Below are 57,671 nucleotides of genomic sequence, written 5' to 3' on the forward strand. Positions count from 1 at the left end.
TCAACGGCACGCGAGTGGTCGTCCTCGACCCGCCCTCGTACGCGCGCCACTTCCCCGCCGGACGGCGCTTCCCGATGATGGACGCGACGCTGGCCATCGAGGGCGTCCACCATGCCGAGGACCTCGCCGCCTGGTGGCCGCACATCGCCCCGGACCGAGGCCAGTAGAGGCCACTACGGAGCACCCGCTGGCTCACTACGGGCGGTGCCTCGTCGCTGCAGGCGGGACCTTGTAGCTATAGGCGGAACAAGGCGGCGGTGGCGTCGTCGTAGCGCTTCCCCCTGCGCGCGCCGTCCGGCTCCGCGGACTCGGCGGCGCGCGTCCGCTCGATGACGGCGAGCGGGCCTTCCCGATCGGTGAGGTCGAGAAGGCCCGTCCAGTCGAGCGTTTCGAAACGTTCCACGAGCCTGGACGCGCCGTCGCTGAACATCGCCGCCCGCCGGACCGAGGAAGCCTCGATCCGGCCGCTGAGCGCCTCGTAGGCGGCCGCCGGCCGGGTGCTCGCGACCCAGAATCCGTCCGGCGCGTTGCGGGCGGTACGGACCGCCTCAAGCGTGTATCCGGGCAGGTGGTCAACCCGGTCATCTCGGATGACCCTCACCTCGCCGTCCACATCCAGCAGGACGGGCGAATCAGCGAGAACCAGCCATTCCAGGACGTCCTCCCTCAGACGCAGCATCGCCACCGTCGCGGACGGACTGTCGGGGTTGCTCAGATCGCACCGGTCGGCGTGCATCTCGCACACCGTCTTGATGGATTCGGCGAGCAGGTCGTCCAGCGGACGCTCGTCCTCAGCCGAGAGCCTCGTCGCGAGGGCTCCGCCAAGGCGATGCGCAAGCCACGCGGGGTTGTGCACGCATCCGCTGTCCACGCCCGGGGGTGCTGTGGCCCCGTCCAGGACGACGGCCCAATCGGGGCCTGCGACCACAAAATCCTCATTCGGCCGTCCGGGCGCGGGTTCGCTCGCGAAGCACACATGCACGAGCCTGGTCTACACGTCCACTCGCCTGGGGAACAACATCCATCACGGAGTGGGAACAACAAACGCCTATGGCGCGTCCTCGACTTGGGGCCGATCCACAGGCGCGCTGCGGCATCGGACACCATAAGCTGGCAAGCCTGTCCCCGGGGAGGTTCTCGAACGTGCGACCTGACGCTGAAGACCAGCACACAGAACCCTCTCCAGAGGAGCCCGAGCAAGGGAAGCAGAAGGACAAGGCCAAGAAGAAGGGCTCGTTCTGGAAGGAACTGCCCATCCTCATCGCCGTCGCCGTGATCCTCGCCCTCACCATCAAGGCGTTCGCGGTCCAGGCCTTCTACATCCCGTCCGGCTCCATGGAGAACACGCTGCTGGTCGGCGACCGCGTCCTGGTGAACAAGATCGTGTTCCACACCAGGGACGTCACCAGGGGCGATGTCATCGTCTTCAAGGGCCCGCCCTCGTGGCAGCCCGAGGTGCAGGTGTCCAAGCCCGGCAACATCTTCTCCAAGGCGGTGCGCTGGGTGGGGACGGCCTTCGGCGTCGCGCCCACGGAGAAGGACTACATCAAGCGCGTCATCGGCGTCCCCGGCGACCACGTGAAGTGCTGCGACGCGCAGGGGCGCATCACCGTGAACGGTGTCGCGCTCGACGAGCAGGCGTACATCTACACCGACCCGAACGACCACGAGCAGGACAAGCCGTCCGAGAGCCCGTTCGACGTCACGCTGCAGAACGGCCAGCTCTGGGTCATGGGCGACCACCGCTCCAACTCGCTCGACTCGCGCGCGCACCAGGACGGCCCGGACAACGGCTCGATCCCCACGAAGAACGTCATCGGCCGAGCCTTCGTGAAGGTCTGGCCGCTCAACCGGATGGGGACGATCCCGATCCCGAGCACCTTCAAGCAGCCCGCCCTCAAGCACAGCAAGGCGCTCGCCCCCCTGCCCGCCCCGGAACCCGGCCCCGTCCCGGCGTTCGCCGCCGTGATGCTCCCCCTCGCCATCGGGGTTCGCTTCCGCCGCTGACGAATCCCCCGGGACGGCCGCTCACCCCTGCGCGGCCGTCCCGACCGCCTTCTCCGGCGAGATCCGCATGACCACGCGCACGACCTCCGGCGGCAGTTTCACGTACTCCTCCCCCGCGCCCGCGCCCTCGTACTTCTCCGCCAGCGCCACCGCGAGCGCACGCCCCTCGTCCTCGACGACGGCGCACTTCCCGCGCACCTCGAGATACCAGAGCGGGTCACTCTGGTCGTAAACGCTCAACGACACCCGCGGATCCCCCAGGACGTTCAGCACCTTGCGCCGTCCCTCTTGGCTGGAAACGAGCAGGTCGTCCCCATCCCGCCCCACCCACACGACGGACGTCTGAGGGCTCCCGTCGGGATTCACCGTCGCGAGCACCGCCGGGTGCGCCCCGTCCACCAACCGCCGCGCCGCATCACTCAACACCTTCGCCACCCGGCGAACCTACTGCCCCGCCGCACGTCCCGAACAGCGCAAACCGCGTGGAACTCCGGCAGCCGTTCGCCCCCACGCCCCGGAATGAGTTCGGCGGAGCGCCCGGCGTCGCCTTTCCGGGACACCCGATCATAAGCATCGCGGGAAGGCCCGGTATATGACCGGCACTTCACGCCGCCCACGACCGCAACTAACGGATTCAGGCGCCCAGAATTCAGCCACCGTGGCGAACCTCCCGTGGCCACAGCAGGCGCGAATATCTTCAAAATTTGCGGGGGAAGCGTTTGAGCAAGCGGCAAGGCGCGATCGCCCGCCGCGGTGAGAGGCGCGGTCGCCACGATCTCCGCGGCAGTGATACCGATCACCCTGCATGACGACCACCAGCCTGACGGCTCACCTGGCCCGTCCTCGATCCGAGCGCCAGGCAGGCCCCGGCGCAGCGTCCATCCCGGAATGCTCCAACTGAATGCAGCACCCTAGAAAGCACACCGAACCCGTCTCGATCTCGGAGCTTTTCAGCGGGGTTATGCGCCGAGGGTCGTGTCCTTGGTGATCTCGCCGACGTGGACGGGGCGCTCGTTTACGAAAGCGCCTGCTGGCTCGGACGAGAAGGTCATGCCCGTTGCTTGTACGGCTACGGCGCGTTGGAGGGCGATGCGGCGGCCGGCTGCGCTGAGTTGTCGTGCGCCGTTCGTGCGGTGGATTTGGTCGGGGTGGTGACGGTAGAGCCAGGTGATCGCTTCGTCGTAGTAGCCCTCGCAGATCTGCGAGAGGGCGGCGAAGGTGGCCAGCTCGTCGTCGTAGGGGATGCCGGTCCAGCCGCCCAGGGCGCGGAAGGTGGCGGTGCGGAGCATGAGGGCCGCGCCGTGGATCGGCCAGTTGCCGCCGTCCGCCTCGGCGAACTCATTCACCTCGCCCGGACGCTTGAGGCCGAACGGGATGGGCGAGGGGTACGGCTTGCGGGTGCCGTCGGGAAGGAGGTCGTCCGCCTGGCCGATGGCCCAGTGGATCCCGCGCTCGGTGAAGTGCGGGATCAGGGTCGTGAAGATTTCGGGTAGAAGTATGTCGTCCTGGTCGAGGGCTTGGAGCAGGACACCGGAAGCCCGGGTCAGCGCCAGGTTCCGCGTGAGCGCGATGCCGAGCTGGCGTCCGGCCGCGTCGTATTCGGCGTACGGAATGGACGCGAAGAAGCCGCGGAGCTTCGGGTCCGCGCCGTCCTCCTGGACGACCCATTCAAGGTCCCAGCCCTCGGGGAGCTTTACGGCCTCGATGGCCTTCGCGGTCTCGGGAAGGTACGTCGCGGACCGGGCGTGGGCTGCGGTGATGATCGAGATCAGCGGCATCGGTCTTCCTCTCGGCCAGGGGCCGGGTATGCGAACGGTCCCTACCGTTGAAGCCGGTCAGGGACCGTTCCACTGAGTGTGGCGGGTGGGCGGCTGTTTCAGACCGAGCGGGGCGGCATCGTCGGCTCGAGGGCCTACGGCGATGTGTGGGCGAAGACTCGCAAACTGGCGCTCCCTCCAGAACAGGTCGCCTCTCCCCTGGCCCGTCGGCCGTATGACCTGCGGCATGCCGAGGTCTCGCTGTGGCTCAACTCGGGCGTACCGGCAAGCGAGCTCGCCGAACGGGCAGGGCACTCGGCGAAAATGCCTCTTCAAATTTACGCCAAGTGCATCATTGGCCAGCAGGACAGGGCGAACCGGCGGATCGATGACGCTCTGGGCGCCTGAAGTGCGCCGCTCGCCCCTGAGTCGATGCGCCGGTCCCTAGAGCCAATTTCGCCCTTCTTTGCGCCCTCAATGGTTCTTAATCGCCCTCCACATAACCACCAAGGGTAGTCATATGGTGGCGCACCGCTCAGTGCGCCCAGAACAGGAGGACGTCACAACATGCGCATCATCACCGGCGCTCTGCTCGGGGCAGCCGCCATCCTCGCCCTGGCCGCCCTGCCGGCCCAAGCGGCCACCACAGCGCAAGCACCAGCCATCTCACCCGCCACACCCTGCATGGTGGCCCCGGACCACGTCTTTCCCGCCGGCTACCCTGAGGGCTGCAATCCCTGGGAGAAGTAGGCCAGCCAATACGTGGGCGCATCGGCCCGGTGATGACCGGACCACGCCGTCCACTTCGTTCACACTGGGCCTCCGGCTCACGCCGGGGGCCTCCGGGCTTCTACGACCCCCGCACCGACCAGGCGCCCAAGATCTTCAGCTCCACAGAGCCCCGGTTCGCGCCGGGGCTCTCCCAACTCCCTGAGCCGACCTGCGGAAACGAGCCGGGCCGGATTCCGCGTATATTCCGCGACCAGTGACGCCAGGCTGCATCCGGCGGCGTTCCGCTGCCCGGGCCGGGCTCTGAACATGCGAACGGCCCCTGACCGTTGTGCCTGGTCAGGGGCCGTTCCACTGGGTGTGGCGGGTGCAGGGTTCGAACCTGCGTAGGCTAAGCCGACGGATTTACAGTCCGCTCCCATTGGCCACTCGGGCAACCCGCCTGGGTCGTCGCTGTCGCGGCGGCACTGGAAAGAATAGCGGACCTTGGGAGTGGGTGTGACATCCGCTCGGGTCGCTACGCTGGCGGGGCGCGCCGGGGTGGGTCCAGGGTCGCGCGCCTGGTGCTCGGGGCGGACGTAATCGCAGCCTGGAAGGGGTGAGGTGTCCGGTGGCGGACTCTTCCTTTGACATCGTGAGCAAGCTCGACCGGCAGGAGGTCGACAACGCGCTGAACCAGGCGGCCAAGGAGGTCGCCAACCGGTTCGACTTCCGGAACGTGGACGCCGGGATCAAGTGGGCCGGGGAGGCGATCGAGATCCAGGCCAACACCGAGGAGCGCGCGAACGCGGTGCTGGACGTCCTGAAGGACAAGCTGGTCAAGCGCGGGATCTCGCTGAAGTCGATCGACCCGTCGGAGCCGAAGGCGTCCGGGAAGGTCTACAAGCTGACCGTGGCGCTCAAGGAGGGCATCTCGCAGGAGAACGCCAAGAAGATCGGCAAGATCATCCGGGATGAGGGGCCGAAGGGCGTGAAGGCCCAGATCCAGGGTGAGGAGCTGCGCGTCAGCTCGAAGAAGAAGGACGATCTGCAGGCCGTGATCAACCTGCTCAAGGCGCAGGACCTGGACGTCGCGCTGCAGTTCGTGAACTACCGCTAGGTCGGTCACGCGGCCGGGGCGCCGGGGGGATGGCGTCCCGGCCGCGTGAGCCGAGGGTGAGCGCGCCCCGCGACCCTTCCCCCGCTGAAGGGCGCGGTGGGCGCGCTCTGTGTTCTATGACGGGCCGGACGGCCCGCAGGTTCGGTCTTTCTTCCGCGACTTCTCAGACGCCGGCCATGCGCTCCAGGCGGGCGATGCGGTCGGCGGTCGGCGGGTGGGTGGAGAACAGCTTGCCGACGCCGGCGCCGCGGAACGGGTTGGCGATCATGAGGGAGCTGGTGGACGCCAGTTCCGGGTCCTGCGGGAGCGGGAGGGCCTGGGTGCCGGCCTCGATCTTGCGCAGCGCGGAGGCGAGCGCGAGCGGGTCGCCGGTGAGCTGGGCGCCCGAGGCGTCCGCCTGGTACTCGCGGGTGCGGCTGATCGCCATCTGGACGACCGCGGCGGCGATCGGGCCGAGGATCACCATGAGGAGCGCGCCGACGATGCCGGGGCCCTCGTCGTCGTCCGTCCGCCCGATGGGCAGGAAGATCGCCAGGTGGGACAGGTAGGTGATGACCGTCGCGATCGCGGCGGCCACCGAGGAGATCAGGATGTCCCGGTTGTAGACGTGGGAGAGTTCGTGTCCGAGGACGGCCCGCAGCTCCCGCTCGTCCAGGATGCGCAGGATGCCGCGCGTGACGCAGACCGCCGCGTTGCGCGGGTTGCGCCCGGTCGCGAACGCGTTGGGCTGCATGGTCTCCGAGACGTAGAGGCGGGGCATCGGCTGGCGCGCTGAGGTCGCCAGTTCCCGGACGGCCCGGTACAGCACCGGCGCCTCGACCTCGCCGACCGGGTGGGCGCGCATCGAGCGCAGCGCGATCCGGTCGCTGAAGAAGAACGCGATCCCGTTGGTGCCGAGCGCGATCAGCAGGGCGATGGTCAGGCCGGCCGTGCCCCCGAGGGCCCAGCCCGCCGCCAGCATCAACGCCGACAGCGCAGCGATGAGGGCCGCCGTCTTGATGCCGTTGAACTGCACGTGTGTCCTGCCTCCCGTTGACGGTTCGTACATTAACGACAACGGCATGACCAGGAAGAACGTTCCCTTCGTCCCGGTCTGCGGCGGAAGCTCAGGTGGCGGCGGCGACGGCCGAGAGGACCAGTTGCGGCGCGACCGACAGCACCACCGCGCCCGCCGCGGTCGCCGCGATCGCGGCCCGGACGGCGAGCCCCGGACGCGCGGCCGCCCCCTCGCCGGACGGCCCGAACACCCGGACGGCCCAGGCGAGGTAGTAGTACAGCCCGATGACGGTGTTCACGGCCATCACGACCGCCAGCCAGGTGACGTCCCCTGCGACCGCCGCGCGGAAGACGACGACCTTCGCGAACAGTCCCATCACGCCCGGCGGCAGGCCGGCGAGGCAGATGAGGAAGAACGCCAGCGCCGTCCCGGAGAGGGGGTCGCGGCGCGCGAGTCCGCGGAACCCGTCCAGTTCGATCTGCGGCGATCCGGGCTTCTGGGCGCCGGCGACGACCGCGAACGCGCCGAGGTTCATCACGGCGTACAGCGCGACGTAGGCGGCGGTCGCGGCGACGGCCTCCGGGAGCCGCCGCTCCCCGACCGCGAGCGGCGCAAGCATGTAGCCGGACTGCGCGACCGACGACCAGGCCAGCAGCCGGATCGCGGTCCGCTGCCGCAGTGCCATCAGGTTGCCGAGGGTCATCGTCACGGCGGCCAGGGCACCGACGACCGGCCCCCACACGTGCCCGAAGGACGGCATCCCGAGCCCGACGACGATCGCGAGCCCGGCGAATCCGGCGGCCTTGGACACGACAGACAGGAACGCCGCGACGGGAAGCGGGGCGCCCTGGTAGACGTCCGGGGCCCAGAAGTGGAACGGGACGGCCGCGACCTTGAAGGCGAATCCGGCGAGGACCAGGACGGCGCCGACCGCCGCGACCGGCTTCAGGTCGGACGGCACCGCGCGCAGCCCGGCCGACAGCCGGTCCAGGTGCATCGCACCGGTCACGCCGTAGAGCAGCGAGATGCCGAACAGCATGATGGCCGTCGAGACGACCGAGACGAGGAACAGCTTGAGCGCGGCCTCGGCGGCCACGCCGTCCCGGCGCCGCAGCCCGACCAGCGCGAACACCGGCAGCGACAGGGTCTCCAACGAGACGACCAGCGTCACCAGGTCACGCGCGGCGACCAGCGCGAGCGCCCCGACGATCGCCGACAGCAGCAGGAAGTGGTACTCGCCCGCGGGCAGGTCGTCCACTTCGATCGTGCGCAGGGACAGCAGGACGACGACGATGGCCGCGGCGAGCACGAGCCCTTGGAAGAGCAGCGTGAAGTCGTCGGTGACGTAGGAGCACGATCGTGGTCCGCCGCTCCGAAGGCCGGACGGCACGCAGAACGTCGCCCGCCGGTCCCCCGCCGTCAGCGCGACGACGGCGACGAGCGCGGCGGCGAGGAACAGGGACGTGACCGCGCCGAGCCACCGCCGCGGGACGTCGAAGGCGTCCGCGAGCAGCACCGCGACGGCCGCGACCGCGCACAGCAGCGGCGGCGCGACGGCCGCGTAGTCGATCCCCTGGATCATCCGAGACCTCCGAACAGGGCGCGGACGGGGCCGGACGTCACGGCCAGCAGCGTCTTCGGCCAGAGGCCGACCAGCAGGGTCAGCGCGACGAGCGGGACCCAGGCGGCGTACTCGTACGCGGTCGGCGCGGCGATCGACGCGGTCTCGGCGACCTCCACGGCGTCCGCGCGCGGCCGGCCGTGGGTGATCTTCGCGAGCAGGCGCAGGAAGTAGGCGGCGGTGAGCACCGCGCCGAGGCCGCCGAGGGCCATGAACGTCACGAAGGCCGGCCGGGACAGGCCCGCGTCCGGCCGGTAGGCGCCGAGCAGCGCGAGCATCTCGCCCCAGAACCCGGCGAGGCCGGGGAGGCCGAGCGAGGCGACGGCGGCGAAGGTGAGGAACGAGGCGAGCCGGGGCGCGGTGCCGAGCATCCCGCCGCCGATGCGGGCGAGGTCGCCGGTGCCGTACCGGTCCTTGACCGATCCGGCCAGGAAGAACAGCAGGCCGGTGATCAGGCCGTGCGCGATGTTGCCGAACAGCGCCGCGTTCATCCCGACCGGGGTGAGCGTCGCGATGCCGAGCAGGACGAAGCCCATGTGCCCGACGGACGAGTAGGCGATCATCCGTTTCAGGTCGGTCTGCGCGAGGCAGGCGAGCGCGCCGTAGACGATCCCGACGACCGCGAGCAGGCCGAGGGCGGTCGCGCACGACCGCGCGCCGTCGGGCGCGGACGGCACGGCGATCCGGACGAGCCCGTAGGTGCCCATCTTCAGCAGCACCCCGGCGAGCAGGACGGATCCGACCGTCGGGGCCTCGGTGTGCGCGTCCGGGAGCCAGGTGTGCAGCGGCCACATCGGGGCCTTCACCCCGAAACCGAGCATCATCAGCAGGAACCCGGCGACCTGGACGCCGTGCGAGACGCCCGCGCCGTGCCGCCGGGCCAGCTCGGTCATGTCGAGCGTCCCGGCGTTCACCGCGACCAGCAGCATGCCCGCGAGCAGCAGCCCGGACCCGAGCAGCGTGTAGAGGATGAACTTGGTCGCCGCGGCCCGCCGGTCCGGCCCGCCCCAGAGCAGGATGACCGCGAACATCGGGATCAGCACGACCTCGAAGAACACGAAGAACAGGATCAGGTCGAGCGCGACGAACGTGCCGAGCATCCCGATCTCCAGGACGAGCAGCAGCGCGGCCAGCAGCCGCAGCCGTCCGCCCGCCGGCGGATGCCGGTAGGTGTAGAGGAAGCAGAGGAACGTCAGCAGCGCGGTCAGCACGACCAGCGGCAGCGAGATCCCGTCCACGCCGAGGTGGAACCGCAGCCCGATGGACGACGCCCAGGGACGGTTCACGCCGAGCTGCGTCCGGGACGCGGCGGAGAAGTCGAACGCCGTCATCGCCGACAGCCCGACCAGCAGCGTCGCGCCGGAGACGAGGATCGCGAACCGGCCGAGGGACGCGTCGTCCGGCAGGAAGCGCGCCCTCGGGACGAGCAGCGCGAGCGCCGCGCACGCCGGGATCGCCATCATCAGCAGGAAGATCACTGGAAGATCACCACCAGGGCCGTGATGACGACCACGCCGCCGAGCAGCGCGGTCAGGTAGGACTGGGCGTTGCCGTTCTGCGGTATCCGCAGCGCGCTCCCGAGCCTGCGCGCGCCGCGCGCCGTCCCGACGACGGCCGCGTCGATGCCGATCCGGTCGAAGACGGCCACGCCGCGCGCCAGCGTCCGGACGGGCCGGACGATGACGAACGCGTACAGCTCGTCCAGGTAGAAGGCCTTTGCGAACACCGGACGCACCGGACCGAGCGCGCGCACCGGATCCGCCGCCGGATCGCGGTTCCAGGCCAGCCACACCAGCCCGAATCCGGCCGCCACGAGAACGATCCCGAGCAGCGACGGCTCCAGTTCGGGCCGCAGTTCGTGCGCGCCGAGCCCGAAGAAGCCGAGGATCACGGCGGGCACCGTCAGCGCCATCACCGGCCAGGTCATCAGCTTGGGGGCCTCGTGCGCGGGCGCGTCGGCGCGCGGCTCACCGAAGAACGTCATCAGCCACGCGCGCGTCGAGTAGGCCGCCGTGAGCCCGATGGTCAGCAGCAGCGCGAGGTAGATCGTCCAGGCGACGCCGCTGGGCAGATGCAGTCCGGGATCGGCGCGGAAGTACCAGACGGCGCCTCCAGGGGGCCTGACCGGCGATGGCGGCGTCTGAACGGGCGCGTACGCGAACCACCCGCCCTGGACGTGCCCGGCGTAGTCGCCGTTGTGGAGAGCGCCGTGCTGGGCCGCGCCGATGACGGCGTCCTTGCTGAACCAGCCGCTGAACCCCGGGACGCCGACGAGGGCGGCGAAACCGGCGGTCATCGTCCAGAACGTGATCGGCATCGTGCGGCGCAGGCCGCCGTAGCGGGCGAGCATGTTCGTGGTCGTCGCGTGGATGACGCAACCCGCCGCCAGGAACAGCAGCGCCTTGAACGCCGCGTGCGTGACCAGGTGGAAGACCGCCGCCGAGCGCGCCCCGACCGCGAGCCCCGCCGCCATGACGGCGAGCTGGCTGATCGTCGAGTAGGCGAGGACGCGCTTCAGGTCGTCCTGCGCCAGCGCCGCCAGCGCCGAGCCGACCATCGACACGACCGCGACCAGGCCCAGCACGGTCAGCGCCGCCGGGACGAGCCAGAAGACCGCGTAAACGCGCGCGACGAAGTAGATCCCGGCCGCGACCATCGTCGCCGCGTGGATCAGGGCGCTGATCGGGGTCGGGCCCGCCATCGCGTCCGGGAGCCACGTGTGCAGCGGGAACTGCGCCGACTTGCCGACGACGCCGCACAGCAGCAGGAACGCGGCGACGGTCAGCGTCGTGTGGGACATGCCGCCGACGTGCAGGAGCACGACCGAAATAGTGAACGACTTGGCGGCGACGCCGAGGACGAAGATCCCGAACAGGAAGCCGACGTCGCCGAGCCGCGTCACCAGGAACGCCTTGACGGCCGCGCGCGAGTTCGCGCGGTCCTCCCAGTGGTGGCCGATGAGGAAGTACGAGCAGACGCCCATGACCTCCCAGCCGACGTACAGCAGCAGGAGGTCGCCCGCGAAGACGACCAGGAGCATCGCGGCGGTGAACAGCGACACGAACGCGGCATAGGACGTGTACCGCCGGTCGTCCGACATGTACGCCACCGAGTACACCTGGACGGCCAGCGCGACGCAGCACACCATGATCCCGACGAGCCCGGACAGGCCGTCCACCTGGAGCCCGACGCGGATCGGCAGCGTGCCGGTGCGGATCAGCGTGAGCGTGCCGACGCGCTCGCCCGGCGACCGCCACACGGTGAAGGCGACGACGGCCGCCAGGACGGTCGAGACCGCGACCGGGACGCAGGCCACCCACGGCTGCGGCAGCCGCCGTCCGCCGAGCATCCCGGCGAACGCGCCGGCGAACGGGAGCAGGATGACCAGCGCGGCGAGGACGATCACTTGACCGCCTCCCGCGAAGCGGCCGACCCGGCGCCCGGTTCCGGCCCCGCGCCCGAGCCCGGTTCCGGTCCCGTGCCCGAGCCCGGTCCCCTGCCCGAGCCCGGTTCCGAGCCCGAGCCCGGTTCCGAGCCCGGCTCAGCGGGCTCGGCGAGCTCGCGCAGCCGGTCCACGTCGATCATCTGCCGGTTCCGGAACACCAGCAGCACGATCGCGAGGCCGAGCCCGACCTCCGCGGCGGCGATGACGATCGTGAACAGCGTCAGCACCTGCCCGCCGTGCAGCCGGTCGCGCAGGTGCACGTCGAACGCGACGAGGTTCAGGTTCACCGCGTTCAGCATCAGCTCGACCGACATCAGCACGAGGATCGCGTTCCGCCGCGCGAGCACGCCGTACACGCCGGCGGAGAACAGCAGCGCGGCGGTGACGAGCGGGAAGGCGAGATGCATCAGCGTCCCCTCCGGGTCGGCAGGTCCGTCCTGGACAGCACGATCGCGCCGACGAGCGCGGCGAGGAGCAGCACCGACAGGACCTCGAACGGCAGCACCCAGGTACGGAAGACGGCCTCGCCGAGATGCTCGGCGCTGCCGTTGGCCTTCGCCGGGCAGGACGCCGCGTCCGGCGCGCACCTCGGCGCGTCGTTCAGCGCCGTCCAGCGGAAGCCCATGACCAGGACCGTGACGAGCAGGACGGCGGTGCCGAGCGCGACGGCGAGCGCGGCCCAGCGGTTGCCCGAGTCCAGCCCCTCGGACGGCCCGACCGGCGCGCGCGTCAGCATGATCCCGAACAGCAGCAGCACGACGACCGCGCCGACGTAGATCAGCACCTGGACCCAGGCGACGAACTCGGCGGTCAGCACCAGGTAGCACCCCGCCAGCGCGCCGAACGACACGACCAGCCAGAGCGCCGCGTGCACGAGCTGCCGCGTCGTCACGACCAGCGCGCCCGCGCCGACGGCGACCACGCCGAGCAGCGCGAACACCAGGTCCCGGCCGGTCATCGGCGGTCCCCGCGGGCGGCGGCCTTCTCGGCGGCCTGGACTTCCTTGGGCGGTTCGGCGCGCTCGTCGGGGGCCTGCGGCGGCGGGACCGTCCACATCCACTCGCGCAGGCGTTCCTTCTCGTGCGTCAGCTCGGCGATGTCGTACTCGGCGTACTCGAACTCGGGCGACCAGAACAGCGCGTCGAACGGGCACGCCTCGATGCAGATGCCGCAGTACATGCACAGGGCGAAATCGATGGCGAACCGGTCGAGGACGTTGCGCGTGCGCGCGCGTCCGCCGCCCTCGGCGGGCAGCGTCTCCTTGTGGGAGTCGATGTAGATGCACCAGTCCGGGCATTCGCGCGCGCAGAGCATGCAGACCGTGCAGTTCTCCTCCAGGAGCGCGATCACGCCCCTGCTGCGCGGCGGGAGGTCCGGTTCGGCCTCCGGGTACTGCCGCGTGATCGAACGCCTGGTCATCGTCCGCAACGTGACGGCGAGCCCCTTGGCAAGCCCGCCTCCTGGCAACCGTCCCACGCGCCCCATGATTGCGTACGAGGCGGCGCGGGGGAACGCGCCGGGCGCGGCGTTCGTCTGATCGGGTGGGGGTGGGCAGGGAGGAGGCGCCGCGTGACACCGGGCTCGAAACCGCCGTTTCCGGACGGACCGCTGCCGCCCGGACGCCCCCCGATCCCCGTCGGCCCGCAGCCCCAGCCGCTGGTGCCGCGCGGTGTCGGCTGGGCCTTCATCCCCTTCGCGACCCTTGGCTGGGGCACGCCGCCGACGCTCCTGTACGGCGCGCTGAAGGCCCGCTCGCCGGGGCTCGCGGTCGCTGCGGCGTCCTACACGGCCGGGATCGGCCTCTGCGTTTACCTGTGGAGCCTCGCTGATCCGCTGGCGTTCTTGCTCGGTGGATTCCTGATGACGCTGCTCTGGATCGCCGGGACGATCAACGCGTTCGCCGTCCGGTCGACGGTGTTCCCGCGCGGCGAGTCGCGCAGCCCGGCCAACGAGCACGCCGTCCGGGTGGCGAAGTACCGGCGGGTGCTGCGGGCGGACGCGCGCCGCCTCGCCGCCGAGGATCCGGCGCTCGCGCACGAGCTGGGCATCGGACGTCCCGACCTGCCGCGCACCTACGACGACGGCGGCCTGGTCGACGTGAACCACGCGTCCGCCCGCGCCCTCGGCACGCTGCCGGGGATGACGCCGGAGCTGGTCGAACGGATCGTCCGGCACCGGGACGAGCACGGCGGCTTCATCTCGGTCGAGGAGCTCGCCGTGGACGTCGACCTTCCGCCCGCGCTGCCGCCCAAGCTCAAGGAGTACGCGATCTTCCTCGACTAGGCCCGAACGTCCGGTCGGCGCGCGCGGCGCATTGGCCGAAGCGGCGGGCCAGCTGAAGCGGCGGATCGGCCGAAGCGGCGGATCGGCCGAAGCGGCGGGTCAGCCGAAGGCGACCTTGAGGACGCCGGTCAGGGCGAGCTGCGCCAGCGACAGCGGGACGAGCCACGCCCACGCGAGCTTCTGCAACTGGTCCTCGCGCAGGCGCGGGTAGCTCACCCGGAGCCAGATGACCAGGAACGCCAGCACGAACACCTTGATCAGCGTCCAGAGCCAGCCAAGCTGGTCGTCCAGGAACGGGCCCTTCCAGCCGCCGAGAAACAGGACGGTCGTCAGCGCGCACAGCACGACGATCCCGGCGTACTCGGCGAGGATGAACAGCGCGAAGCGCAGCCCGCCGTACTCGGTGTAGGGGCCGAAGATGATCTCCGAGTCGGCGACCGGCATGTCGAACGGCGGACGGCGCAGCTCGGCGAGTCCCGCGACGAAGAACACCACGCCGCCGACCGCCTGCCACGGCAGCCAGTACCAGCGCCACTGCTCGGCGATGCCGGGCAGCGACAGCGTCCCGGCGGCCATCGCGACCGACGACGCCGCGAACACCATCGGCAGCTCGTAGGACATCAGCTGCGCCGCGACCCGCATCCCGCCGAGCAGCGAGTACTTGTTCGCGCTCGCCCAGCCCGCCATGATCGCGCCGATCACGCCGACGCCCATCACGGCGAGCGCGAAAAACACGCCGGGACCGAGATCGACCGCGACCTGCCCGTGCGGCCCGACCGGGACCACCAGCAGCACCAGCAGGTACGGGACGAGCGCGACCGCCGGGGCCAGCTTGAAGATCCGCCGGTCGGCCGCGGCCGGGACGACGTCCTCCTTCTGGACGAACTTGACCCCGTCGGCGACCAGCTGCGCCCAGCCGTGGAACGCCCCGGCGTACATCGGGCCGAGCCGTCCCTGCATGTGCGCCATGACCTTGTGCTCGACCTGCCCGACCAGCAGCGGCAGGACCGCGAACGCGGCCGCGACCAGGACCAGCTTGACGACGACCTCAAGCATGCGACGGCCCCCAGTCGTCCGGGACGCCCGGCGGGCGGACGCGGCGGCGCGACGGCGCGCCGTGCCCGGACTCGCCCGGTTCCTTCGCCCCCGGCCACGGCTTGGCGACGCGCGCGGCGAGGACGAAGTCCTTGCGCAGCGGATGCCCTTCGAAACCGTCGGGGAGCAGCAGCGGGACGAGGTTCGGATGCCCCTCGAAGACGATCCCGAACATCTCGAACGTCTCGCGCTCGTGCCAGTTCGCTCCGCGGAACACGCCCGTGGCGGTCGGGAGCACCGCGTCCTCGCGCGGGACGCGCGTGCGCACGAGCATGTGGTGCTTGCGGTCGAGCGAGTAGACGTGGACTACGACGGAGAAGCCGTCCTCCAGTTCGTCCACGCCGGTGAGCCAGTCGAAGAAGGCGCAGCCGAGGTCGTCCCGCGCGAACGTCAGCGCGTCGATCCAGGACTCGGCGGGTACGTCGGCGGTGACCTCGCCGTGGTTCTCGGCGAGCGCGACGGCGTCGCCGAACCGGGCCGTCCACGCCTCGGCGAGTTCGGCGGGCGTCACCGCGTCCTGCCGATCTGGTCGTCGCCCTCGTCGCCGTCCGCAAGGCCGGGAATGATCGACGGATCGTGGTCCTCGGGCCGGAACCTGCGCTTCCGCCGAACCCCGCCGCCGTGCTCATGGTCGTGGTCATCATCGGCGTCGTGCGCCGACGCGTGCTCAGGCGCCTGCTCCGGTTCGACCACAGGCGCGGCCTCCGGTTCAAGCGCAGGCGCGGCCTCCGGTTCAAGCGCGGGCGCGGGCTCTGGTTCGAACGCAGGCGCAAGCTCGGACTCCGCGTCGAGCGCGGGCTCGGGCTCGGGTGCGGGTTCGAGTTCGAGGGTGCTTTCGGGAGCAGGCCCGGGCTCGGGTTCCGGCTCCGGTGCGGGCTGGGCGGCGTCTTCCGGGGCGGTTTCCAGGGGACGCGTCGCGCCCGGGGCGTCCACAGTCTCGTTCGGCGCGGTCGGCGCGGGCGCGTCCGGGACGTCAGCGACGACGCGAGGCACGGGGATGGTCGGCGTCTCGTCGATGTACGCGGTCGGCGTGGATGCGTCCGGTTCGTCCGTGACGGGCACGGGCGTGGTGATCTCGGCGGTCGCCGACGCATCGGACGCGGGCGGTCCGGGCTCCGGCCCGTGCTCAAGCTCCGACCGCGGCTCGGGCTCGGGCGCCGGTTCGGGTTCGGGAGGGGGCGGCGGGGCGGGCTGTATCGGACGGCGCAGAACCGTGGCCGGAAGTGGACGCGGCGGAGGCGGCGGCGAGACCGGCTCGGAGCCGTCGCCGTCGTAGCGCTCGCCCAGCGACTCGGCGGCGATCTTCTCCTGGAGCCGGATGATCCCGTGCAGCAGCGCCTCGGGACGCGGCGGGCAGCCGGGCACGTACACGTCCACCGGGATGATCTGGTCGACGCCCTTGGTGACGCAGTAGGAGTCCCAGTACGGTCCGCCGCAGTTGGAGCACGCGCCGAACGAGATGACGTACTTCGGCTCGGGCATCTGCTCGTACAGGCGGCGGACGGCCGGGGCCATCTTGTCGCTGACCGTCCCGGACACCACCATGAGGTCGGCCTGCCGCGGGCCGGGCGCGAACGGGATCACGCCGAGCCGGATGAAGTCGTGCCTGCTCATCGAGGTCGCGATGAACTCGATGGCGCAGCAGGCGAGGCCGAAGTTGAAGACCCACAGGGAGTACCGGCGGCCCCAGTTGAGGACGAAGCGGACCGGCCTGGGCGCGAGCCGGGACAGCGGTCCGACGCTGGGCGGCGGAAGATCCACGGCGCTCATGCGGCCATTGTTCCCCACGTCCGTTCCGTCGCTCAGATCCACGCGGGCGTTTCGCCGCCCGGACTCACGGGCGCGTCCCTCCGGTCACACCCACGACAGCACGCCCTTCTTGCCCGCGTACGCGAGGCCGACAGCGAGAAAGGCCAGGAAGACGAACATTTCCCCCAGCGTCGTCGCGCCGTAGCCGGGCGCGGAGAACACGGTCGCCCAGGGGAAGAGGAACACCGCGTCCACGGCGAACACGACGTAGAGGTAGGCGAAGACGTAATAACGGACGTACGACTGCGCCCAGCCCTCACCGACCGGGTCGACCCCGCACTCGTAGGTGGTCAGCTTCTCACCGGTCGGACGGCTCGGACGCAGCATCCGGTTGGCGGCGAGGCCGCCGCCGACGAGTGCTCCGCCGACGACCAGCAGCGTGGCGACGACGCCGTAGGCGTGGAAATAGTCCTGCACGGGCTCCTCCGGGGCCGGGTCCCGTCAAGTATCCCCGACCGGGTCCGGCGGGAGGCGTAGCGAGGCCCCCGCATGTGGTGGGTTCACAAAACGGATCCTTCGCCTCACGTTGGAGGTGAAACCACCGTGTTGCGGTGCATTCCGGTGCGTGCGGCGAGAGCGCGGTGGCCGGAGGGGATGTGATCGCCATGGGCACTTCGCCGTCCGGCTGGGAACCTCCGTCCGGGCCCGAGGGCTGGGAAGGGGCGCAACGGCGGCCGTACTACCCGCCGCCCCAGCCTCCACCTCCGCCACCGCCACCGCCGCGGCGGCGGCGCCGTCCGACGGGTCTGATCGTCGGGATCGCGCTGGCGACCGTCGTGTTGCTCGGGCTCGCCACCGCGGCGATCGTCCTGACCGTCCAGGAGAACGAGAGGGAGTCGCCGCGCGACACGCTGCTCAAGGCGGCGTCCGCGCTGGGGGACGTCCGCGCGCTCACCTACTCCGGGGCGATCGGCTCGTCCACGCAGACGCTCATGGGGACGCTGAAGGTGACCAAGGGCGGACGCGCCTACGGTCCGGTCACATGGGACGGCACCGACGCGACCCTGCTGGCCGCAGACGGCCGGCTGTTCCTGAAGGAACCGAAATCGGCCTGGGTGAGTCGTATGCAGGTGGGCAAAACGGACGCCGCACTCCTGCCGGACGGCGACTACTGGGGATCCATCGACCCCGGCGAACTCGGCATCGACTTCAAGGGCGCGCTGTCGCCGCCCGCCATGGCCGCGCTGATGCGCCGCTATGCGGGCCAGCGGACGACGCGTTCGGACACCTTCGCGCGCGGCCGCAAGGCTGTCAGGATCAACGCGGGTGACGCCGGGTTCTTCATCTCCCGGACGCGCAGCCACGAACTGCTGCGCTACGAGCTGACCTCTCCGACGATCGCCGCCGACGTCACCGCGCGGCCGGCGTCCGCGGGTCCCCCGGCCGTCGCGGACCTGATGGCCGACATGGGACGGCTCGGCGACGCGTTCGACGCGTCCCGGCAGGCGAAGATCGCCGCCAAGCCCGAGTTCACCGGCTGCGCGACGTTCGGCCAGCCCTGCACGGTCAGCGTGAAGGTGGAGCCGGACGAGAACTCGCCGGGACCGGCGCGGGTGAAGGCGTACTTCCGGCTGGCGTCCGAGCAGAACGGGGGCGGCAAGGTCTTCGGCGACTGCCAGGCGACGGGGGTGGTCCCGGTGGGGCGGTCGCAGCCGCTGGAGTGCACGGTGTCCGGCGGCGAATGGGCGGCGCACGGGCGCGACTACCAGACCGTGTGGGTCTACACGACGGCCTTCCAACTGGCGCTCGGAGACCAGGACGTGCCGCGGATGCAACGCGATCTTGCCGACGAATAACTCGAACCTCACAATTGCCCACCAATTGGGGGCCCGGGGATCACACGCCCCGATCTTTGCTGCACACTGGACAGGCATTTGAGGTCATGTGACCTGGAAGGATGTGACCGGATGAGCAGTCCTCCGCCGCCACCGCCCGGATGGGACCCCCCGGCCGGTCCCTCCTGGCCGCCCCCGCCGCCCGAGGGCCAGGGAGGTCCCGGTGGAGCGGGCGGGCCCGGGTACCCCGGCGCGCCCGGCTACGGCGCCCCCGAGACGCCGCCGCCGTTCTACAGCCCGCCGCCCGGCCCGGGGATGCCGCCCGGTCCCGGCATGCCGCCGGGCCCGGGAATGCCGCCGCCCGCCAAGTCCGGCGGCAAGGGCGGCCTGATCGCCGCGCTCGTCGGCGGTGCGGTGCTGCTCGTCGCGATCATCGTGATCGTGGTCGTCGTGGTGGTGGTCAGCAACAGCGGGGAGAAGCCCGCCGACCGGCTGGCCAAGGCCGCGGACGCCGTGGCGGGCGCCCGCGTCCTGGACTACAAGGGCACCGTCGGCTCGACCTCCGACACCCTGAGCGGCGACATGAAGGTCACCAAGGGCGGCCGCGCCTACGGCCCGGTCACCTGGGGCGGCAACAACATCACCTTCATCTCCGCGGACGACAAGCTGTTCGTGAAGGCGCCCAAGTCGTACTGGTCGGGCAAGTTCACCTCCACGGTCAACTCCGGGATGCTCAAGGACGGCGACCAGTGGGGCGCGCTGAGCTCCAGCGAGCTCATGGTCGACTTCAAGGAGAACCTCACCCCGACCGCGCTGGCCGACCAGATGCGCCGGTACAGCAAGTACCACCTGTCGGTGGTCAAGACCACCGCGCAGGGCAAGAAGGCGATCAAGGTCACCGCGATCGGGACGAGCTTCTACCTGACCGCCGACGGCGACCCGCAGCTGCTGCGCTACGAGAGCAGCTATCCGAAGGTCAGCGCGGACGTCACCCCGCTGTCCGGCGGCGCCGCCGCCCCGGCGGTCAGCGACATGCGCGCCCAGATGGGCCAGCTCACCGACGCCATCGACTCCGACCACACCGCCCGCATCCAGGGCAAGGCCCAGTTCGTCAGCTGCAAGACCTTCGGCGACCCCTGCGTCGTCAAGGCCGACGTCTGGACCACCCGCGGCACCGCCCCCTCGCTGACCGTGAAGGTCACCTTCCGCCTCACCGAGAAGCAGGACGGCGGCAAGTACTTCGGCGACTGCACCAACACCGGAACCGTCACCTCGTATGACGACGTCTCCGTCCAGTGCACGATCTCGGGCGGCGAATGGGCGCGGACCGGCAAGAACTACCAGCGGGTTTGGGTCACCCCGTACGCGATCACGCTCGCTCTGAATTCCTCGGACGTCCAGTCCCTCCAGCGGAACCTGGACTCCGAGTAGGCCCTCGCGGGGGCCGGAGGCGGCGGGTGGAGTGCTGGACGGGCTGCGGCATCGCGGCTCGTCCGGCACTCTTTGTTGTTGACCGGTCGTCGGCAGGAAGAGCGCTGCGTGAGTTCCAAGCAGGAGGGGACCTCCCCCGCACCCCCTTCTCCCCCCGTGGAAGCGTCCGCTGAGGAGCGTCCTCCCGAAGGTCCGGAGGCCCGGGCGGAGGGTTCGGGGCCGCCCGGAGCGGGGGAAGGCGCCGAGGCGTCGTCCCGGAAGCACTGGAAGCGCGTGCTGGGGGTGCCTTCGCCGCTGCTGATCGCCGGGTCGGCGGTGGTGGCGATCACGCTGACGCTGGCGGCGTTCGCGCTGACCGAGGGCCGGGCGGAGAAGAAGCGGGGCCACGCGAAACCGCAGGCCACCGCGCCGTGGGCCGCGGCGGCGCGGCAGCGGCTGGTGGGTGTGTCCGGCCTGCACTACGAGGGGACGATCCGGAGCAACGACCGGCCCGTCCACCTCAAGCTGACCGTGCTCGACGGCGGCGCGGCCTCGGGGTCGCTCACGGCGGGCGCCGAGCACGCGGACGTCGTGGCGGCGGGTGGCGACACCTATCTGAAGGCCGCCGCTTCCTTCTGGAAGAACTTCGGCGGCGAGACCGAGCACGCCGCCGACTATGCGGGGCGCTGGACGAAGGCTCCCGCGAACCTGCCCGGCGTGGACGTGAAGGCCGTCTTCGCGCCGGACTCGATCGCCAAGCGGCTCGTGTCCGCGCGGTCCAAGCCGTCCACGGAGACTGTGGGCGGCGTGCGGGCGTACCGGGTCAAGACGCCGCGCGCGGACTACCTGGTCGGGGTGGACGCGCCGAACGCGCTGCTCAAGGTCCAGGCGGCGGGCGGGGACGAGCCCGTGTTCAGCGTCTCCGATGTGACGGACGCCACAAAGGTCTTCGGTGAGGTGCGCGGACGCGTCGCGGCGCTCGGCGGCGCGGCCGATCCGGCGCTGCGGTTCCGTCCGGGCAAGCTGAGCTTCCTCAACTGCGACCAGAACGTGGACAGCTGCACGGTCAGCGTTCCGGCGACGCTGGTCCGGCCGGGCTCGCCGCCGGACGGCGCGCGGGCCGCGCTGCTCGTCACGATCCTGGCGGACGGCCGGACGCTGGGCACGTGCGCCGGGTCGGGCGCCGTCCCGGCCAACGGCTCGCTCGTGCTGCGGTGCAGCGTGACGAGTCCCGGATGGCGGTCGTGGATGCGATCGGCGCTGGACGACCCCGGCGCGCACCCGTACGAAGCACGCGCCCGCGTGCTCGGCGAGGCCGTTTCGGCGTCGCGCGTTCCGCAACTGCTCGCGCAGCTCGACCGGAAACGTCCCAAGAGCCGCCCCTGACCGGCGGGGGATCGTCACCCGAGAGGAAGACCGGGCCGTTCGCGACAGGGGTCGTGAGCTGGGACACAAGGGTCGTTCCGGGGAGGGGCGGTGGGGCCGGGGCCGCAAGCCGCTGCTTATAGTGCGTGGCGTGAAACCCGTGCCCCCGGAGAGTCCCCGACGCGCCGTCCTCGTCCGGCGACGCCACGTCGACTACTGCCGACTGGCCGGCTACCTGTGTCGACGTCGTTCCTGACGGGCCGGCCGCCCACCCCGGACGGCCCGGCCCCGCGGTACGCCACCCCGCTCCGAACGGCCGCGAACCCTCCGTCCGGCCGTCCGTAAAGGCGGCTGACCGCGACCGGCCGGACCGGACGCCGAACCCGGCGCCCCGGGCGGACGTCGTCCGGATAGGAACGGTCCGTATCCCGTACCGCAGCACGACGGCGACATCACCGCCCCGACCTTGGTGCAAGCCTGGAATGGCGGGGCACGGGCTCGGCGGTCCCCAACCGATCCACAAGAGCCCGGACATACGATGAAGGTAAGCCTAAGTAGCGCCACGATCCCGGGTGCCTCCCCCGGGACGGGCGCTGCGCGTCGAGGAGGTCTTCCTCTGTGACCAAACAGGTCCAGCAACTCGACCGCGTCATCATCCGCTTCGCCGGTGACTCCGGCGACGGCATGCAGTTGACCGGTGACCGCTTCACCCAGGAGACGGCGGCGTTCGGCAACGACTTGTCGACCCTGCCGAACTTCCCGGCCGAGATCCGCGCCCCGGCCGGCACCCTCCCCGGCGTGTCCAGCTTCCAGTTGCACTTCGCCGACCACGACATCCTGACGCCCGGCGACGCGCCGAACGTGCTCGTCGCGATGAACCCGGCGGCGCTCAAGGCCAACCTCGGCGACCTCCCGCGCGGCGCCGACCTGATCGTCAACACCGACGAGTTCACCAAGCGGAACCTGGCCAAGGTCGGGTACGCCGCGAACCCCGTCGAGGACGAGTCGCTCAGCGAGTATCGGGTGCACGCGCTGCCGCTCACCTCGATGACCGTGAAGGCGCTCGAGGACTTCGACATCTCCAAGAAGGACGCCGAGCGGGCCAAGAACATGTTCGCCCTCGGGCTGCTGTCCTGGCTCTACCACCGCCCCACCGAGGGCACGGTCGCGTTCCTGGAGAAGAAGTTCGCCAAGAAGCCCGAGATCATGAAGGCCAACATCGCGGCCTTCCAGGCGGGCTGGTCCTACGGCGAGACCACCGAGGCGTTCTCCGTCCAGTACGAGATCAAGCCGGCCGAGCACGAGCCCGGCCTGTACCGCAACATCACCGGCAACACCGCGCTCGCCTACGGGCTGGTCGCGGCCGGTGAGCGCAGCGGCCTGCCGGTCTTCCTGGGCTCCTACCCGATCACTCCGGCGTCGGACATCCTGCACGAACTGTCCAAGCACAAGCGGTTCGGCGTGCGGACGTTCCAGGCCGAGGACGAGATCGCCGCGGTCGGCGCGGCGCTCGGCGCGTCCTTCGGCGGCTCGCTCGGCGTGACGACCACGTCCGGCCCGGGCATCGCGCTGAAGTCCGAGACGATCGGCCTCGCGGTCGCGACCGAGCTCCCGCTGCTGGTCATCGACGTGCAGCGGGCCGGGCCGTCCACGGGCCTGCCCACCAAGACCGAGCAGGCCGACCTGATGCAGGCCATGTACGGCCGCAACGGCGAGGCCCCGGTCCCGGTGATCGCGCCGCGCTCCCCGTCGGACTGCTTCGACGCCGCGCTGGAGGCCGCCCGGATCGCGGTGAAGTACCGGACCCCGGTCATCCTGCTGTCGGACGGCTACCTCGCGAACGGCTCCGAGCCCTGGAACATCCCGTCCGTGGACTCGCTGCCGGTGATCGAGCCGTCCTTCGCCCAGCCCGGCGAGGAGGACTTCCAGCCGTTCAAGCGCGACCCCGACACGCTCGCGCGTCCGTGGGCCGTGCCCGGAACGCCAGGTCTGGAACACCGGATCGGCGGCCTGGAGAAGGCGGACGGCTCCGGCAACATCTCCTACGACCCGGCGAACCACGACCTGATGGTCCGGCTGCGGCAGGCCAAGGTGGACGGCATCGCCGGCGACGTCGCGCCCCTCGAAGTGGACGACCCGTCCGGCGAGGCGCGGGTGCTGGTGCTCGGCTGGGGCGGCACGTACGGGGCGATCTCCGCGGGCGTCCGGCGCGTCCGGAAGGCCGGCGGCAAGATCGCGCAGGCGCACCTGCGGCACCTCAACCCGTTCCCGGCCAACACCGAGGCGGTGCTCCGCTCCTACGACAAGGTCGTGGTGCCGGAGATCAACCTCGGCCAGCTCGCCCTGCTCCTGCGCGGCCGGTTCCTCATCGACGTCGTCAGCTACAACCGCGTGCGCGGCCTGCCCTTCAAGGCCGAGGAGCTCGCGGGAGTCATCCAGGATGTGATCGACAGTGAGTGAGCTCAACGGCAACGGCGCGGCCACCGGTAACGGCAGCGGCAACGGCGCGGCTGCCGGGAACGGCGGTGGCGTGGCCCACGGCGATGGCGCGGCCCACGGCGGTGGCGCGGCCAACGGCGCAGGACGCGGGCCGCTGGCCCTGTCGCTGGTGCCGAAGACCGACGCCAAGCAGACGATGAAGGACTTCAAGACCGACCAGGAGGTCCGCTGGTGCCCCGGCTGCGGGGACTACGCGATCCTGGCGGCCGTCCAGTCCTTCCTGCCCGAGCTCGGCCTGCGCCGGGAGAACATCACCTTCGTCTCCGGCATCGGCTGCTCGTCCCGGTTCCCGTACTACATGAACACCTACGGGTTCCACTCGATCCACGGCCGCGCCCCGGCGATCGCCACCGGGCTCGCCACGTCCCGCCCCGACCTGTCGGTGTGGGTCGTCACCGGGGACGGCGACGCGCTGTCGATCGGCGGCAACCACCTGATCCACGCGCTGCGCCGCAACGTCAACCTGAAGATCCTGCTGTTCAACAACCGGATCTACGGGCTGACCAAGGGCCAGTACTCGCCCACCTCCGAGACCGGGAAGATCACCAAGTCCACCCCGATGGGCTCGCTGGACTCCCCGTTCAACCCGCTCTCGCTGGCGATCGGCGCCGAGGGCACCTTCGTGGCGCGGACGATCGACTCCGACCGCAAGCACCTCCAGTCGGTGCTGCGCGCGGCGGCCGAGCACCGCGGCACCGCGCTCGTCGAGATCTACCAGAACTGCAACATCTTCAACGACGGCGCGTTCGACCCGCTGAAGGACCCGTCCGTGCGTGACGACATCACCATCCGCCTCGAGGACGGCCAGCCGATCGTGTTCGGAGCGGAGGGCCAGAAGGCGCTGCGCCGCACCCGGACCGGCGCGTTCGAGGTGGTGAACACGGCGGACGTCGACCCGTCCGAGATCGCCGTGCACGACGCGTCCGACCCGGACCCGTCCCAGGCGTTCGCCCTGTCCCGGCTGGACTCCCCGGCCTTCGAGCACACCCCGATCGGCATCTTCCGCAACGTGGACCGCCCGTCCTACGACGAACTGATGCGCGCCCAGCTCGACGAGGCCGTCGAGACCCAGGGCAAGGGCGACCTGGCCGCCCTCCTGGGCAGCGGCGACACCTGGCGGGTCGACTGACCGCCGACGCGATTCCCGCCTCAGAGGACCGGCCGTGCCGCACGGCCGGTCCTCGGTTTTTTGTCTCCCGGAGCCAAATTTGAACGCCGGACCGGGCCGGTTTTACTCACGTGTTCATGGCCGGTTTCGCTCGTGTCACGACCTTGGGCCTGTCAAGGGATGCATCAGCGGGCCCGTTCCTGCAAGACTTGGAGATCAACTGTCGGGGAGGTGACGATGCGGGTCGTTCCGCGCCGCAGCAAGGATCGTCAGGACACGTCCGCCGATCCCGCACCCGAGCGCGCCCGAAAAGGCCGCCATCGCACGGAGATCCTCGACGTCCCCCAATCGTCCCCTTCTGACGAGGCAACCCCGGCCCGTCCCGCGGTACCTGCCACTTCCCCGCTGCCTCCGCAGAAACTGGGCCGCCGCGAGCGCAAGCGCCTGGAACGCCTCCAAGCCGCGACCGCTTTCGGCGAGAACGCCCCGTCGCCGTCCGAGCCGGCTGCGCCGCCGCCCGCGGTCGCCGAAGTGGACTCCGCCTCCAGCCCAACGCCGTCCGGCCCCACTGAGCCGCACACCAACCCGACCGCGATCCCAGGCGAATCGGGCCGCAGCCAGCCACAGCCCTCCCCCGCGCCCGCCCCGAGCCCGAGGCGGCACGACTCCTCCAAGCCCCAGGCCGCGTCCACCACCCAGAGGCTGCCCGACGCCGCGGGCACCCTGGACGCGTCCGCCGCCAGCGCCGAGTCACACGACCTGGCCGAGGACGGCGCAACCGAGGCATCGCCCCAGCCGGCGGAGGAATCGGACGAGCCCAAGCGGCTTTTCGGCCGTGGTTCCCGCAAGAAGCACCGTCACCGCAAAACGCCGTCCGCCGAAAAGCAGCCCTCCGTTTCGGCGAGTTCCCAGGCCGCGTCCCCAGCCGGCCAAAGTTCCTCGTCCTCCGGGACAGCAGGCAAGCCCTCCGATGCCGAAGACGCAGCGTCCTCCGGCGCCCAGGGCGAGGGCGGCTTGGCCACCTCGAGGACGACCCTGCGCCTAAACCCCGACGCCCAGGACGCGGAGGACCCCGACGCCCGCCGCCGCGCCCGCTCCATCGCCCGCCAGCGCCAAGCCGCCGAGGTCAAGCGCAGCCGCGCCGAACTCCGGGGCGGACGCGCCAGGCAGGACGGCCGGGAGCAGGCCGTCCGCGAACACCGCGCCGCGCTCGTCACGATGATCCTGACGCTGGGCATCCTGATCGCCGCCGTCGCCGTGACCGGCGGCCTGATCGCCAACTCGATGCGGGACCGTCCGGTGACCCTGGCCGCGCCGCTCCAGGTCTTCCCGGTCACCCAGACGAGCCCCGGCCAGTGCCCCGCGGGCACCCAGGGCGTCACCGGCCAGACCACCACGGGCCTGGTCTGCTACCAGCTCGCCCAGGGCATCGCGATCCGCAAGGTCTCCGACCTGCGCGTCCAGCGCGGCCGTTCGGGCAGCGCCTACGACGTCGCGGTCACGCTCCGCCCGTCGGACCGCAAGGCCTTCGCCCAGCTCACCCGCGCCACGGTGGGACGCGACGTCGCCTTCGTGGTCTCCAACCGCCTCATCACGGCCCCGCGCGTCGAGATGCCCATCACCGACGGCAAGGTCGTCATCACCGGCACCCCCGACCACGCCTCCGCCAACCGCCTGGTCCACGACCTCAAAGGCCGCTGACCACGGCACGGGGCCAGCTACTCGCCGCACCCGTCCAGGCTGGCGATGTCTCGCCTTCTTGCGTCTCTCGCCCCTAAGCGGACCGGACCTTAGCCGCGACCGTCCGTCGCGGTGCTCGTCGGGTGAGCTGGCTTGACCGCTGGAGTCGCCGCCACCCATTCAGGACTACGGAGGGCGTGGCTGGCCGGATTTCCCGGCCGGTAGCTGGAACCGAGGTGGGAAGAGTCGACCTTGACTGGCCCCAGTTGGGTTCTGCCGCCGTTGGCGATCAAAGAGGCGATGCGCTAGGCACAGTCCAGAACGCACCTACTTTCTGGACGGGGGTTTCTGGACGGCGTTCGCCCAGATGGCCAGGGCGTCCAGAAAGGTACAAATTCCTGGACACCGGCCGGAGAGCCGCCATGACGGTGTGGGCGTATGCGCGGGTCTCCACGCGTGACCGGAACCCGCAGCTTCAGCTCGACGCGCTGGAGGCCAGCAGCTATGACGAGCTGGTGACTGAGAAGGAGTCAGGTAAGCGCGGGGTGGCGCGCCCGAATGGGAGGCGCTGCTGCCGCGCCCGCAGGCTGGGGACACGTTGAAGGTCTGGAAGTTTGACCGGTGGGGCCGCAGCGCCGGGCACGTGCTGACCACGGTGACCGAGCTGTGCGAGCGCGGGGTGAAGGTCGTGTACCTGACCGAGAACTTCGACCTGGACACCAAGGAGGGCCGGTTCATGTTCGCGGTCTTGGCTGCGGCCGCCGAGTACGAGCTGAAGCTGCGCGCCGAACGCCAGGCCGAGGGATCGCCGCCGCAAAGCGCGGCCAGGCCGAAGGCCGGATGCTGCCCGGCAAGCAGCGCACTGGCCGCCCTCGCGTGCTGTGCCCGGCCGAGCCGGACACGCTGCGCCGCCTGGTCCGCGAAGACGGCAAGTCAGTGACCAGGCGGCCCGCACGTTGAAGATCGGCCGCTCCACCGCCTACGCCGCCCTCGCCCCAGGCAGAGGCCACCGGGAAATAATCCCGCCAGAACCACGGACAATAAATCTGCCGACAACAAGGTGTGATCTCAAGAGGTGTTGAGCGTCAGATTTGTGACAGCGAGACCGTCACTCTGGAGGCAGCGGGTGGCGTCACTCATGTGACGGTGGTCCGGCTAGGTGCTGATGGCGCTGTCGGGGTTGGTCGTCACCGGGCCGGGCGTAGGGTCAGCGGCCGCGGTCTCCTGCCCCGTCTGATCGGCGGCCGCAGCCGCGGGCCGCTGTTCCTCGCTCAGCGGTCGGCGCCGTCCTGGACGCCGAGCCTGGACGTGTGCCCGACAACCAAGAGGGCTGTCCGAAGGCGACCGCCGCGCCGCGATCGGTGCGGGCGGCGGCGCCATCGAGGGGTGCGGGTTGGGTCAGCCCCCTGCGGCGGGGACATTGCCTCGCCGCTGAATGCGATGCCGTTGTAGAAACTGAAGATGCCGACCACGGTCCTGTACGGCCCCTCTTGCAGCCACTGAAGGCTCAACAAAGTATCCTCCCCGGAGCCGTCTTGAGAACTTTGCACCTAGGCGCTCCCTTTTCTGCGCAACCAGCGTCGGAAACTCCATACACCGAACGTCAGCACAATGAGAGCAGGGATTGCCCAGTAGATCGTAGAGAACGGGAATAGTCCAGTTCCCTTGCGCTCCGAAGAGGAGAGACTGCTTGCAGTGGCGGTCGGCTTGAGCTGAACGGGAGGGGCGGAGTTGGCCTGTCGGGGCTCGCCGACTCGGTACCGCGCCCAAAGGCCATCGTCACTGGTCTTCTCGCCACGACGCCTACGGTAGACCTCGTACAGGCCCGGTTTTGCATCCGGCCTGATCTTCACCTTCCCGATCGCGGTCGCCTTCGCCCCGTGCAACGTTGCGGCGTTCACGAAACCTTTCGAACGCACTTCTATTCTTCCGGTAAATCCTTCGTCGTCACTGTCGGTGACTGTGACGACGCTCCCAGGGCGGAAGGTGCGCACATCCCATTCGCTCTGAGGCCAAGGAGACGTGGGAGGCCAGTTCTCCTCCCTTGGGAACGGAGGAATCTTCTTGACCTGGTCGGCGCAGGTTCGGCGTTCTGCGTCACCGGTTTCCCGCACGTTGATATTCGCCCAGTGAACGGGCGTGGTGCGGTGGTCCGCATCAGGAGCGACATCCACGGGATAGGTGCCGGCCCTCGCGTCACACCGAATGATCGCCATGGCCACCAAGTTCGGGTATTCGAATCTGAAGACGCCTGCCTTGAGAAGCGCGGGCGATTCGAGCGCCCACCCGTTGGCCACGAATCCCTCTGGAACCGTAACTTGTACGACGCTCCCCGGAGAGAGTTGGGTCGTCGCCCCTTGCGGCACAGGAACAGGCGGCGCCATAACCCCGAGTGAAGCGAATGTGACAGAGAGTGCAGCCGTCGTCGGGGTTGGCACCAAGTGGCCAAAAATGAAGATCACCTGCCCCTTCTCTGAACGTTAGCTGAACGCTACATTGACGGCTCGCTCAGCGGAAGCCAAGCAAAGGCTCACCCCAAGTCTCCCTGCCCACTGGAGAGTGTGTTGCGTGCTGCCTGTCATGTTCTGATGACGCTCGGATCGCTGGTCCTGTGTCTTCTCCTGCCACTCCCGGCGTCGGCGTCAGCAGTGAAGCCGACGCCTTCCACTCCCTCGCCCCATCGAAAGCCCCATCCGTCAAGTCCGAGGCGTTCCTCCGCGTCACCCACCCCGTCGAGCGCTTCACCCGCCCCGAAGCCCCCTCCCATGGCCGGCGCGAGAGCCCGTGCCAGGCTGCGATCGGAGCTGAAGTACTGGACAGCGGCTCGACTGGCCGATGCCAAGCCAGTGGACTGGTGGCGCGGCAAGTCGAACAGCAAGCTTCCCCGAAATGGATTCAACAAGCTTGACCCGCCGGCGCATGAGGGTGAGCTATTCGAGGGAATCCCGAATGTGGGCACATTTTTCTCGGCGGGGAAGCCGGTTGGCGGCGACGAAACGAGATGCACCGGCAGTGTGGTTCACACACCAAATAAGAATATTGTCCTGACTGCCGGGCACTGCGGCATCTCGATGGATGGAGCCAAGCAGCTGATCTTCGTCCCGAAGTATCAGTATGGGAAAGATGCGGCGCACCAGCCGTACGGCATATACCCGGTCGAGAAATTTTACATCGATCCGCGCTATCAAAAGAACACGAAGGCGCCGGTCTCGGATCTCGACTTGGCGTTTGCTTCCGTCATGGCAAACTCCGACAAGCAGCTGCCGGAGAACGTCGTCGGGGCCCTGACGTTCACTCCGTCGGACCACTATGATCGCAGCAAGGTGACCATCATCGGCTACCCGAATGATGCGGGTTTCAATCCGAAGCACAAGGCGATCCGCTGCGAGACGTTCACCGACAGGAACCCCCTAGGCGCCTTTCGGCAGATGCGAATGCATTGCCGCCATTTTTATTCCGGCGTCTCCGGCGGCCCATGGATTGAGAACTATGACTCGGCGAACCACACTGGAAACCTGGTGGGGAATACTGGCGGCTACAATGGCGGCGGAGACGACGCGAACCATGATTATGTGACCTTCGCATCCATCTACGGCAAAGATGCGGTCGACCTGTTCAATGACGCTAAAGCACACCGGGTCCCGTCGAGGCCGAATCCATACAAGCCCGCGGACGATGTTCCATCACTGCCCGGTAGCGGCTCAACCTGGCAGCATGCCAGTTACTTGGCGGGCGGAAGTTTCACCGGTAGCTCCAACAGCGACCTCCTGGTCGTGTGGTCGGACGGCGAAACGACTCTCTATCCCAACAACGGGAACGGTGGATTCCTTCCGGAGCGGCAATTGCTGCCGCCCAATGAACTCTGGACGAACGTGCGGGCGATCACCGCAGGCGACTTCGCCGGAGGGAACGGATTTGATCTCCTGGTCCGCTGGGTCGACGGCGAAGTCACTCTCTACCCGGATGTCTCCACGGCCGGCTTGAACGTCCCGGGAACCCAGATGGCACCCAAGGGATCCATCCGGAAGAACGCCGATCAAATAAGCGCGGGGCGCTTCGTTTCATCTGGCTATGTGACCGACCTGATCGTCCGCTGGTCCGATGGCGAGCTCACACTCTACTCCGCCGTCAGTTCCGGAACTTTCGGCCGGGAAACTCAACTCCAAAAACCTAACGACCTATGGCAGAAGGCCACGATCCTCACCAGCGGCCAGTACTCCGGGAACACCCAATGGGACCTCATGGTCCGCTGGGTGGACGGCGAACTGGACAATTATGTCGGTACGAGTACCGCCGGCCTGGGTAGTGAGGTCAGGATCTCCTCCTCAGAGGGACAGGGAACCTGGACCCATGATGACGTGATGACCACCGGATCCTTCACACCCGGCGGAATGGTCAACGATCTGATCGTTCGATGGTCTGACGGTGAGACGACCATGTACAGGGACTGCAAGGTGAATCAGATCGGTCAAGAGGCCAGACTCGTTGCGCCTGCGTGAGCGACCTCTGAGCGGCGGCCACCTCGCCAGCTGAGCGGTGCACGCCGCAACGCCAGACGGTCGAGCAGGACACCACCGAACTTGACCGGACCCCGGACCTGGCGTTCCCGCACAACCCCGACCGGTCACTGGACGGCCTGCCGGAGCCCCTTGGCCGGAACGTTCTGGCAGCCGCCGTCACCGCGCTCACCGACACCGTCACCACGGGCCTGCCCCACCATTGGGCTATCTCCTGAAGGAACCTCGAAGCGCTCGTGCCTTTGTCGGGCCGAGGCGCCCGCACCGGATGCGCTGATGCCCCGGTGCGGGCTCGCCTGCTCCCCGGCGTCCCTGCCGCTGGCCGGTGGCGAATGGCCTCGTCCGGCGGAGACGCTGCCGTCGGCTCATAGCCCGTACCCAGCATCTTCGTCGGCGGGCAGGAAGCGACGCCACCGTTTCAGGACGGGTGCGCCGTCACTTCCTGCCCGACCAGGCGGCGGTCGCCGTCGGCGCCGACCAGCGCTACCACCTCGCCGAACTGGTCGCCGTGACCGGGCACGGGCGGAGGGCGGGGTGGATCAGGCGCGGAGCAGCTACGCGCGCCGCTGGACGGCGGCGTTTGCTCACCTCATCGACACCTGCCTCGCAGCCACCGGACTCACCCTGACGACACGACCTGTCAGACCTCAGGGCGCTACCCCGGTCATTGGTATGTGATTGCCAAGGGTGTCCGCTTCCTCATGAGCTCCAGCAGTTACCGTCTCGGGTTGCGTCCACGGAGGTGGTGTATGAGTTTGACCTGGTCAGAGGGTGTGGCGTCGTGACGTGAGACGGCCATCGCGTGCTCCTTCGAATCGACCAAGATCAGAAGGAGAGGAACGCGATGGCCGTGGACGACAGTGTGGACCCTTCGGGCTGGTTGGCCGAGCAGATCGGGGCGTGTGAGCCCGATGTGGTGCGGTCGATGGTCAAGACGATGGCCGAGGCGCTCATGTCGGCCGAGGCCGATGCGGTGTGCGGGGCCGACTACGGGCAGCGCTCGGACGAGCGGGTCAATCGCCGCAACGGCTACCGGTCCAGGGACTGGGACACCCGCGCCGGCACCGTCGAGCTGGCCCTCCCGAAACTGCGCAGCGGGTCCTACTTCCCCGAGTGGCTGCTGGAGCGGCGTCGCCGGGCCGAGCAGGCCCTGGTCAGCGTGGTCGCCACCTGCTATCTCCCGGGGTGTCGACGCAGCGGGTGGACAAGCTGGTCGAGCAGATGGGCATCAAGGGCATCTCCAAAAGCCAGGTCAGCGAGATGTCCAAGGTGCTGGACGCCCGGGTCCAAGCGTTCCGCAACCGTCCGTTGGAGGGCGGCCCCTATGCGTTCATGTGGGTCGACGCCCTCACCCAGAAGGCCGGTGAGGGCGGCCGGATCATCAACGTGCACGCGCTGGTCGCCACCGGCGTCAACGCCGACGGGCACCGCGAGATCCTCGGCAACGAGGCCACCTCGGCCGAGGACGGAACCGGATGGCCGGCGTTCCTGCGCGGCCTGGTCGCCCGCGGCCTGACCGGCATCCAACTGGTCTCCGACGCCCACGCCGGCCTGGCCGAGGCGATCGGGGCGACGCTGCCCGGCGCGGCCTGGCAGCGGTGCCGCACCCATCACCTGCGCAACCTGCTCACCCGCGTCCCCAAGTCGGCACAGCCATGGGTGGCCACGCTGGTGCGCACCATCTTCGACCAGCCCGCCGCCGAACAGGTCCACCCCCAGCACGCCCGCGTGGTCGCCTCGCTGGAGGCCAAGCACCCCGACGCGGCCGAGCACCTGGACGCCGCCCGCGACGACCTGTCGGCCTTCACCGGCCTCCCGCCTCCGCTGTGGCGGCAGATCCGGTCCAACAACCCGCAAGAACGCCTCAACAAGGAGATCCGCCGACGCACCGACGTGGTCGGGATCTTCCCCGACCGGGCCGCGATCGTCCGCCTCGTCGGCGCCGTGCTGATGGAACAGACAGACGAGTGGACCGAGGCCCGCCGCCACATGGGCCCGGAATTCCTCGCCAAAGCCCGCCTGCGCGTCACCGACGGCACCACCCCCGACCCCGCTACCGAGCAGCAGGAACTCACCGCTCAACCTGCAGAAACAGGATCACGCGGAGATCAACTCTTACACCACTCCGCTGGACGTGACCCAGGATCGGCGCTCTCGCCAGTGACGCCTCACGCGCGCCGATCAAGCAGTGCTGTCGTCGCCGACCTCGTCGGGCATCTCACCCCTGCCGGGCTCTCTGGTCCGCGGTTCCTGTTCGATGATCCCGCTGGGGCGGTATACCGAAAGGCGCCGAGTGGCGTTAGACAGACGTCTGGGACGCCTCGCACCGGCTGTTGCTGGAAAATGTCAACGCCGCTGGGCAGGCGGGCTGGTCCAGGGCGATGATCGACAGGTCGCGCGCCCAGGCGCTGAAGGGCGGCCCACAACCGGACCGAGCAGGTCAACCGCGGTCGGCCGGGTTCCAAACACCACACCCTCGCCGGCGGCCACGGCACCCCGCTCGTTCTCACACCGGTCGGCGGGAACCGCATTGACTGTGAGGATGATCGGGTGCTGCCCCGCACGGTGGTCTAGCCCGCGCAACGATCGGCCTTCGATGCCCGTGTGACGATCTTTCGGTCCCGGTTGGGGTAGCCCAGGCTGGCGCTGGGCCAGGTGAGAGGTGTTTCCAATAGAGGCTTTGCCCGGCTTCCGGGTGCGGAGAACCAGGTCGGGTAGCACCCGCGCCACCGCCTACAACCGACCGGGGTTCAGCTGATCCTTGACCGGTGCTGAGCGAACAATTCATGTCGCTGATGGTCGTCCTGGCCTAGGAATGCTTTGAAGTCACCCAAGAGGAAGGCAATCTCGCCGTTTGCGCGCTGCTTCTGAATCAGCTCGAAATCGTGCCCAAGGTGGACGAGACGGCGCTCCACTTCTGGCTGCTCCAGCAGTGTTCCATGTACTGCGAGCGCGACGACCAACTGCTCTACCGTAATGGGCCGCTTCCGGTCCCGAAGAACTTTGTAGACCGGGTCGAGGGCGACTTTCGACGTCTCAACGAGCGGTCGCGGTTTACCCTCCTTAAGAAGAGCCTTCCTGATCGCACAGCCAAGCGCTTTAGCAACCGGCGGTGGGAAAGCGTTGCCGATCTGACGGTACTGAGCAGTCTTACCGCCAAGGAACTCCCAGTCAGCGAACTCGCTGCCATGCCAGCCCTGAATTCGAGCGACCATCTGGTTAGTCAGCATCGGAAACTCAACCCCCTCGACTCGAGGATTCCTCGGCCCAGGAGGGTAATCCGACACTCCCTTGCCGTCGATGCCCATCGCCGCCCAGGCAGCCTTAGCGCGGGTGGGACCGAGATCGGCGCCACCGTGCTTCTTCGAGCCGCCCACGATAGTAGGGGCTATGCTATTGGCCCGATTGACCCAAGCATTGAGTTTTTCATCGCTCCAGTCTCCCTCCGCCATGAGGTCGCGGAGCAGTTCGCCAACGGTTTGCGGGCGTTCAGCGTACGGTTCTGGCCAGTGGAAGTACGCGGCGTACTCCTGCTGGAGTGCGATCAGGACGAAGCGGGGGCGGAGCTGGGAGACTCCGAACTGGTCTGCCTGGAGGAGCCTCCACTCGGCGATGTAGCCATATTCCTGGAGGCGGTCGAGGACGTGCTGCCGATAAGCCGTAAAGCGGTTACCGCTCAGGCCCTTGACGTTTTCCAGAAGGAGCGCCTTAGGCCTCATCCGGCCGCACAGTTCAACCGCCCATGCGAAGAGGTCGCGCTCATCGCTAGCACCCAGTTGCTTCCCAGCGATACTGAACGGAGGACAAGGAACACCGCCAGCTAGCAGGTCCACGTCTTTGTGCTCGTCGGGGTTCCAGACTCGGGGATCGGCCACATCGCCGACACAAACCGTGTCTTCGGCCTCTTTTTCCTTGTACCCCAGAACTTTGACAAGGTTGTGGCGGAGTGTCCGGGCTGCATGTCCATCCAGTTCGACCGCGAGGCGGTGGCGGAAGCCAGCGCGCTCCAAGCCGAGCGACTGGCCGCCGGCGCCTGCGCAGATCTCGACGACCTCGAGCGGATTGTCCTCCGCTGCTCCGGACAAGACGTTCTCCTTCCAAGCGCCCTGGGAAGCTGCATACGGCTGCACGGCGCTGCTTCCACGGAAATCCGCGCATTCCGCCGCCGGGGCTCCGACACGGGGTAGCCGCACCTCAGAACCCTGCTACCGCGGGCCGCGGCGACGTGGCATTTTACGGCCCTGAGGGACGTGCCGTCGACATACGCCGCACTTCCTATCGAGGTTCGCCGTCCAGTTCCGAGCGGATCTCAGCCTGCGCTTCCGCAGGGAGGCGTCGGTATGCCGACCAGACGCGGTCGAGAGGCGTGGACACGCGGCGCTTGCGCTCGATCCAGCGGGCGAGCTTCCTCCGGTCCGCCGGGTCGAGGACGCGGATATCGGCTGCAACTTCGTCGGCTCTGGCCGGGGCGTCCGTGGAGCCGGCCCGGCAGCGCTTGCACTCGGTGACCAGTAGCACCTGCTCCCGACCGTCCGGGAGAACGGTGGTACGCCGTGACACCGACAGCACAGCTGTCCTGTTGGGGTCGTCCGGGTACTCCTCGCCGCCGGAGATGCCGCAGGTGGTGCACAGGAAGTCGTCGCGCTCCAGGACTGCCCTGATCTGCTTGGAGGACAAGGCGTTCTGGGGGGCGGCGGCGCGCCTCTCCTTCGGGTCCCAGACAGCCGCACCGACCTTGGCGAGCCGCTGCTCCTCAGTCGTCAGGGTCGCGTCCTCGGTGTTGGCTAGAATGACCCAGCCGTAGTCGCGCAGGTCTCGCACCCGGCGGTCGATCTGGGAGACCCCGGGGAAAGCGGTACGCAGCTGCTCCTTGGTGAAGCTGTTGCCTTCTCCCACCTCCTGGACGAGCCAGAGGGCGGCGCGGACCATGCCGCCTGCTTTGAGAGCCGGGTCGTCCCAGGCAGGTTCGTTCACTCTGCATCCCCTAACTACCAAGTACTGGCGAGCGTGCCGTCGCAGCGGCCGTGGGCGCTCGGTGCCCTGGAGCCTCGGCGATCGCTACGCTAGTCGATTGGAGGGACATTTCTCATGGCTGCGAGTTTCGGCATTCCGCCTGAGGGCGAGACGATCAAGGCGCTCGTCCAGGAGCGTCTGAAGCAGGCTGTCGCCGAGGACGGCGCCAAGGTGACCGTCGACTGGCGCGACGCCGGGCAGAGGCACCTCTACGTAATCGCCATGCCGGTCAGCATGCTGTACTTCAACCCGGATACTCACCGCGTCCGGGCGCAGCGCACTCTGGACCCCGAGCGCAATCGGATCCTGAACGAGCGGCCGTGGAGCGAGGAGGGGCAGGAGTACCTCCGCTACCTGCTGACGCGGGACCCCAAGGACCCTGCCAAGACCGACCCGGATTACATCACCCTCCTCGACGAACTTGAGGAGTTCGGCCAGCGCGATCCCGGGATCATCAGCCCGAACGGCATCCTGGTCGACGGCAACACCCGCTGCGCTGCACTCCGAGACCTGGGTAAGGAGCACATCCGCGTCGGAGTCCTCCCTGAGGACACCACTCGGCTCGATATCAACAGGGTGGAACTCGCCCTCCAACTCCGCCGCGACAAGCGCCGCGACTACTCCTACCTCAACCGGCTCATAGCAATCGAGGAGGAGCTTGCGGGAGGGCGGAAGCAGGAGGATGTCGCCCGGGAGTTCAACATCAAGCTCCCGACCCTCCAGCGGGACCGGTGGGTCTACGAACTGATCAACGACGCCGTCGAGCGCAGCGGGACCGGGGGCGGGCCGAGCCTGCGCCTGGTGGACTTCGAGCAACAGCAGGAGAAGCTGCGAGAACTTGCCCGCGACTACGCCACGCTGGCAGCGACCGACCCCGACGCGGCCGAACGGCTGAAAGAGTCGCGCCTCGCCATGGCGGTTCTTGACCTCCCCAAGACGACGCTGCGCCTCGCCGAGCCGGACTTCTACGAGCGCTATCTGGAGAAGCGGCTCCCCGATGCCCTCCGTCCGGAAGATGAACCGGATGCCGCCCCGGTCGGCATCCCTGGGCTCGACGACGTCGTCCTCCCTGACGACGCGGCCGGCGTCAAAGCCGTCCGCGGCCTTACCGACAAGCTGCTGAAGGCAGAGGCGGCCAGGAGGGCACCTGACAAGGTCTCCCCTGCCGAGTTCGCTGCGGCGAACAGCGTCTTTGCCGCCGCAAAGGACACGTTCGAAACCGCGACCCGCCTCGCGGGGAAGGACGCCCAGTTGCGCAAGCGGCAGACTGCTGTCCCTGAGCGGCTGACGGACGCGGCAGAGTACATCAACCAGTGCGCCGCCGAGTTCGCCGAAGCGAGGGCCAAGCGGGCTCTGGACGAGGACGCCTTCGACGATGCGCTGATCACCTTGCGCGACAGCCTGATTCAGCTCGCTAAGCACGCCGGCCGGGCGTTCACGTCCCCCGGGGACGGTGTCGACTGGCTGCTCAACGCCACGAAGGGCCGGTGACCGTGGACACCGGTGCCGTACCGAGCCTCGAGATCGCCTTCGGCGACGATGCGGTCACAGCCCGCCTCCATGCCCGCAAGGACCGCGCTGGGGACCTTCGGCGGCTGGCCCTGCGATTCCAAAGCGGTGTCCAGCGCACGCCCACCATCCTCGACGTCGACCTCGACGATCTGCTCAGCAACCTCCGTGCGCTCCAGGCATGGCCGGAGCCCAAGACGGTGCACTGGGACCGGTATCTGGCCCACCTCGTTCGGGACTCCGCCGCCGACGCCCGGAGCGTAGCCCAGCAGCTCGCCCCGGGTGCCGCACCGACCGCAACCGAGTTTGCTTCTAAAGACCTCGACAACCTCCTCGGCCCCAGCTGGAAAGGCGACCTCACCTCCTTCCAGCGCCGCGACATCGCCAAGCTCCTGTCGTTGCGCCACGGCGCGAACTTCTCCGTTCCGGGCGCCGGCAAGACCCGCGTCGGCCTCGCCGTCTTCCAGGCGCTGCGCCAGCGCGGCGAAGTCGAGCAGTTGCTGATCGTCTGCCCCAAGTCCGCCTACGAGTCCTGGCTGTACGAGAACGAGGTGTGCTTCAGCGAGCCCCTGCGGATGTCGTTGTACAGCAAAGGCTCCGCCCCGCCGGCTGATGCTCTGATCATCAACTACGAGCGGCTCGACGGCGCACTCGACGACCTCAGCTCCTGGCTCTCGGCCCGGCCGTCCTTGCTGCTGCTGGACGAAGCCCACCGGATGAAGGCCGGCGCTCGGGGGGTCTACGGGGCAGCATGCCTGGCCCTAGGACCGCGGGCCCGACGGCGGCTCATCCTGACCGGTACGCCGGCGCCCAACAGCGCCAAGGACCTTGAAAACCTGTTCGGCTTCGTCTGGCCGGGCTACGGCCGCCAGCAGGTGATCCAAGCCGTCGGCGGCGGCGACCTCGCAGAGGCCAGCCGGGTCCTCCAGCCGCTGTTCACCCGCACGACGAAGCACGAGCTCGGACTCCCCCCGGTCACCACCCGGATCAGATCGGTGGAGCTGCCGCCCCTGCACAACGAAATATACGAGGCCCTCCTCGGCGCATTCTCCGGACGCGCCACCGGCTCGGAGGCGGACTTCCTGGCCTGGGGAAAGATCACGGTCTACCTGCTGATGGCCGCTACCAGCCCGGCCCTGCTGCACGCGGGCACCACCCGCTATGAGCCGCTGGAATACCAGGTACCGCCACTGCCGGTGCCGACGGGCTCGCACCTGTCCGAGCTGCTGCGCGACCTGCCGAGCTATGAATTCTCGCCCAAGTATCGCGAAACGCTGGCCATCGTGGACGCCAACGCCTCGCAAGGCCGCAAGACCCTGGTGTGGTCCACCTTCATCCGCAGCCTCAACACCCTTGAGCGCATCCTCAAACGGTTTCGGCCGGCAGTGGTCCACGGCGGCACGGAGGACCGCGAGGCAGCGATCGCCCGCTTCCGCAACGACCCTGACTGCATGGTGCTGCTGTCGAACCCCGCTACCCTCGGCGAGGGCATCAGCCTCCACCAGCACTGCCATGACGCGGTCTACATCGACCGGGACTTCGCCGCGGGCCGCTTCCTGCAGAGCCTGGACCGGATCCACCGCCTCGGCCTTGCACCCGGCACAGAGACCCGCGTCACGGTCCTGGCCTCAGAGAAGACGATCGACGAGGTCGTGCAGCAACGGCTGGACACGAAGCTAGCCTTCATGGGGGCGGTGCTGGACGACCCAGGCGTGAAGCAGCTGTCCGATCTCGACGAGGAGCCAGCCGTCGGGGGCGGCCTCGACGAGGCCGACCTCCAAGCGCTGATGGGCCACTTCCGTGCCCGTACCTCCTGACCCTGTTCTCCTCGCCGCGGTCCGCTGGGTAGAAAAGCTGCCAGCCAACGGGCGGGCGCGATGCCGGGCTCTGTTCACCACGCATGCGGAGTACAGCGACATCAGCCCCACACAGTACGACGCGGCCTACCGATGGCTGGAGGAGACCGGTCTTCTGGACGGCTCAGAAGGAGCCCTGCCAGTCGGCCAGCGTGTCTTCCGCGCTGCATTGCTGACTGGCGACGTCTATTGGTTCGCCGATGCTGATCTCCACGTGCGGGAGCCGACTGAGCTGCCCATCGACGCAGGGCGGGCCGCCGCAGCGCTCGGGCTCAGCGAACTCGAGGCGTACCAGGAGATACACGCAGTCCGAGGAAAAGTCGACGCCGCGGAGCGCTTGCGGATCGGCACCGCCGGCGAGACCGCGCTCATAGAGCTGCTCTCGTCGTCGACCTCTGCGGGGATCCAGCACGTCGCGGCCCACTCCGACGGGTACGGCTACGACATCGCGGTCCACGCCGGTCAGCACAGCCTGCACATCGAAGCCAAGAGCACCACACGCCGCAACCGCCTGATGTTCTTCCTGTCCCGTCGCGAATACGAGGTGATGCGGTATGACCCGTCCTGGCAGCTCGTCATCCTCCAACTCACCGAACAGCTCGCGATCGCCGCGATCGGCTCCGTCTCCAGCACCTGGATCGAGACCCAGCTCCCCGACGACCAGGGCTCGTACGGCCGATGGGATACCTGCCGAATCGACGTTCCGCCCGAGCAGGTGACCAGAGGGATCCCGCGGCTCGCCCCGGTCCTCCGCGAAGGATCGGCAGCCCTGCTGCGCGAATGAGAAGCAGCAGGTATCTTCTTCAGCTCGGGCTGCGCCGGGACTGGACCGCCTCGCAGACCACGCGGGCGCAACGGTCAGCCGGTTCGTGCTCCCAGAACCGCAGCACCAGCCATCCGGCTTCGGTGAGACGCTCGTCCGTGTCCCGGTCCCGCTCCATGTTGCGTCCGATCTTCCCGCGCCAGTACCCCGGGTTGGTCTTGGGCGGCACGAAGTGCTGGGGGCAGCCGTGCCAGAAGCAGCCATCTACGAAGACAGCGACCTTGGCCGGCCGGAAGACCAGGTCTGCGGTCCTGCGCATAGCCGGAAGCGGTTTGGCTGCCACTCGGTAGCGCAGTCCTTCCGCGTGGACGAGCGACCGGATCGCGAGCTCCGGTGACGTGTCCCGGTTGCGGTTCCCCAGCATGCTGCGGCGGTTCGCGGCCGACGACGCCCACGAGCCGTCCGGAGCCTGCCATGCCTTCCCGCTCCCCGCTCCGCTGCCTGGTGCGGGACTCACTGTTCCGTCTCGACCGCCCGAGCCCACGTCTCTTCGAACTCCTGCCTATCGATCACACGCGGCCGAAACCCGTCCTGGGCAGCGATCTCCGCGACCGTCCCTACGGGCGCCTCCGAGAGACTGGTCCCACCGGCCTCATGGCGATCGCCAGCGTACTGCAGGCGTCCGTCGCGGAAGACCTCCACTTTACGGACTTCGTAGCCGTCGTCGCCGACCTCGCTGTAGATGTCGACCGGCTCCTCACTGAAGTCGTGGAACCACTCGACCCTCAAGTACCAGACCACTCGTTCGCCCCCAAGCAAACGATCCTCCCGTCGAGCACCAACGGCTCGCGCCCTCGGACAAGGATGATGCTTTCCCTGCACGGGACCAATACGAGCCCCGTCACGTCCACCCCAACGTAGCGGGTGAAGCGCCGCCCCAGCCAGGGGACACCCACGAGGCGCCGGGACAGCTGCGTGAGGGACATCGCCCAAGGAGGGATATCGGTGAAGTACTGGCCGTCGCCGTAGCGGGCGTCCTTCGGGTTCACTTCGCGCAGCGAGGGGAGCAGCACGCCGCTCTCGCAAATGCCGCGCAGGCCACGGGAATCCGTGTAGTGCCACAGCACCACAGAACCACCGTGCTGGTAGACCGCAGAAACGTAGTCTTCGAGTTTCACGCAGGCAACACGACCAGAGAACGAACTCCGTGTCAATGTTTTTGGTCTCCTGAAAGATTTCACCGATACGGCCCGCCGGTCACCTCCCTCCTTGCTCAAATCGCCGCCAGGGAAGTTTCCCCTCTCGAGGCTGGCCGCAGCCGCGGCACCGCCGCCTCGGCCGTTGCGCCGGTCGCCTCAACCGTGGAAGAAAATGAAATCCGGACTGCAGGGCGCAAAGCACGCAGAGGGGTTGGACGGATCGGTCATTTCGGGCTAGCCTCCTGCCGACCCCGTTATCGTTCTCAGGCCTGGAGAGGGAGTACGGCTTCGCATGGAGGAACAGCAGGACGCTGAGTGCATCGACCCCGAGCAGACTCGTATGGTTTCGCAGCTAGTCAGGAAATCCGGGATCGTCCAGGACTCCGTCTCGAGGAACAGCGAGGCGGCATCAAAGGCGTACAAGCTGCTCTGCCCTGACCTGCCAGACCGCCTGTCCCCGCCCACCATCAGCCGCATGATGAGAGGCAAGGGCATCAAGAAGCTTAAGCGGAGCAACCTCCACCTGCTCTACCTGACCATCCATTACTACACGCAAGTGAAACCCGGCCTAAGCACGGCGTCGCCGAGCGAGGTGCAGGCCGCAACTGAATTCGCTGACACGGTCCTGCAGACCGGAAGTGGATCCGCGCCCCCAGGCGGCGCCTTCTACAATCCGAACGATCCGCGCCACGACCGCGCTGCAGAAATCCTCGGCAGGCACGGGGTCGACCTGATCGAGCTCGCGATCTCACAGAACAACACGAAGTCTTTCCGGAAGCTGGCTGTACTCCAATTTCTTTCTGGAAACGCTGACGATGCGCGCTACTGGAACGAGCGCGCTGCCCGCGCGGCCTCGGCACCGCCGGGGCCCCTGAATCCCGAGGTCGCGGCGGAGGAGGCATTCACGGCGGGCCTCCAACATGCCTACAACGGAAATCAAGAAGTCGCCGAGACCTATCTTGCACTCGCAGCGGGAGCCGCCCATCGAGAAGCCGTCACGCGGCTGAGCGAGATGCGGCAGATGCGGCAGCAGAGCGAAGAATCCCCGCTTTGACCATCTAAAAGCTGTCCCGTAATGGTTGAGGGACGTCGTCGGAAGCGCTGCCGGTCGCCTGGCCCTGGGGAACGGATCAGCTGGCTCACGTCAGGAGTTGTGCATGAGGGCGATGCAGCGGGTGGCGTGGTGAACACCATCGCGTTTGCGGTGGCAGGTGCGCAGGATGTTCCGCCACCTCATGTGTGCGAAGGCGCACTCGATGCGGGCGCGCCCCCGTTTGTGGACAGTGTTGAGATCCTGTTGTCAGAGGGGTAGCTCGCTGCCGTCTCGAGGCAGCCGGTAGGGCATGTGGCTGCCGGTTTCATTGGTAGCCGCCGTCGGCCATCACGTCCGCGCCCCGGCAGGCCCGCTCGGTGCCCGAATCGCGGTAGGCGGTGCAGTCATTGTGATTGCCCGGCACGGGATGCTTCACCGCGACCACCAGCCGGGGTGTTGGCGTCGATGACGACCTGCATGTTCACCGAATACCGGTAGCTCTTGGAGAAGGCGGTGACCGTCCGGTAGTGGACCGGGGCGAGTGCGCCGTCCACGATTAGTACCGTCTCGGGGCCGTGCCGTCGGCCGACCGGGGTCAGCGCGATCAGCAGCACCCGGTCGGCCAACGGCAGGCATTACCGCCGCCCAGTGTCGGCCTGCTCACCGCCCCGACTCGCAACGATCCGCACCAGACGGTGGAACTGCCGCACCGACAGACCGGTGAACACCGGCTCCCGCACGTCCCGGTCAGCAGTGAGCCGATTCCGTCTTCATCCGGCTTGGTGATGGGCTGAGGATGGCTTGGACGGCGGCGGTCAGTCGGGTGGGTGAGCAGCGGGCCTTGTGGAGGATGCGCCACTGCTTGAGCGTGGCGGCGCCGCGTTCACCCAGAGCGCGGACCTTGGCGTGGTGCCGGTTGAACAGCCTCTTGAGTTTCCCCAGCCTGCGGCCCCTGGTGCGCTTGCAGGGAGTGCCGATCGCGCCACCCGCGCCGGCGTACCCCTTGTCGGGGTAGCAGGCGATCGCCCATGCGGTCAGTCCGGTGACGATGGCGTGTTCACGAGCCGCGGTCAGGTCGTGGACCGAGCCCGGTAGTGTCGGCGGCGTCCAGATCAGCTCGCCGTGTGGATCGGTGAGGAACTGGATGTTCACGCCGTGACGGCGATGCTTGCCCGAGTAGTACAGCCGATCCGTGGTACCCGACAGCCGGTCGATCGGGGCGAGCGTGCCGTCCAGGTTGACGTAGGCTTTGCGGACCGCAATCCGCAGCGCTTGGCGCAGGTCAGGCGCCAGTTCGGCGAGCAGGTTCACGACCTCGGTCACGTACCGGTGCGCGGTCGCGACGCCGACTCCGAACGCCGTCGCTAGACCAGCGAAGGACTCGTTGCGGCGCAGGTGCACCAGCACCAGAAGCGCCTAACGTTCAGGCGGCAGTCTCTGTCACCGAGAACCTGCCTGGTGTCGGTGTCTGCGGGATGAGATCGGCCACGAACCTGCGGGTCGAACGGGACAGATCGAGGGCAGCGCGATAGAAAAAGCTCCTGGTGGTCAAGGATGTCGCAAACCTCGATCTACCAGGAGCTCTTGCTATCGATCACGACGCGCAGGCCGCAATATGGCTGTGACCAGCAAGATCAGGTTGGAACCAGCCCAGTGCACCCGCTCCACACCAAGACCAACGAGCTCGATCATCCAGCGTTGTGAGACCCCTTAGTACTGCAACGACAGGTTGTGTTTCTTGTGTCTGCGATAGTGGCTGTCTCTGGCCCGCTGCTGGGCTTGTCTTCTCCACTCAGACCAGTGCAAAGCGTGGTCGATGGCGTGGAGCGGGTCTATGACGACGCAGTTCCACAACCGGCGGATTTCGTTGATGCTCAGCGGAACCATACCTACCGGACGACTACCGGACGGTATCTGACCTCACCCTGAGCCCATTTCATCCACTGGGGAGGAGCTGCTGGTCACAGCATGATCGCGGGTTGGGGATCTGGCCCATAACCTGAAGGAACCCCTGGTAGACGGGTTGATCACCACAACCATCACCGTCTGAACCAGAGGTTCCGCGTGCTGTTCTATCGTGCCGCCGTCGATTTGTCGCGTTCAACGCTGAAGTACGTCGCCGGGGTGATCCGCCGCCACCGTCGCAGGATCGGGTCCACATGGCGTCTGCTCAACCCCGGCCAGCAGGCCTTGCTGGTGCTGGTCTACCTGCGGAAAGACGAGACGTTCGCTGAGATCAGCGCGGGTTTCGGGGTGTCGGCGACCACCGCCTGGCGGTATGTGGAGGAGACCGTGGTGCTGCTGTCGGCCCGGTCGCCCAAGCTCGCCCGGGCGCTGCGCAAGGGCGCCCGCGACGGGCTGACCCACGTGATCCTGGACGGCACGCTCATCCACACCGACCGGGTCAGGGCCGACCGTCCCCACTTCTCCGGCAGACATCGAGTGCACGGGATGAACGTGCAGGTGATCGCCGGTCCGGACGGAACGATCCTGTGGACCTCGGGGGGTTGCCGGGCAGCACACACGACCTGACCGCCGCCCGCGTGTGGGGCATCCTGCGTGAGCTGGAGAAGGCGGGGATCCTCACCTTGGCCGACAAGGGCTACCAAGGCGCCGACGCGACCGTCGTGATCACGCCTTACAAGGGCCGGAACAAGCCGGCGGCCCAGAAGCAGGCCAACCGCTCACACGCCAAGCTCCGCGGCCCCGGCGAACGCGCCAACGCCCAGCTGAAATCCTGGCGCATCCTGCGCAAACTCCGCTGCAGTCCCACCAAGACCGGCCACCTGGTCAAAGCCATCGCAGTGCTACAGAACCACCGTGTGACTCAAGCCGCCCGAGGATGAAATAGGTTCACTAGGACTCTCCGCGAGCCGACCACCTCGAAGAACACCCCCGGCGCCCCGTCCTGATTGAGAGAGACCCGAACAGGAGGGGCATTGGGAGGCCACTTGGGAGAGCGAACAGACCACCGTGATCGCCAGCCCAAGCACCGCGATACCGACGTACGCGCCAGCAGGACCGCTCATCGATAAATGCCAGCGCGGCCACACGAGCCCCGAAGCGGCAAGCGAACCGTCAAGGACGCCTCTCATACCGGCAGCCGGTTCGAGCGAGCGTCCCCGCCCGAAATCGACAGGTACCGGAACTGCCGAGAAAGGCAACCACGGCACTCGCCGGAAGGGCGGCCGCGCCCACCAGCCCCAGCCCCGAAACTCAGGAGTTTTAGGGATTCCCGGAGCCGCCCTCAGTCGGCGCCCCACTCCAACCACTGGGTCGCCGTGCGCGGCACGCGGCCCGCCTATCGAGAATTCACACCCCGTGCAGCGCACGAGCCGCTTCGAGGCGCCTACCAGGGCTGAGCTCCGGACGACCCGTGCGGACCCGGGCCGTCCGCTCGCGCTGTCTGCTTGACGATGCGGCTCAGCGCCCCGAGGCGAGCGATGGCGTACAGACGCGTATGTACTTCTGGGGTACTGGGTGGTAACTTTCGTCAGCGTTCACTTACGCCCCTGTCTCCCCCGCTGTGAGGACGCTGTGTTCAGACCTGCCCTTTGTTCTCTGGCCACTGCGGCCGTCACCGTTCTCGGGCTTACCGCGGCGCCGAGCGCGGCGTCCGCTGCGGCGACTGACTCGTTCTATCGCTACAGCGGTGGCAAGCCGTTGTCTTCGTACGCGCCCGGGACGGTGCTCAAGACTCGGACGGTGCCGTACCACGTCGCTGGGATCAGCACGCCGTTGAAGGCCGTCCAGTTGCTGTATCGGAGCGCTGACGCTCAGGGGCGGCCTTCGGCGAACGTCACTTCGGTGGTGCGCAGCCCTAGCGGCGGTGGCGGGAAGGCGGTGTCCTACCAGTCGTTTTATGACTCGCTCGATCCTGAGCACGGGCCGTCCCGCGCCATCGCGGGGAACGTCAGCTTGGGTGGCGCCATCGCGAACCTCGAGTCGCTCATCCTGACGCCCGCGCTGCTGGCCGGGTACGACGTCGTGATCCCGGATACGGAGGGGCAGACCGCGGACTTCGCGGCTGGGCCGGAGTACGGGACCAACACGCTGGACTCGATCCGGGCGGCTACCAGGTCGCCCGCCACAGGGTTGAAGCGGACGACTCGGTTTGGGCTTATCGGGTACTCGGGGGGCGCTATCGCGACCGGGTGGGCTGCGGCGCTGGCGAAGAGTTATGCGCCGGACGTCAACAAGCAGCTCGTCGGGTTCGCCGAGGGCGGGGTGCTCGTCGACCCGGCGCACAACCTCAAGTACGTCAGCGGCAGCACGGTGTGGGCGGGCATCATGCCGATGGCCATCGTCGGTGTCGCCCGCGCCTACGGCATCAGCTTCGACCGGTACCTGAGCGACAAGGGCCGCGAGGTCTCCCGGAAGCTGGACCGCGCCTCGATCATCAATGTCCTGGCCCAGTACCCCGGGCTGACCTGGCAGCAGCTGGTGAAGCCGGCCTACGCCGACCCGGACTCGATCCCCGAGTTCGTCACCGCCGTCAACAAGGTCAACATCGGCTCGGCGCCGACCCCGTCCATCCCCGGCTTCATCGGGCAGGGCAACGGCGGGGTCGTCGAGGGCACCGGCAACAACATCCCCGGCATCGGGACGGGCGACGGCGTCATGGTCGCCGGGGACGTGCGCGCCCTGGCCCGCCAGTACTGCGCCACCGGCAACACGTCCATCACCTATACCCAGTACGAGCAGCTCAGCCATGTCGGCGCGCCCGTGCCGTGGGCGCCCGCCGCGATCGGATGGCTGAACGACCGCTTCGCCGGCAAGAAGGCCCCGTCCAACTGCGCCAGCATCCCGCCGGGCAACTCGCTGGCGCCCGAACGGCCCGCCGCGCCGGCTTCCTGACCCGCCGCGCGGCGGCGGCCCGGCTCACCCGGACGCCGCGTGCAGGCTGGTCGGGATGTGGCTTACAGGCTGACAACACCCGACTTCTTGTGGAAAGGGCGGGCGGGGGGCGAACATGATCCCCGCCCTGGCCCGTTGCCCGCACCGCCGTCGCCAGGGCGCTCTGAGAGGGAGGCCGCAGCGCTGACCTCCGCTCCGCAGGAATGAAGGGGAAAGCATGAAGATGTTGAGCAAGGGTCTGGCCGCGGCGGCCGCCGTGGCGGCACTGGGTGGGGGCGTCATCGCCACGGCGGGGCCCGCGTCCGCGGCGGCGCGGGACGGCAAGTGCGACAACGGCGAGTTCTGCCTCTACTACAACAGCGGCGAGAAGGGCTCGCTCTCGGACTTCACCGGGTCGGTCAGCAACTACGGCGCCAAGCAGCCGGGGTGCTACGACTTCAAGGGCGCCGGCGCCGGCAAGGGCAAGTGCGTCAAGAACTCCGCCGCGTCGGCGTGGAACCGGAGCAAGAAAACCGTCCGGATCTACTTCAACAGCAACTACGGCGGCCGCTACCAGGACTTCAAGCCGGGCGCGAAGGGCAACCTCAACGCGGGGCTGAAGAACCAGAACGCCTCGCACCTGTTCCTCGGGTCGGGCGGCGGCGGTGGCCAGACGCCGCGCAACGACTACGACCACAACGCGCGGGGCTTCGCGCAGAACAACTGCACGGCGTTCGCGGCCTGGCGCATCGCCAGCCGGCTGGGCGTCCGCAACTTCAACAACCACTGGAAGACCACCTGGGGCAACGCCGGCATGTGGGACAACGCCGCGCGCCGGGTCGGCATCAAGGTCGACAAGACGCCCAAGGTCGGCGCGATCGCCGTCAACGACGTCCACAAGGTCGGGCACGTCGCGTACGTGAACAAGGTCTACGCGGACGGCTCGTTCGACGTGGAGGAGTACAACTGGAACAACCCGCTCCACTACGGCACGCGCACGCACCTGCGGGTGAGCAACGCGCAGGCCTCCTTCCAGTGGATGCTGCACTTCTAGAAGCCTTCTGACACATCCGGAAGCCCTCTGACACGCACTCCGCGGCCGCGACGACGGCGACCGCGGGGTGCGTTCTCGTTCGCGGACGTCCCGCATCGGCGCACGCAATGCACAGCAACCGCGCACGGCAGGCCAACATCGGCCGGACCTGCGAGCTTTAGGCTCCTACGTCGTCCATCTCGCTTCTGGCGACGTCAGTGCAGAAGGGTTTCGAGGTTCCCCATATGAAGTTCACGTTGGCCGCGTTCGCCGCCGCCACGCTGGCCGCCACCGCCGCCACCGCCGTTTCCGCCCCCGCGTTCGCCGCTCCGTCGGCGCAGCCGCGCACCGAGGCCGCCGCGGCGCGGTCGGTGCTCAAGCCGGGGCAGACGCTCAAGGCGGGTCAGGCGCTCCGGTCGCCCAACGGCCGTTACAAGCTGGTCATGCAGTCCGACGGGAACCTGGTGGTCTACCGCGGGCACAGCTCGATCTGGAGCTCGCACACCTGGGTGAAGGGCTCGTCGGCGACGATGCGCACCGACGGTGACCTCGTGGTGGGCAAGGGCGGCCGCAAGTACTTCCGCACCCACACCGACGGGCACAAGGGCGCGTACCTGTACCTGGGCAACGACGGCGGTGCCGTGGTCCGCAAGGGGCGGACGTCGTTGTGGTCGAGCTACCAGTGGATCAGCACCCTGTCCAACGGGGTGACGCTGTACCCGTACCAGAAGGTCGTCTCGCAGAACTACGTCTGGCGGCTCCGGCAGGAGCCCAACGGCGACCTGGCGCTGTACTACTACAACAAGCTCGCCTGGCACACCGGCACGTCCGGCCACAACAACGCCACCACGACCATGCAGACGGACGGGAACCTCGTCGTCCGCGCGGGCGGCAAGGCCCTGTGGTCGACGCGCACCTGGCACAAGAACACGTGGCTCGCCGTCCAGAACGACGGCAACGTGGTCGTCTACACCGGGCACATGCAGGCCCTGTGGGACCGCTACCACGGCCACCACTGATCGACCCCGGCCGCGCCGGCCCCCTCCTGCGGCACCCTTCGCGGATGCCATCCATGAAAGAAGATCCGACACAGTGCTCAAGAAAGTTTCCCGCGTCCTCGCCGGCGTGGCGCTGGCGGGGTCGTCCCTGCTGGGGATGGCCGGGCAGGCCCACGCCGCGGACCGCGACGTCTGCTACCGGCCGTGGGTCGGCGGCATCGGCTGGATGAGCTGGCAGTGCAACGGCGCCTGGGCGGGCACCACCGGCCAGGCGCGCTCGATCTACGCGGTCGAGTTCCGGACGGCGGTGGGCGAGCTCTGCCTGAGGGCCCACCGTTCGAACTACGGCTGGGACTCCTCCGACACGTGCGTCACGCCGGGCCAGACCAAGCGGATCGGCTCGATCGAGGCCGCGGCGCCGGTCGAGGCCGTCGCGCTGTACTCCCGGTCGTCCGAGGGCGGGTACGTCTACGGCGACGCCCACGTCCGCGACATCGGCTGGGTCGGCGGCGAAGGCGACCTGGGCTACTACCGGACGGGCTACGGCGAGGTCATGTACATCGGCACCACGGGCCGCGCCCTGCCGATGGAGGCCTTCTGGCTGAAGTGGCTCTGACCGGCCCCGACCGGACCTGACGCTCTGGAGGGGATCCTGCCGCTGGTCGGCCAGGGTCCCCTCACCGTCTCGGGGCAAGTGTTCAATTGGCGTATTGGGGGAGTTTGCGCCGGTGTTGGCGGGTGGGTACGCGGGGTCGTCAGGGTCACGGCGGACGGACCCGATCGGGCGCAGGGCTCTGACCTGCGGTGGTCCGTATCGGATTCGGCGCGTGGCGGGCCTGGGGCCCGTCCGCTGTGGTGGGAGCTGATGGATGCGGATCAAGGAGCTGTCGCTTCGGGTCTCGGTGGTCGGCGCGGCACTCGCGGCCGGCGGCGGCCTGGCGGCGGCGACGCCCGCCGAGGCCGCCGCGACGCACGGCGCGACGCACGGCAGGCCGTCGTTCTGCGGGCATGACCACCGCAGCGGCCACTACGCGCGGTACCTGTGCGCGAAGACGGGCGACCTGCTGGACGTGCGGATCGGCGACGTCAAGCCGACGCAGCCCTCGCTCGGGTACGACGAGGTCTACTACAAGCTCGGCCGCTACACGCTGGGCAAGGACGCGATCAACAAGAAGTTCGACGACTGGTGCGAGGCGGATGGACGCGACTCGGCGGCCGGCGTGAAGCCGGGGGCGCGGCTGGACGACCCGTCCTCGTTCACCTGCAAGCTCCCGATCGGCGGCGAGACGGCCGACAGCGTCGCGGAGATGAAGACCGTCGTCATCGGCCCGGGCGGACGTCCCTACCTGACGGACGGGCACCACACGCTGACGTCGTTCGCCGAGACGCCGGACGGCGGCCTCAACATGCACGTCCGGCTGCGCGTGCTCGCCAATCTCAGCAAGCTTCCCCGGCAGCGGTTCTGGGCCGTGATGAACGCCAACAAGTGGGACTACCTGAAGGACCCCGAAGGGCGTCCGGTGAAGGTGAACGAGCTGCCGAAGAGCGTCGGGCTCGCGAACTTCCAGAATGACAAGTACCGCAGCCTGCTCTACTTCGGGCGCGACATCGGGTACACGCAGAACAGCGTCCCGTTCCAGGAGTTCTACTGGGGCAGCTGGGTCCGCGACGCCAAGCCGATCGACCTGTCGTCGTGGAACGCCAATGACCTGGCCAGCTACCTGAGCACGGTCAAGGCGCTGACGGAGAAGATGACCGCGCTGCCCAAGGGCGACGTCGTGAACAGCGGCTTCACCGCCCAGCAGCTCGGCGCGCTCGACCAGTGGAATGGCGGCTCGCCCGCCACCAAGGGCGAGTTCGACAAGCTCAGCAAGCCCTATGACGCGGCCAAGCCCGGAAAGCTCGCCTACGCCCTGGAGTACAAGCGGGCGCACGGACTGAGCTGATTCTCCTCAGGCCCGCTGCGTCAGCTGGACGCGCGCCAGCTGGGGCGTGAAGACGAGCGGGTCGTCGGCCAGCTGGATTCTCAGGTAGTTCGTTTTCGCGGGGAGGTGCGCCGACGGGGTCAGGAGATGGCATTTCCAGCCCAGGTCGGCGTCCACCTTGTATTCGGGGGACGAGGACAGAGGCACGTCGGTCCAGGTCTTGCCGTCTTGCGAGGCCTGGACCGTCACCTTTCCGAGCAGGCCGGACGCGTAGGTCGTCAGGACGAAGGACGCCAGGTCGGGACGCTTGTAGACGATCCATCCCGGGGCCCAGCCGGTGCGCTTGAGGCGCGACGGGTCGCCGGAGAAGCGCGCGGCGTTGGCCTTGTCGAGGGTGAGGCCGCCGCTGTGGGCGTGGACGTGGGAAAGGTCGTTCAGGTCGTCCACGAAGGTCGTCGTCTTCGGGACGGCGACAGGACGCGTGCCCAGGGTCGTCAGGATCACCACGCCTCGCGACGGTAGGTCCGCCGTGAAGGTCGGGCCGGTCACATGACGCTTCGGCTTCGGGAAGCCCTGGGCGTCGGCCGGACGGTCGTTCGCGAAGTAGCGGTACTCCACGAGCGACGACGTGATGCCCGGGACGTTCACGCTGAGCTTGTGCGCCTGGTCGGTGTCGTTCACGACGGCGATCGACAGGTGGCCGCCGGGGAGCAGCGCGGCCGTCGCGCGGACGCCCGTGACGCCCGTCCCCGGGACGGCCAGGACGCGCGACCCGCGCGGGAAGCAGCGGCTCAGCAGGGACCACGTGTAGTACCAGGGGCGCAGGTCGGCGTCGCTCGCCGGGTAGCCGTCCTGGCCGCCCAGGGAGTTCCAGAAGCCCCAGCCCTTGAGGTTCTTGGAGCCGTACTCGCCGCCGGTGTGCTGGGCGTCGTCGAGGTCCCAGGCGAGGACGCCCTGGGCGCCCGCGCGCATGACCTGGACGGCGTAGTCGGCCATCTGGACGCCGTACTTGAAGTCGTAGCGCATCTTCTGGGTGTCCGGGGAGACCAGGCCCTTGTCGATGCCCGCCTCGGTGACCAGGAACGGCTTGGCGGCGGTGTCGCCGTTGTCGATGTACTGGCGCTGCCACCAGAGACGGTTCTCCAGGTCGCCGTACTCGACGTTGTACTCGTACTCGTATTTGTGCACGTCGTACGCGCCGACGCGGCTCCTGGACGTGTCGACCGTCCTGACCACCCAGCTCTCGTCATGGCCGGTGACACCGTCGGCGGTCTTGGAGAGGAAGTCGTCGGCCTCGGTCGCGTCGGGGCCGACGACGGAGATCCGCTTCAGCAGCCCGCGCCGCGACAGCTCGCCCTGGACGTTCTCCAGCGTCTTCTTCCACGGCTCGAAGTCGCCGTACTCCGGGAACCACAGGTTCGGCTCGTTGTGGAAGTTGTAGAGCGAGAGGCAGGTGTACTTACGGACGTCCAGGAGGTGGTCGAGCAGGTCGGCGACGGCCGCCGCGTACCTCGGGTCGTCGCCGGGGACGTCGAACTTCCCGATGCCCGGCACCCAGTCGCCGATCACCACGCGCGCGCCGAGCCGCTCGGCGCGGTCGAGCATCGCGTAGAGCCGGCGCATCTGATCGGAGTCCCAGTCGTAGACCGGACGGCCGGACGCGTCGAGCCCGGTCACGTACCAGGCGGGCGTGATCATCACGCGCAGGAGCGAGGGGCGCATGAACGCGAGCCGCTCGTCCACGCGCCGCCACTGTGCGTCGGTAAGCGTCATCTCGAAGGGTGAGAAGTGGACGCCGAGACCTTGGAAACCGTCCCGCCACACGTTGTCCAGCAGCACCGTGACCGCGCCACCGGACGCAGCCGCCGCGCCCTCGCCGGACGCAGCCGCCGCCCCACCGCTGGAAGGAGCGGCGGCCGTCCGCCCGCCGGACGGCGAAGCCAGCGCGCGGGCGGGCAGTGCGGGCAGCGCGGCGCCCGAGGCGGCGACCGCCGCGGCCGCCACGCCGTACCTGAGGACCTGCCTACGACCGATCATGGAAGGCTCCGCGGGGGGACGTCCGGTGGGTAGTCCGGACATAATCATGAACTTCTCTCATCTTTCAACCCCCCGGACACGATCACCTGTCCGAAAAAAGATGATCGTTCCGGTCGTTGAAGGATGTAGCATTTCGCCGCTTTCATCACTCCCCCGCACGTACGAAGGATCCGCATGAAGAAACTGACCGCCGCCCTCATCGGCGGCGCGGCGCTGACCGCCGCGTTCGCCACGGCGGTTCCGGCGAACGCCGACACCGGGCACAAGGTCGCCACGACCTCGTCCTACTCGGCGACGGCCGACGTCTCGTCCGCGGCGAAGATGGTCCGGACGGGCAAGATCCACTACTTCCACGCCAAGGAGATCCGCGGCGCCAAGGTCTGGGGCCACTGGTACTGGGCCCGCAAGGGCAACGGCCCGGCGTTCGTCTACATGGTGACCAAGGTCAAGGACACCCGCGGCGACGGCAAGAGCGCCGGGTTCTGCTACGACCTGTGGGGCGGCAAGAGCCACGACCCGGTCCACGACATGTGCTACGTGACCCGCGGCGGCAACGGCACCGTCCGCCGGATCGCCGGCGCGATCGAGGGCTCCGACCACTTCCGGATCTACCCGGCCGTCGGACGCCTCGACAGCAGGAAGCACATCTTCTACACCTCGATCGTCGGCCCGAAGCTTCGGGTCCGCTGACCGCGATCCGAGCACGCGCGATCTAGCGCGATCACGCGTCGCGAGCACGCGCGAGCACACGGCCGGGCCGGCTTCGGCCCGGCCGTTCCGCGTTCTGTCGGAGGTGCGGGGTAGCGTCCGGCGCATGGAGGAACGGGACGCTTGGGACCAGTTGCTCGGTGCCGGTTTCCTGCACGCGGCGCGGGAGGCGCACCGGGAGGCGACCCTCGTGGTGTTCGGCGCGCTCACCCGGGCCGGGGGCTTCACCGAACGCTCGTACGGGACGTCGTCGTTCGACGTCCTCGCGACGCAGCTCGACCGGGCGCTGCGGGTCGGCGCCGAATCCGGCGAGATCGCCGCGCGGGACGACCTGAACGGCTCGCCGGGCTGGCGGCGCGGCCGGTACCGCGTGCTGCTCAAGCGGCATCCGTTCGGCGCCGTCCGGACGATCCGGTGGGACCGCGACAGCGCCACCAAGCAGGCGGTGGCGCGGCAGGAGTTCGCCGACGACCCGCAGCTCGCCCTGCCGCTGCCGGGGCTGCCGCGCGACACGCCCGGCGTGGTGACGCTCGTGCTCGCGCACAGCGCCACCGAGGAACCGCTGGAGATGGAGCTCTTCCTGGGCCGTCCCCGGTGGAACGACGACGGCGGGTCCCCCTGGCACTGGGTGCGCGCCCTCGACGACGCGTCGCTCGGGGCCGATCCACGCCGTAAGCTCGTCGAGCCCACCCTGCCGCTGTGGAGCGACGACGAGGCGGATGTGCCGATGCGGCTTCGCGCGCGGGAAGAGACGAGCTATGAAACGGCACGGTGAACGACGAGGAGCGCATCGCCACCAGGCACGCGCGGGTGGTGTTCGACGGTGAGCGGCTGACCCTGGCGCGGCGGCTGCGCGGGCTGCGCAAGAACCAGCTCGCGCAGGCCGTCGGGACGACCCCGGCGACGATCGGGCAGTACGAGGCGGGCGTGCACCGGCCGTCCGGTCGGTCGCTGTCCCGGCTCGCGATCGCGCTCGGCGTCCCGGTGGACTTCTTCCGCGCCGGACGCGGACCGGTCTCGCCGGACGCCGCGCACTTCCGGTCGCTGCGCTCCACCACCCAGGTCGAGCGCGACCAGGCGCTCGCCTACGGGCGCCTCGCGGCCGACCTCGTCGCGACGCTGGCCGAGGTGGTCGAGTTCCCGGCCGCCGCGCTCCCCGAGCACCCCGTCTCCCCGGACGAGATCGCCGGGCCGGGGCCGGTCGCGGCGGCCCGCGAGGCCCGCGCCGCGATGCTCGGCTCGCCGGGGCCGGTGGCGCACGTCGTCCGGCTGCTGGAGCGGCACGGCGTGATCGTCCTGGTGATGCCGCCGTCGTCGGAGCGGGTGGACGCGTTCGGCATCGGCGCGCACCCGCACCCGATGGTGCTGTTCAACCCGGCCAAGGGCGACTACTGGCGCAACCGGTTCGACGCGGCGCACGAGCTCGGGCACCTGGTCATGCACGCGGACGCCGAGCCCGGCAGCAAGATCGTCGAGGACCAGGCGCACCGGTTCGCCGCCGAGTTCCTCATGCCCGCCGACGACATCGCCGGCGCCCTGCCCGCCGTCCCCGACTGGGACCGGCTCGCCGCGCTGAAGGCCGAGTGGGGCGTCAGCATGGCCGCGCTCCTCTACCGCGCGCGGACGCTCGGCGTCATGCCCGAGCAGGTCTACCGCGAGGCGATGGCCACCATGTCCCGCCACGGCTGGCGCCGCACCGAACCCGACCTTCCCGTCCCCCATCCCGAACCCGCCGGCCACCGCAGCGGCAGGGGGCGGGCGTTGGAGCGTCCCACGCTGCTGACGCGGGCGATCGAGCTGGCGGCCGTGGCCGGGCTCGACCGGGACGCGCTGGCCGAGCGGGCCCGCGTCACCCGCGCCGACCTGGATCTTCTCGTTCCCCCTCGCTAGACCTGGATCTTCTCGTTCCCCCTCGCCAGTCCTGGATCTTCTCGTTCCACCTCGCCAGTCCTGGATCTTCTTGATCCACCTCGCTAGAGGCGTGAACTTCCGCGCGAGAACAGGCGTCATCTTGTATGCGTTCGCGTGACTTGTACCTCTTGTAACTCGGTGTTGCGAGTGCTCCCGGCGGGAAGTACTGCACACGTTCGCGTCCGCTAGATCCCGTTTGCCCCCATAAGACCTGCCCGCCCCCGCGAGCCCTGCCCACCCCGGCAAGACCTGCTCGCCCCCGATTCACGTTCGCGCCCCCCGCGTCCGAGGAGAACTGAATGCGCCGAATCCTGCTTGGTCTCGTCCCCCTGGCGATCGCCGGGACGATCTCCACGGTCCTGCCCGGCACGGCCCAGGCGGCTGTGGGCCACGCACCGGATCGGACGGCCCTGACCGCGACGACCCGCACCCCGGCCGACACCGTGTCCGCTCAGGCCCGCACGCTGCACTACGGCGACAAGGGCAAGGCGGTGAAGTACCTCCAGCAGCGGCTGCGCGCGCTGCACTACGACCCGGGCGCGGTCGACGGCCACTACGGCAAGGACCTGCGCTACGCGGTCTACGCGTTCCAGCGCGTCAACCACATCAGCCCGTCCAGCACGGTCGGGCCGCGGACGTGGCGGGCCCTCGCGCACCCGGCGCAGCCGGCGCGGGTGATCAAGGGCGGCGCCGCGAACCGCGTCGAGGTCTCCAAGTCCCGCCAGCTCGTGGTCGTCTACCAGCGCAACCAGGTCAAGCTGATCACGATCACGTCCACCGGCTCCGGGAAGCGTTACTGCTCGGGCGGCTCGTGCGCCTACGCGCGCACGCCGTCGGGCAACTTCCACGTGCAGCGGAAGATCAACGGCTGGCGGCACGCGCCGCTGGGCCTGCTCTACAAGCCGATCTACTTCCACGGCGGTTACGCGCTGCACGGGAACCCGAGCGTCCCGCTGTACCCGGCTTCGCACGGTTGCGCGCGCATTCCGATGTACCACACGGCCGATCTGCTGTTCCGGCTCATCCCGGTGGGCACGGCCGTCTACGTCCGCTGACGCACGTCCTCCGGTGGAAACGGCGGCCCGGTGCCCGTCTTCCCGTGAGGACGGCGGCCCGGTGCCCGTCTTCCGGTGAGGACGGCGGTCCGGGCCCGCTGAGCGCGGTCGATCCGGCGCGGTGAGATCGTTCGCCCACCGCGCCGGGTGGGTCCGGGGGCCCGGGGGTCGGTGGCGGGCTCCGGTCGGTCTGACCCGGCGCGGTGGGCGTCTCGCGGATCGTTTGATTACTCTCCGCAACCTCTTCATTACCCTTGAGCACGATCGCTAACCATGCGATGGCGAACCCGTGGAACCGGCGGGAGAACCGCGGGGGACGAGGCACCCCAGACCGGACGGGGCGGACTACGATTGCCTCATCATGCAAACGTCGGACGGAGCGGGGACTGATCCGGTGACGCGCAGACGGCTGGGACAACTGGAGGCCGAGGTGCTCGCGGCCCTGGCCTCCGCGGAGCGTCCGGTGGCGACCGCCGAGCTGCGCGACGCGCTGCCCGGCGCGCCCGCCTACACCACGGTCAACACGATCCTGTTCCGGCTGCTGGGCAAGGGCCTGGTCAGCCGGATGCGGGAGGGGCGGCACTTCCTCTACAAGCTGG

General features: G+C 68.9%; 46 protein-coding genes, 1 tRNA gene and 6 pseudogenes (2 of these 53 running past the window's edge). 29 read left to right on the forward strand and 24 right to left on the reverse strand.

Annotated elements, in window-relative coordinates:
- Window positions 1-167 carry the 3' portion of a hypothetical protein gene (locus ACFPCY_RS40845; protein ID WP_378264871.1) on the forward strand. 868 nt of this gene lie to the left of the window's left edge, so 167 of the gene's 1,035 nt are visible here — the last part of the coding sequence; its start codon lies beyond the left edge, outside the window; its stop codon occupies window positions 165-167.
- Window positions 168-235: 68 nt separating this feature from the next.
- Here the strand turns inward: ACFPCY_RS40845 and ACFPCY_RS40850 are convergent, their stop codons facing one another.
- A complete protein-coding gene (locus ACFPCY_RS40850; RefSeq protein ID WP_378264873.1) occupies window positions 236-982 on the reverse strand; it encodes a protein phosphatase 2C domain-containing protein in 747 nt (248 codons plus the stop codon).
- A 161-nt stretch (window positions 983-1,143) separates the two neighbouring features.
- Here ACFPCY_RS40850 and lepB point away from each other — a divergent pair, with 161 nt between their 5' ends.
- Complete coding sequence (lepB, locus tag ACFPCY_RS40855) at window positions 1,144-2,007, forward strand: signal peptidase I (RefSeq protein WP_378264875.1); 864 nt, start codon at window positions 1,144-1,146, stop codon at window positions 2,005-2,007.
- A gap of 21 nt (window positions 2,008-2,028) precedes the next feature.
- Here the strand turns inward: lepB and ACFPCY_RS40860 are convergent, their stop codons facing one another.
- Window positions 2,029-2,442, reverse strand: a complete 414-nt coding sequence (locus ACFPCY_RS40860) for a PPOX class F420-dependent oxidoreductase (RefSeq protein ID WP_378264877.1) — start codon at window positions 2,440-2,442, stop codon at window positions 2,029-2,031.
- A gap of 524 nt (window positions 2,443-2,966) precedes the next feature.
- Entirely contained in the window at window positions 2,967-3,785 is an 819-nt protein-coding gene (locus ACFPCY_RS40865) for a hypothetical protein (RefSeq protein ID WP_378264879.1), read from the reverse strand.
- A gap of 546 nt (window positions 3,786-4,331) precedes the next feature.
- Here ACFPCY_RS40865 and ACFPCY_RS40870 point away from each other — a divergent pair.
- Window positions 4,332-4,514: a hypothetical protein gene (locus ACFPCY_RS40870; RefSeq protein ID WP_378264881.1), complete on the forward strand. Its 183-nt coding sequence runs from the start codon at window positions 4,332-4,334 to the stop codon at window positions 4,512-4,514.
- Between the two features lie 340 nt (window positions 4,515-4,854).
- Here the strand turns inward: ACFPCY_RS40870 and ACFPCY_RS40875 are convergent.
- Window positions 4,855-4,936 (reverse strand) — tRNA-Tyr (locus tag ACFPCY_RS40875).
- Window positions 4,937-5,103: 167 nt separating this feature from the next.
- Between ACFPCY_RS40875 and ACFPCY_RS40880 the strand changes: the two genes are divergently transcribed.
- Complete coding sequence (locus ACFPCY_RS40880) at window positions 5,104-5,592, forward strand: YajQ family cyclic di-GMP-binding protein (protein WP_378264883.1); 489 nt, start codon at window positions 5,104-5,106, stop codon at window positions 5,590-5,592.
- Between the two features lie 163 nt (window positions 5,593-5,755).
- Here ACFPCY_RS40880 and htpX read toward each other — a convergent pair whose 3' ends face one another.
- The 7 genes and pseudogenes from htpX to ACFPCY_RS40915 all read right to left on the reverse strand — a co-directional run bounded on the left by htpX (window position 5,756) and on the right by ACFPCY_RS40915 (window position 13,074).
- On the reverse strand, window positions 5,756-6,607 hold the full coding sequence (gene htpX / locus ACFPCY_RS40885) for a zinc metalloprotease HtpX (RefSeq protein ID WP_378264885.1): 852 nt from the start codon (window positions 6,605-6,607) through the stop codon (window positions 5,756-5,758).
- 91 nt (window positions 6,608-6,698) lie between these two features.
- On the reverse strand, window positions 6,699-8,171 hold the full coding sequence (locus tag ACFPCY_RS40890) for an NADH-quinone oxidoreductase subunit N (protein WP_378264887.1): 1,473 nt from the start codon (window positions 8,169-8,171) through the stop codon (window positions 6,699-6,701).
- A complete protein-coding gene (locus tag ACFPCY_RS40895) occupies window positions 8,168-9,688 on the reverse strand; it encodes a complex I subunit 4 family protein (protein WP_378264889.1) in 1,521 nt (506 codons plus the stop codon). Before ACFPCY_RS40895 ends, ACFPCY_RS40890 begins: the two co-directional genes overlap by 4 nt.
- The gene (locus tag ACFPCY_RS40900) at window positions 9,685-11,616 is read right to left on the reverse strand and encodes an NADH-quinone oxidoreductase subunit 5 family protein (RefSeq protein WP_378264891.1); all 1,932 of its coding nucleotides are present in this window, start codon (window positions 11,614-11,616) and stop codon (window positions 9,685-9,687) included. Before ACFPCY_RS40900 ends, ACFPCY_RS40895 begins: the two co-directional genes overlap by 4 nt.
- Before the next feature lie 164 nt (window positions 11,617-11,780).
- A pseudogene (nuoK, locus tag ACFPCY_RS40905) lies at window positions 11,781-12,062 on the reverse strand (NADH-quinone oxidoreductase subunit NuoK); the annotation flags it as partial.
- Window positions 12,062-12,613: an NADH-quinone oxidoreductase subunit J family protein gene (locus ACFPCY_RS40910; RefSeq protein ID WP_378264893.1), complete on the reverse strand. Its 552-nt coding sequence runs from the start codon at window positions 12,611-12,613 to the stop codon at window positions 12,062-12,064. The pseudogene nuoK and the gene ACFPCY_RS40910, both read right to left, overlap by 1 nt.
- Window positions 12,610-13,074 (reverse strand): 4Fe-4S binding protein, encoded by a 465-nt coding sequence (locus tag ACFPCY_RS40915; RefSeq protein WP_378264895.1) that lies wholly within the window; start codon window positions 13,072-13,074, stop codon window positions 12,610-12,612. The genes ACFPCY_RS40910 and ACFPCY_RS40915 overlap by 4 nt, the downstream gene beginning before the upstream one ends.
- Window positions 13,075-13,224: 150 nt before the next feature.
- Here ACFPCY_RS40915 and ACFPCY_RS40920 point away from each other — a divergent pair, with 150 nt between their 5' ends.
- Window positions 13,225-13,938: a ComEA family DNA-binding protein gene (locus ACFPCY_RS40920; protein ID WP_378264897.1), complete on the forward strand. Its 714-nt coding sequence runs from the start codon at window positions 13,225-13,227 to the stop codon at window positions 13,936-13,938.
- Between the two features lie 99 nt (window positions 13,939-14,037).
- Here ACFPCY_RS40920 and ACFPCY_RS40925 read toward each other — a convergent pair whose 3' ends face one another.
- From ACFPCY_RS40925 to ACFPCY_RS40940, 4 genes are all read right to left on the reverse strand, one after another.
- Window positions 14,038-14,994 (reverse strand): complex I subunit 1/NuoH family protein, encoded by a 957-nt coding sequence (locus tag ACFPCY_RS40925; protein WP_378264899.1) that lies wholly within the window; start codon window positions 14,992-14,994, stop codon window positions 14,038-14,040.
- A complete protein-coding gene (locus tag ACFPCY_RS40930) occupies window positions 14,987-15,544 on the reverse strand; it encodes an NADH-quinone oxidoreductase subunit C (protein ID WP_378264901.1) in 558 nt (185 codons plus the stop codon). The genes ACFPCY_RS40925 and ACFPCY_RS40930 overlap by 8 nt, the downstream gene beginning before the upstream one ends.
- On the reverse strand, window positions 15,541-16,803 hold the full coding sequence (locus tag ACFPCY_RS43155) for an NADH-quinone oxidoreductase subunit B (protein ID WP_465251254.1): 1,263 nt from the start codon (window positions 16,801-16,803) through the stop codon (window positions 15,541-15,543). The genes ACFPCY_RS40930 and ACFPCY_RS43155 overlap by 4 nt, the downstream gene beginning before the upstream one ends.
- Before the next feature lie 84 nt (window positions 16,804-16,887).
- Window positions 16,888-17,259 (reverse strand): NADH-quinone oxidoreductase subunit A, encoded by a 372-nt coding sequence (locus tag ACFPCY_RS40940; RefSeq protein WP_378264903.1) that lies wholly within the window; start codon window positions 17,257-17,259, stop codon window positions 16,888-16,890.
- A gap of 188 nt (window positions 17,260-17,447) precedes the next feature.
- On the opposite strand from ACFPCY_RS40940, the gene ACFPCY_RS40945 reads away from it, so the two are divergent.
- The 7 genes and pseudogenes from ACFPCY_RS40945 to ACFPCY_RS40975 all read left to right on the forward strand — a co-directional run.
- Window positions 17,448-18,638, forward strand: coding sequence for a hypothetical protein (locus ACFPCY_RS40945; RefSeq protein ID WP_378264905.1), 1,191 nt, complete (start codon window positions 17,448-17,450; stop codon window positions 18,636-18,638).
- A 111-nt stretch (window positions 18,639-18,749) separates the two neighbouring features.
- Complete coding sequence (locus tag ACFPCY_RS40950) at window positions 18,750-20,048, forward strand: hypothetical protein (RefSeq protein WP_378264907.1); 1,299 nt, start codon at window positions 18,750-18,752, stop codon at window positions 20,046-20,048.
- A 273-nt stretch (window positions 20,049-20,321) separates the two neighbouring features.
- Window positions 20,322-21,413: a LolA-like protein gene (locus tag ACFPCY_RS40955; protein ID WP_378264909.1), complete on the forward strand. Its 1,092-nt coding sequence runs from the start codon at window positions 20,322-20,324 to the stop codon at window positions 21,411-21,413.
- A 597-nt stretch (window positions 21,414-22,010) separates the two neighbouring features.
- A complete protein-coding gene (locus ACFPCY_RS40960; RefSeq protein ID WP_378264911.1) occupies window positions 22,011-23,852 on the forward strand; it encodes a 2-oxoacid:acceptor oxidoreductase subunit alpha in 1,842 nt (613 codons plus the stop codon).
- A gap of 133 nt (window positions 23,853-23,985) precedes the next feature.
- Window positions 23,986-25,020, forward strand: a complete 1,035-nt coding sequence (locus ACFPCY_RS40965) for a 2-oxoacid:ferredoxin oxidoreductase subunit beta (RefSeq protein WP_378264988.1) — start codon at window positions 23,986-23,988, stop codon at window positions 25,018-25,020.
- A 993-nt stretch (window positions 25,021-26,013) separates the two neighbouring features.
- Window positions 26,014-26,700: a SecDF P1 head subdomain-containing protein gene (locus ACFPCY_RS40970; RefSeq protein ID WP_378264913.1), complete on the forward strand. Its 687-nt coding sequence runs from the start codon at window positions 26,014-26,016 to the stop codon at window positions 26,698-26,700.
- A gap of 544 nt (window positions 26,701-27,244) precedes the next feature.
- Window positions 27,245-27,619 (forward strand): annotated as a pseudogene (locus ACFPCY_RS40975) (recombinase family protein); the annotation flags it as partial.
- 610 nt (window positions 27,620-28,229) lie between these two features.
- On the opposite strand, the gene ACFPCY_RS40980 reads toward ACFPCY_RS40975, so the two are convergent.
- Window positions 28,230-28,976 (reverse strand): hypothetical protein, encoded by a 747-nt coding sequence (locus tag ACFPCY_RS40980; protein WP_378264915.1) that lies wholly within the window; start codon window positions 28,974-28,976, stop codon window positions 28,230-28,232.
- Window positions 28,977-29,444: 468 nt separating this feature from the next.
- Between ACFPCY_RS40980 and ACFPCY_RS40985 the strand changes: the two genes are divergently transcribed.
- Together ACFPCY_RS40985 and ACFPCY_RS40990 are read left to right on the forward strand one after the other, a co-directional pair.
- Entirely contained in the window at window positions 29,445-31,178 is a 1,734-nt protein-coding gene (locus ACFPCY_RS40985) for a trypsin-like serine peptidase (protein WP_378264917.1), read from the forward strand.
- Between the two features lie 862 nt (window positions 31,179-32,040).
- Window positions 32,041-33,275 (forward strand): annotated as a pseudogene (locus ACFPCY_RS40990) (IS256 family transposase); the annotation flags it as partial.
- A gap of 671 nt (window positions 33,276-33,946) precedes the next feature.
- Here ACFPCY_RS40990 and ACFPCY_RS40995 read toward each other — a convergent pair.
- Entirely contained in the window at window positions 33,947-35,281 is a 1,335-nt protein-coding gene (locus tag ACFPCY_RS40995) for a DNA cytosine methyltransferase (RefSeq protein WP_378264919.1), read from the reverse strand.
- A gap of 190 nt (window positions 35,282-35,471) precedes the next feature.
- On the reverse strand, window positions 35,472-36,170 hold the full coding sequence (locus ACFPCY_RS41000; protein WP_378264921.1) for a hypothetical protein: 699 nt from the start codon (window positions 36,168-36,170) through the stop codon (window positions 35,472-35,474).
- A 114-nt stretch (window positions 36,171-36,284) separates the two neighbouring features.
- On the opposite strand from ACFPCY_RS41000, the gene ACFPCY_RS41005 reads away from it, so the two are divergent.
- Genes ACFPCY_RS41005 through ACFPCY_RS41015 form a run of 3 tightly spaced genes read left to right on the forward strand, consistent with a single transcriptional unit; the run spans window position 36,285 to window position 40,358 of the window.
- Window positions 36,285-37,700, forward strand: a complete 1,416-nt coding sequence (locus ACFPCY_RS41005) for a hypothetical protein (RefSeq protein ID WP_378264923.1) — start codon at window positions 36,285-36,287, stop codon at window positions 37,698-37,700.
- Complete coding sequence (locus tag ACFPCY_RS41010; RefSeq protein ID WP_378264925.1) at window positions 37,697-39,535, forward strand: DEAD/DEAH box helicase; 1,839 nt, start codon at window positions 37,697-37,699, stop codon at window positions 39,533-39,535. The genes ACFPCY_RS41005 and ACFPCY_RS41010 overlap by 4 nt, the downstream gene beginning before the upstream one ends.
- Window positions 39,519-40,358: a protein NO VEIN domain-containing protein gene (locus ACFPCY_RS41015; RefSeq protein WP_378264927.1), complete on the forward strand. Its 840-nt coding sequence runs from the start codon at window positions 39,519-39,521 to the stop codon at window positions 40,356-40,358. The genes ACFPCY_RS41010 and ACFPCY_RS41015 overlap by 17 nt, the downstream gene beginning before the upstream one ends.
- A gap of 19 nt (window positions 40,359-40,377) precedes the next feature.
- Here ACFPCY_RS41015 and ACFPCY_RS41020 read toward each other — a convergent pair whose 3' ends face one another.
- From ACFPCY_RS41020 to ACFPCY_RS41030, 3 genes are read right to left on the reverse strand one after another with little or no spacing between them, the layout of a single operon-like run.
- Window positions 40,378-40,881: a very short patch repair endonuclease gene (locus ACFPCY_RS41020; protein WP_378264929.1), complete on the reverse strand. Its 504-nt coding sequence runs from the start codon at window positions 40,879-40,881 to the stop codon at window positions 40,378-40,380.
- Window positions 40,851-41,138, reverse strand: coding sequence for a DUF6881 domain-containing protein (locus ACFPCY_RS41025; protein WP_378264931.1), 288 nt, complete (start codon window positions 41,136-41,138; stop codon window positions 40,851-40,853). Before ACFPCY_RS41025 ends, ACFPCY_RS41020 begins: the two co-directional genes overlap by 31 nt.
- The gene (locus ACFPCY_RS41030) at window positions 41,123-41,515 is read right to left on the reverse strand and encodes an HYD1 signature containing ADP-ribosyltransferase family protein (protein WP_378264933.1); all 393 of its coding nucleotides are present in this window, start codon (window positions 41,513-41,515) and stop codon (window positions 41,123-41,125) included. Before ACFPCY_RS41030 ends, ACFPCY_RS41025 begins: the two co-directional genes overlap by 16 nt.
- A gap of 313 nt (window positions 41,516-41,828) precedes the next feature.
- On the opposite strand from ACFPCY_RS41030, the gene ACFPCY_RS41035 reads away from it, so the two are divergent.
- On the forward strand, window positions 41,829-42,590 hold the full coding sequence (locus tag ACFPCY_RS41035; protein ID WP_378264935.1) for a hypothetical protein: 762 nt from the start codon (window positions 41,829-41,831) through the stop codon (window positions 42,588-42,590).
- A gap of 90 nt (window positions 42,591-42,680) precedes the next feature.
- Here the strand turns inward: ACFPCY_RS41035 and ACFPCY_RS41040 are convergent.
- Together ACFPCY_RS41040 and ACFPCY_RS41045 are read right to left on the reverse strand one after the other, a co-directional pair.
- Window positions 42,681-43,309 (reverse strand): annotated as a pseudogene (locus tag ACFPCY_RS41040) (transposase).
- Window positions 43,310-43,316: 7 nt separating this feature from the next.
- Window positions 43,317-44,121 (reverse strand): annotated as a pseudogene (locus ACFPCY_RS41045) (transposase family protein).
- 512 nt (window positions 44,122-44,633) lie between these two features.
- Here ACFPCY_RS41045 and ACFPCY_RS41050 point away from each other — a divergent pair.
- The 6 genes and pseudogenes from ACFPCY_RS41050 (at window position 44,634) to ACFPCY_RS41075 (ending at window position 51,382) form a co-directional block, all read left to right on the forward strand.
- A pseudogene (locus tag ACFPCY_RS41050) lies at window positions 44,634-45,415 on the forward strand (transposase family protein).
- A 961-nt stretch (window positions 45,416-46,376) separates the two neighbouring features.
- Complete coding sequence (locus ACFPCY_RS41055) at window positions 46,377-47,426, forward strand: lipase family protein (protein WP_378264937.1); 1,050 nt, start codon at window positions 46,377-46,379, stop codon at window positions 47,424-47,426.
- A 217-nt stretch (window positions 47,427-47,643) separates the two neighbouring features.
- Window positions 47,644-48,459 (forward strand): CHAP domain-containing protein, encoded by an 816-nt coding sequence (locus tag ACFPCY_RS41060; protein ID WP_378264939.1) that lies wholly within the window; start codon window positions 47,644-47,646, stop codon window positions 48,457-48,459.
- Between the two features lie 224 nt (window positions 48,460-48,683).
- Window positions 48,684-49,457 (forward strand): hypothetical protein, encoded by a 774-nt coding sequence (locus ACFPCY_RS41065; protein ID WP_378264942.1) that lies wholly within the window; start codon window positions 48,684-48,686, stop codon window positions 49,455-49,457.
- 73 nt (window positions 49,458-49,530) lie between these two features.
- Window positions 49,531-50,052, forward strand: a complete 522-nt coding sequence (locus tag ACFPCY_RS41070) for a hypothetical protein (protein WP_378264944.1) — start codon at window positions 49,531-49,533, stop codon at window positions 50,050-50,052.
- A 253-nt stretch (window positions 50,053-50,305) separates the two neighbouring features.
- Complete coding sequence (locus ACFPCY_RS41075) at window positions 50,306-51,382, forward strand: ParB-like protein (RefSeq protein ID WP_378264946.1); 1,077 nt, start codon at window positions 50,306-50,308, stop codon at window positions 51,380-51,382.
- 6 nt (window positions 51,383-51,388) lie between these two features.
- Here the strand turns inward: ACFPCY_RS41075 and ACFPCY_RS41080 are convergent, their stop codons facing one another.
- On the reverse strand, window positions 51,389-53,398 hold the full coding sequence (locus tag ACFPCY_RS41080) for a hypothetical protein (protein WP_378264948.1): 2,010 nt from the start codon (window positions 53,396-53,398) through the stop codon (window positions 51,389-51,391).
- Between the two features lie 174 nt (window positions 53,399-53,572).
- Between ACFPCY_RS41080 and ACFPCY_RS41085 the strand changes: the two genes are divergently transcribed.
- The 5 genes from ACFPCY_RS41085 to ACFPCY_RS41105 all read left to right on the forward strand — a co-directional run.
- The gene (locus ACFPCY_RS41085; protein ID WP_378264950.1) at window positions 53,573-54,088 is read left to right on the forward strand and encodes a hypothetical protein; all 516 of its coding nucleotides are present in this window, start codon (window positions 53,573-53,575) and stop codon (window positions 54,086-54,088) included.
- 124 nt (window positions 54,089-54,212) lie between these two features.
- On the forward strand, window positions 54,213-54,881 hold the full coding sequence (locus ACFPCY_RS41090) for a hypothetical protein (protein ID WP_378264952.1): 669 nt from the start codon (window positions 54,213-54,215) through the stop codon (window positions 54,879-54,881).
- Window positions 54,878-55,996 (forward strand): XRE family transcriptional regulator, encoded by a 1,119-nt coding sequence (locus ACFPCY_RS41095; protein ID WP_378264954.1) that lies wholly within the window; start codon window positions 54,878-54,880, stop codon window positions 55,994-55,996. Before ACFPCY_RS41090 ends, ACFPCY_RS41095 begins: the two co-directional genes overlap by 4 nt.
- A gap of 320 nt (window positions 55,997-56,316) precedes the next feature.
- Window positions 56,317-57,072: a L,D-transpeptidase family protein gene (locus ACFPCY_RS41100; RefSeq protein WP_378264956.1), complete on the forward strand. Its 756-nt coding sequence runs from the start codon at window positions 56,317-56,319 to the stop codon at window positions 57,070-57,072.
- 394 nt (window positions 57,073-57,466) lie between these two features.
- Window positions 57,467-57,671, forward strand: the 5' portion of a protein-coding gene (locus ACFPCY_RS41105) for a BlaI/MecI/CopY family transcriptional regulator (RefSeq protein WP_378264958.1). It continues 194 nt past the right edge of the window; only the first 205 of its 399 coding nucleotides appear in the window; it begins with the start codon at window positions 57,467-57,469; its stop codon lies beyond the right edge, outside the window.

Source organism: Actinomadura gamaensis (assembly GCF_042652125.1).
GTDB classification, from domain to species: domain Bacteria; phylum Actinomycetota; class Actinomycetes; order Streptosporangiales; family Streptosporangiaceae; genus Spirillospora; species Spirillospora gamaensis.

Excerpts from the sequence above, each read along its gene's own strand:
- ACFPCY_RS41090 (WP_378264952.1), top strand. The coding sequence starts at position 54,213 with ATGGAGGAACGGGACGCTTGGGACCAGTTGCTCGGTGCCGGTTTCCTG.
- ACFPCY_RS41065 (WP_378264942.1), top strand. The coding sequence starts at position 48,684 with ATGAAGTTCACGTTGGCCGCGTTCGCCGCCGCCACGCTGGCCGCCACC.
- ACFPCY_RS40945 (WP_378264905.1), top strand. The coding sequence starts at position 17,448 with ATGGGCACTTCGCCGTCCGGCTGGGAACCTCCGTCCGGGCCCGAGGGC.
- ACFPCY_RS40950 (WP_378264907.1), top strand. The coding sequence starts at position 18,750 with ATGAGCAGTCCTCCGCCGCCACCGCCCGGATGGGACCCCCCGGCCGGT.
- ACFPCY_RS41035 (WP_378264935.1), top strand. The coding sequence starts at position 41,829 with ATGGAGGAACAGCAGGACGCTGAGTGCATCGACCCCGAGCAGACTCGT.
- ACFPCY_RS40925 (WP_378264899.1), bottom strand. The coding sequence starts at position 14,994 with ATGCTTGAGGTCGTCGTCAAGCTGGTCCTGGTCGCGGCCGCGTTCGCG.
- ACFPCY_RS41060 (WP_378264939.1), top strand. The coding sequence starts at position 47,644 with ATGAAGATGTTGAGCAAGGGTCTGGCCGCGGCGGCCGCCGTGGCGGCA.
- ACFPCY_RS41005 (WP_378264923.1), top strand. The coding sequence starts at position 36,285 with ATGGCTGCGAGTTTCGGCATTCCGCCTGAGGGCGAGACGATCAAGGCG.
- ACFPCY_RS43155 (WP_465251254.1), bottom strand. The coding sequence starts at position 16,803 with ATGAGCGCCGTGGATCTTCCGCCGCCCAGCGTCGGACCGCTGTCCCGG.
- ACFPCY_RS41085 (WP_378264950.1), top strand. The coding sequence starts at position 53,573 with ATGAAGAAACTGACCGCCGCCCTCATCGGCGGCGCGGCGCTGACCGCC.
- ACFPCY_RS41100 (WP_378264956.1), top strand. The coding sequence starts at position 56,317 with ATGCGCCGAATCCTGCTTGGTCTCGTCCCCCTGGCGATCGCCGGGACG.
- ACFPCY_RS40865 (WP_378264879.1), bottom strand. The coding sequence starts at position 3,785 with ATGCCGCTGATCTCGATCATCACCGCAGCCCACGCCCGGTCCGCGACG.
- ACFPCY_RS40915 (WP_378264895.1), bottom strand. The coding sequence starts at position 13,074 with ATGACCAGGCGTTCGATCACGCGGCAGTACCCGGAGGCCGAACCGGAC.
- ACFPCY_RS41080 (WP_378264948.1), bottom strand. The coding sequence starts at position 53,398 with ATGATCGGTCGTAGGCAGGTCCTCAGGTACGGCGTGGCGGCCGCGGCG.
- ACFPCY_RS41075 (WP_378264946.1), top strand. The coding sequence starts at position 50,306 with ATGCGGATCAAGGAGCTGTCGCTTCGGGTCTCGGTGGTCGGCGCGGCA.
- ACFPCY_RS40985 (WP_378264917.1), top strand. The coding sequence starts at position 29,445 with ATGGCCGGCGCGAGAGCCCGTGCCAGGCTGCGATCGGAGCTGAAGTAC.
- ACFPCY_RS40870 (WP_378264881.1), top strand. The coding sequence starts at position 4,332 with ATGCGCATCATCACCGGCGCTCTGCTCGGGGCAGCCGCCATCCTCGCC.
- ACFPCY_RS40910 (WP_378264893.1), bottom strand. The coding sequence starts at position 12,613 with ATGACCGGCCGGGACCTGGTGTTCGCGCTGCTCGGCGTGGTCGCCGTC.
- ACFPCY_RS40890 (WP_378264887.1), bottom strand. The coding sequence starts at position 8,171 with ATGATCCAGGGGATCGACTACGCGGCCGTCGCGCCGCCGCTGCTGTGC.